The 57,671-nt window shown below is 64.0% G+C and carries 44 protein-coding genes and 1 tRNA gene (2 of these 45 running past the window's edge); 22 read left to right on the top strand and 23 right to left on the bottom strand.

What is annotated here, in order from left to right:
• The 3 genes from B8446_RS00985 to B8446_RS00995 form a co-directional block, all read right to left on the bottom strand.
• Nucleotides 1-55: the beginning of a DUF1643 domain-containing protein gene (locus B8446_RS00985; RefSeq protein WP_048846271.1), read on the bottom strand. Its footprint begins 515 nt before the window's first position; only the first 55 of its 570 coding nucleotides appear in the window; it begins with the start codon at nt 53-55; its stop codon lies off the left edge, out of view.
• A gap of 7 nt (nt 56-62) precedes the next feature.
• Nucleotides 63-578, bottom strand: a complete 516-nt coding sequence (locus tag B8446_RS00990; RefSeq protein WP_048846382.1) for a peroxiredoxin — start codon at nt 576-578, stop codon at nt 63-65.
• Between the two features lie 65 nt (nt 579-643).
• Nucleotides 644-2,035 (bottom strand): lytic transglycosylase domain-containing protein, encoded by a 1,392-nt coding sequence (locus B8446_RS00995; RefSeq protein ID WP_048846274.1) that lies wholly within the window; start codon nt 2,033-2,035, stop codon nt 644-646.
• Nucleotides 2,036-2,350: 315 nt separating this feature from the next.
• Between B8446_RS00995 and B8446_RS01005 the strand changes: the two genes are divergently transcribed.
• The gene (locus B8446_RS01005) at nt 2,351-3,241 is read left to right on the top strand and encodes an ABC transporter permease (RefSeq protein WP_241767569.1); all 891 of its coding nucleotides are present in this window, start codon (nt 2,351-2,353) and stop codon (nt 3,239-3,241) included.
• 5 nt (nt 3,242-3,246) lie between these two features.
• A complete protein-coding gene (locus B8446_RS01010; RefSeq protein ID WP_048846281.1) occupies nt 3,247-4,062 on the top strand; it encodes an ABC transporter ATP-binding protein in 816 nt (271 codons plus the stop codon).
• Nucleotides 4,063-4,094: 32 nt separating this feature from the next.
• Here B8446_RS01010 and B8446_RS01015 read toward each other — a convergent pair whose 3' ends face one another.
• Nucleotides 4,095-5,201, bottom strand: coding sequence for an AI-2E family transporter (locus B8446_RS01015; RefSeq protein WP_241767570.1), 1,107 nt, complete (start codon nt 5,199-5,201; stop codon nt 4,095-4,097).
• Nucleotides 5,202-5,356: 155 nt separating this feature from the next.
• Here B8446_RS01015 and B8446_RS01020 point away from each other — a divergent pair, with 155 nt between their 5' ends.
• The 7 genes from B8446_RS01020 to B8446_RS01050 all read left to right on the top strand — a co-directional run bounded on the left by B8446_RS01020 (nt 5,357) and on the right by B8446_RS01050 (nt 11,858).
• Nucleotides 5,357-5,953, top strand: coding sequence for a cupin (locus tag B8446_RS01020; protein WP_048846283.1), 597 nt, complete (start codon nt 5,357-5,359; stop codon nt 5,951-5,953).
• Nucleotides 5,954-5,968: 15 nt separating this feature from the next.
• A complete protein-coding gene (locus tag B8446_RS01025) occupies nt 5,969-6,676 on the top strand; it encodes an NADPH-dependent F420 reductase (RefSeq protein WP_048846285.1) in 708 nt (235 codons plus the stop codon).
• A gap of 277 nt (nt 6,677-6,953) precedes the next feature.
• Nucleotides 6,954-7,355 (top strand): GlcG/HbpS family heme-binding protein, encoded by a 402-nt coding sequence (locus B8446_RS01030; protein ID WP_241767571.1) that lies wholly within the window; start codon nt 6,954-6,956, stop codon nt 7,353-7,355.
• A gap of 26 nt (nt 7,356-7,381) precedes the next feature.
• Complete coding sequence (locus B8446_RS01035) at nt 7,382-8,032, top strand: sugar dehydrogenase complex small subunit (protein WP_053053592.1); 651 nt, start codon at nt 7,382-7,384, stop codon at nt 8,030-8,032.
• A 4-nt stretch (nt 8,033-8,036) separates the two neighbouring features.
• Nucleotides 8,037-9,698 (top strand): GMC family oxidoreductase, encoded by a 1,662-nt coding sequence (locus B8446_RS01040; RefSeq protein ID WP_048846287.1) that lies wholly within the window; start codon nt 8,037-8,039, stop codon nt 9,696-9,698.
• The gene (locus B8446_RS01045; RefSeq protein ID WP_084711951.1) at nt 9,695-11,116 is read left to right on the top strand and encodes a c-type cytochrome; all 1,422 of its coding nucleotides are present in this window, start codon (nt 9,695-9,697) and stop codon (nt 11,114-11,116) included. Before B8446_RS01040 ends, B8446_RS01045 begins: the two co-directional genes overlap by 4 nt.
• A 322-nt stretch (nt 11,117-11,438) precedes the next feature.
• Nucleotides 11,439-11,858 carry a DUF1810 domain-containing protein gene (locus tag B8446_RS01050; protein WP_048846390.1) on the top strand — a complete coding sequence of 140 codons (420 nt, stop codon included), beginning with the start codon at nt 11,439-11,441 and terminating at the stop codon, nt 11,856-11,858.
• Nucleotides 11,859-12,052: 194 nt separating this feature from the next.
• Here B8446_RS01050 and B8446_RS01055 read toward each other — a convergent pair whose 3' ends face one another.
• The 4 genes from B8446_RS01055 to B8446_RS01070 are packed head-to-tail and all read right to left on the bottom strand — an operon-like array spanning nt 12,053 to nt 15,186.
• Nucleotides 12,053-12,640, bottom strand: a complete 588-nt coding sequence (locus tag B8446_RS01055; RefSeq protein ID WP_241767572.1) for a GlcG/HbpS family heme-binding protein — start codon at nt 12,638-12,640, stop codon at nt 12,053-12,055.
• A 43-nt stretch (nt 12,641-12,683) separates the two neighbouring features.
• Nucleotides 12,684-13,544 (bottom strand): formyltetrahydrofolate deformylase, encoded by an 861-nt coding sequence (gene purU / locus B8446_RS01060; protein ID WP_048846291.1) that lies wholly within the window; start codon nt 13,542-13,544, stop codon nt 12,684-12,686.
• Nucleotides 13,541-14,326 (bottom strand): 3-keto-5-aminohexanoate cleavage protein, encoded by a 786-nt coding sequence (locus B8446_RS01065; protein ID WP_048846293.1) that lies wholly within the window; start codon nt 14,324-14,326, stop codon nt 13,541-13,543. The genes purU and B8446_RS01065 overlap by 4 nt, the downstream gene beginning before the upstream one ends.
• Complete coding sequence (locus tag B8446_RS01070) at nt 14,326-15,186, bottom strand: TrmH family RNA methyltransferase (protein ID WP_084711952.1); 861 nt, start codon at nt 15,184-15,186, stop codon at nt 14,326-14,328. The genes B8446_RS01065 and B8446_RS01070 overlap by 1 nt, the downstream gene beginning before the upstream one ends.
• 140 nt (nt 15,187-15,326) lie before the next feature.
• On the opposite strand from B8446_RS01070, the gene B8446_RS01075 reads away from it, so the two are divergent.
• The 4 genes from B8446_RS01075 to B8446_RS01090 all read left to right on the top strand — a co-directional run bounded on the left by B8446_RS01075 (nt 15,327) and on the right by B8446_RS01090 (nt 20,864).
• Nucleotides 15,327-15,412, top strand: a tRNA-Tyr gene (locus B8446_RS01075).
• An 830-nt stretch (nt 15,413-16,242) separates the two neighbouring features.
• A complete protein-coding gene (locus tag B8446_RS01080; RefSeq protein ID WP_053053593.1) occupies nt 16,243-16,818 on the top strand; it encodes an NIPSNAP family protein in 576 nt (191 codons plus the stop codon).
• A 149-nt stretch (nt 16,819-16,967) separates the two neighbouring features.
• Nucleotides 16,968-19,049, top strand: coding sequence for a M3 family metallopeptidase (locus B8446_RS01085; protein WP_241767578.1), 2,082 nt, complete (start codon nt 16,968-16,970; stop codon nt 19,047-19,049).
• A gap of 342 nt (nt 19,050-19,391) precedes the next feature.
• The gene (locus B8446_RS01090; protein WP_241767573.1) at nt 19,392-20,864 is read left to right on the top strand and encodes a carbohydrate porin; all 1,473 of its coding nucleotides are present in this window, start codon (nt 19,392-19,394) and stop codon (nt 20,862-20,864) included.
• A 48-nt stretch (nt 20,865-20,912) separates the two neighbouring features.
• Here the strand turns inward: B8446_RS01090 and treY are convergent, their stop codons facing one another.
• The 4 genes from treY to glgA all read right to left on the bottom strand — a co-directional run bounded on the left by treY (nt 20,913) and on the right by glgA (nt 29,291).
• Nucleotides 20,913-23,513: a malto-oligosyltrehalose synthase gene (gene treY / locus B8446_RS01095; protein WP_048846301.1), complete on the bottom strand. Its 2,601-nt coding sequence runs from the start codon at nt 23,511-23,513 to the stop codon at nt 20,913-20,915.
• Complete coding sequence (gene treZ, locus B8446_RS01100) at nt 23,510-25,288, bottom strand: malto-oligosyltrehalose trehalohydrolase (RefSeq protein WP_048846303.1); 1,779 nt, start codon at nt 25,286-25,288, stop codon at nt 23,510-23,512. Before treZ ends, treY begins: the two co-directional genes overlap by 4 nt.
• Nucleotides 25,289-25,318: 30 nt before the next feature.
• Nucleotides 25,319-27,484 carry a 1,4-alpha-glucan branching protein GlgB gene (gene glgB, locus B8446_RS01105; protein ID WP_048846397.1) on the bottom strand — a complete coding sequence of 722 codons (2,166 nt, stop codon included), beginning with the start codon at nt 27,482-27,484 and terminating at the stop codon, nt 25,319-25,321.
• Nucleotides 27,485-27,656: 172 nt separating this feature from the next.
• Nucleotides 27,657-29,291, bottom strand: coding sequence for a glycogen synthase GlgA (gene glgA, locus B8446_RS01110; RefSeq protein ID WP_048846305.1), 1,635 nt, complete (start codon nt 29,289-29,291; stop codon nt 27,657-27,659).
• 188 nt (nt 29,292-29,479) lie between these two features.
• Here glgA and glgX point away from each other — a divergent pair, with 188 nt between their 5' ends.
• Nucleotides 29,480-31,609 (top strand): glycogen debranching protein GlgX, encoded by a 2,130-nt coding sequence (glgX, locus tag B8446_RS01115; protein WP_048846400.1) that lies wholly within the window; start codon nt 29,480-29,482, stop codon nt 31,607-31,609.
• A 52-nt stretch (nt 31,610-31,661) separates the two neighbouring features.
• Here the strand turns inward: glgX and B8446_RS01120 are convergent, their stop codons facing one another.
• Together B8446_RS01120 and B8446_RS01125 are read right to left on the bottom strand one after the other, a co-directional pair.
• Nucleotides 31,662-32,843, bottom strand: a complete 1,182-nt coding sequence (locus B8446_RS01120) for a serine hydrolase domain-containing protein (protein ID WP_053053595.1) — start codon at nt 32,841-32,843, stop codon at nt 31,662-31,664.
• 10 nt (nt 32,844-32,853) lie between these two features.
• On the bottom strand, nt 32,854-35,277 hold the full coding sequence (locus B8446_RS01125; protein ID WP_053053596.1) for a glycoside hydrolase family 31 protein: 2,424 nt from the start codon (nt 35,275-35,277) through the stop codon (nt 32,854-32,856).
• A 133-nt stretch (nt 35,278-35,410) separates the two neighbouring features.
• Between B8446_RS01125 and B8446_RS01130 the strand changes: the two genes are divergently transcribed.
• Nucleotides 35,411-36,598, top strand: coding sequence for an MFS transporter (locus B8446_RS01130; protein ID WP_048846307.1), 1,188 nt, complete (start codon nt 35,411-35,413; stop codon nt 36,596-36,598).
• A 45-nt stretch (nt 36,599-36,643) separates the two neighbouring features.
• Nucleotides 36,644-37,699 (top strand): NAD(P)-dependent alcohol dehydrogenase, encoded by a 1,056-nt coding sequence (locus B8446_RS01135; RefSeq protein WP_048846407.1) that lies wholly within the window; start codon nt 36,644-36,646, stop codon nt 37,697-37,699.
• Nucleotides 37,700-37,818: 119 nt separating this feature from the next.
• On the opposite strand, the gene B8446_RS01140 is transcribed toward B8446_RS01135, so the two are convergent.
• The gene (locus tag B8446_RS01140; RefSeq protein WP_048846309.1) at nt 37,819-38,196 is read right to left on the bottom strand and encodes a winged helix-turn-helix transcriptional regulator; all 378 of its coding nucleotides are present in this window, start codon (nt 38,194-38,196) and stop codon (nt 37,819-37,821) included.
• 105 nt (nt 38,197-38,301) lie between these two features.
• Here B8446_RS01140 and B8446_RS01145 point away from each other — a divergent pair, with 105 nt between their 5' ends.
• Nucleotides 38,302-39,321, top strand: a complete 1,020-nt coding sequence (locus B8446_RS01145; RefSeq protein ID WP_048846311.1) for a zinc-binding alcohol dehydrogenase family protein — start codon at nt 38,302-38,304, stop codon at nt 39,319-39,321.
• Between the two features lie 418 nt (nt 39,322-39,739).
• Here the strand turns inward: B8446_RS01145 and topA are convergent, their stop codons facing one another.
• Genes topA through gltX form a run of 6 tightly spaced genes read right to left on the bottom strand, consistent with a single transcriptional unit; the run spans nt 39,740 to nt 47,905 of the window.
• On the bottom strand, nt 39,740-42,427 hold the full coding sequence (topA, locus tag B8446_RS01150; RefSeq protein ID WP_048846409.1) for a type I DNA topoisomerase: 2,688 nt from the start codon (nt 42,425-42,427) through the stop codon (nt 39,740-39,742).
• 54 nt (nt 42,428-42,481) lie between these two features.
• Nucleotides 42,482-43,600 carry a DNA-processing protein DprA gene (gene dprA, locus B8446_RS01155; RefSeq protein ID WP_048846313.1) on the bottom strand — a complete coding sequence of 373 codons (1,119 nt, stop codon included), beginning with the start codon at nt 43,598-43,600 and terminating at the stop codon, nt 42,482-42,484.
• Entirely contained in the window at nt 43,593-44,249 is a 657-nt protein-coding gene (gene plsY, locus B8446_RS01160; protein ID WP_048846314.1) for a glycerol-3-phosphate 1-O-acyltransferase PlsY, read from the bottom strand. The genes dprA and plsY overlap by 8 nt, the downstream gene beginning before the upstream one ends.
• Nucleotides 44,246-45,526: a dihydroorotase gene (locus B8446_RS01165; RefSeq protein ID WP_048846317.1), complete on the bottom strand. Its 1,281-nt coding sequence runs from the start codon at nt 45,524-45,526 to the stop codon at nt 44,246-44,248. The genes plsY and B8446_RS01165 overlap by 4 nt, the downstream gene beginning before the upstream one ends.
• Nucleotides 45,523-46,479, bottom strand: a complete 957-nt coding sequence (locus B8446_RS01170; protein WP_048846411.1) for an aspartate carbamoyltransferase catalytic subunit — start codon at nt 46,477-46,479, stop codon at nt 45,523-45,525. The genes B8446_RS01165 and B8446_RS01170 overlap by 4 nt, the downstream gene beginning before the upstream one ends.
• Before the next feature lie 10 nt (nt 46,480-46,489).
• On the bottom strand, nt 46,490-47,905 hold the full coding sequence (gltX, locus tag B8446_RS01175) for a glutamate--tRNA ligase (RefSeq protein ID WP_048846413.1): 1,416 nt from the start codon (nt 47,903-47,905) through the stop codon (nt 46,490-46,492).
• Nucleotides 47,906-47,941: 36 nt separating this feature from the next.
• On the opposite strand from gltX, the gene B8446_RS01180 reads away from it, so the two are divergent.
• The 3 genes from B8446_RS01180 to B8446_RS01190 all read left to right on the top strand — a co-directional run bounded on the left by B8446_RS01180 (nt 47,942) and on the right by B8446_RS01190 (nt 51,702).
• A complete protein-coding gene (locus tag B8446_RS01180; RefSeq protein WP_048846319.1) occupies nt 47,942-48,241 on the top strand; it encodes an ArsR/SmtB family transcription factor in 300 nt (99 codons plus the stop codon).
• Nucleotides 48,242-48,295: 54 nt separating this feature from the next.
• Nucleotides 48,296-49,039 carry an SDR family NAD(P)-dependent oxidoreductase gene (locus B8446_RS01185; RefSeq protein WP_048846321.1) on the top strand — a complete coding sequence of 248 codons (744 nt, stop codon included), beginning with the start codon at nt 48,296-48,298 and terminating at the stop codon, nt 49,037-49,039.
• A 449-nt stretch (nt 49,040-49,488) separates the two neighbouring features.
• Nucleotides 49,489-51,702: a ComEC/Rec2 family competence protein gene (locus B8446_RS01190; RefSeq protein ID WP_241767574.1), complete on the top strand. Its 2,214-nt coding sequence runs from the start codon at nt 49,489-49,491 to the stop codon at nt 51,700-51,702.
• A gap of 3 nt (nt 51,703-51,705) precedes the next feature.
• Here the strand turns inward: B8446_RS01190 and nth are convergent, their stop codons facing one another.
• Nucleotides 51,706-52,386: an endonuclease III gene (gene nth / locus B8446_RS01195; protein WP_241767575.1), complete on the bottom strand. Its 681-nt coding sequence runs from the start codon at nt 52,384-52,386 to the stop codon at nt 51,706-51,708.
• A 92-nt stretch (nt 52,387-52,478) separates the two neighbouring features.
• Nucleotides 52,479-55,388 (bottom strand): ligand-binding sensor domain-containing diguanylate cyclase, encoded by a 2,910-nt coding sequence (locus B8446_RS01200; protein ID WP_048846323.1) that lies wholly within the window; start codon nt 55,386-55,388, stop codon nt 52,479-52,481.
• A gap of 422 nt (nt 55,389-55,810) precedes the next feature.
• Between B8446_RS01200 and B8446_RS01205 the strand changes: the two genes are divergently transcribed.
• Both B8446_RS01205 and B8446_RS01210 read left to right on the top strand, forming a co-directional pair.
• On the top strand, nt 55,811-57,568 hold the full coding sequence (locus B8446_RS01205) for an ABC transporter ATP-binding protein (protein ID WP_048846419.1): 1,758 nt from the start codon (nt 55,811-55,813) through the stop codon (nt 57,566-57,568).
• A 75-nt stretch (nt 57,569-57,643) separates the two neighbouring features.
• A protein-coding gene (locus B8446_RS01210) for an alpha/beta hydrolase (protein WP_053053598.1) crosses the window boundary here: on the top strand, nt 57,644-57,671 show its beginning. The gene runs 1,259 nt beyond the window's last position; only the first 28 of its 1,287 coding nucleotides appear in the window; its start codon is at nt 57,644-57,646; its stop codon lies off the right edge, out of view.

The following is a 57,671-nucleotide window of genomic DNA, read 5'->3' on the forward strand; positions in this document are numbered from 1 at the left end:
GCAGGGCACGCGACGCACCGACATGGTGCGGCGCAAACATGTCGGACTGGGTCATCGGACGTTCAGGGCGCGGATTTAAGCGCCTTCACGGCTGCAAGCGTCTTCGCGACATGCTCGTCCGGCGACATCGCCGCATAGCTGAAAGCGACCTTGCCGGAGGGCGCGATCACGTAGGACACGCGCGTCGCCATGTTCATGATGGGCATCTTGGCGTCATAGGAGCGCGTAATTTTGCCATCCGGGTCGGCGGCGACAGCGAACTTGCTGCGGCAATCGCTGACCGAGAACTTGTCGAGTTTGGCAATGCCATCCATCGACACACCGACCACCGTTGCACCCAGGGCCTGGTATTGCGGCATAGCCTCCGCAAAATCATGCGCTTCGATAGTGCAGCCGCGCGTGAAGGCGGCCGGGTAAAAATAGAGAACGACCGGCCCCTGCTTGAGCGCGTCAGCGAGCGAAAACTGGAATTCTTTGCCGCCGAGACTGGCGGGCGCGTTGAATGACGGTGCACTTGTGCCCTGCGGCAGGGCGGCGTGCGCCAGGGGCGCGGCCCCGGCCAGCAGTGCGAGCGCCATGACCGGGCGGGCACGGAAGAAACGTCGGTCGGTCATGGCTATCTCCGCCAGAATGTCAGGCGTTGTCAGGTAGGCGATACGACAACGCAGGGACTGTTATGGCCCAGCCGGCGGCAGGCGGCGACCGCATCGTCATGCGAAAGACCTGTCAGGCGGGCACGATAGAGTTGTGCCCGGCCGGTCCGGACAGGCGCGACCTGTGAATGGGCTGCAGCCAGGGCGAGCGATGCATGTGCATGGCCTGCGGCCTGCGTAGCCTGCGCTGCCGAATTGAAGGCGCCGACCTGGATCGACCATTGCCCCGGATGCGACAGCGCCGTGTTGGTGCGCAGAAGCGGGGAAGACTCGGCCATCGCCGGCGTCACGAGGTGGAAACCGTAATGGGCGGGATGGGACAGCGTCGCCATGGCGGGCTGGGCTGCAATCGGAGCCGCCGCCGGAATTGGCTGCGCAGAAGCGCGTGCCCCTGAAACCCAGGCCGGACGCACGGGTTCGGCCTGCGGCGCGGGGGAAGCCTGCGCGTCATCCGAGGAATCGGACGCATCGGCAACCTGCGTCGGGGCTGGCGACGATGTGCCGCGCGCGGCCCAGGCCGCGGCCACGGCGTTATGCTCGGGCGCCGGGGCAGGGGAAACCGGCTGCCATGACTTGGCATAGCCGGGTGTGGCGACCGGCACGTCAGGCGCTTCGGCGACCTGCACGGGCTGGCCCTGATCGTCATTGTTCACGCGCTGATGAGCCCAGGCCGCGCGAATGTTGCGCGTCGCATCGGTCGTCTGGGCCGATGCATACATGATCGCGTGCGTGTCGTGCTGGGCTACCATCAGGTCGGCCGCTGAACGATTGGACGGCCAGATGCCCACGATCTGGGGTCCGATCGCCGCGACATAGCGACGGGTCTCCCGAGGAAGCGCGCGGTTCTGGCGAAGATAACGATCAAGCATGCCGGGGCCGTCATTGTAGGCAGCGAGGAAGCCCGGAGAGCCATAGATGTCATACATCTGACGGATGTATGCGGTGCCTGCGAGAATGTTGTCGCGCGGATCGAAGGCGTCTTCGCCGAGGCCATACTGGGCCCGCATGTCGTCATAGGTCGGCGGCATCAGCTGCATCAGGCCCATCGCGCCCGGCACCGAGGTTACGAACGATCCGTCCGATGCGAACAGTCGGCCGCCCGATTCGCGATCCATGACCGCACGGATCCATGCGTCCGGCACATCGAAGCGCTTGGACGCTTCCTCGATATACGGACCCCACGGGTCATCGGCGGGACCCGGCGGCGCGTAATATGATTTCGCATGGGAGCGATAGGTTGCGGCTTCCTGCGTCACGGGAACGGCCGTGGGTGTCGGAACGCCCGACGCACAGGCGGCAAGCCCGGCGAGAGCCCCGATGCCGGCCAGTCCCCGCAGACGCATCAACAGCCGCGCACGGACCCTGCGGGCTTCGGGTGACATACGCGTCGCAGAGCGTGAGCAGGGCATTTCGGCTTCTACCTGACGGATGAACGCACCTGGGATCCGGTGCGCGTTTTGGACTCGATGTTCAACCTGATCGACAAATACGGCAGAACTTTGGGAACGGCGCACGCAACGGACCCGTCAGTGAAGACCATTCCCGTCCGGACGCAGTTCCTGTTTGAAACGTACACGAACAAATTCCTCCAAATCGTTAATGACGCATCAGATTTTTGGCAAGCCCGTCTCGATCGCGAGACGGCATGACGCAAGGCCGCCATTGCAGCCCGAAAGACGATCGGGTAGGCGAGCGCGATGACTGTCCCTGCCCCAGGTCAAGCGCCCCAGCGTCGGGAGGCGGGTGTCGCACCGCCTGGCCCGTCCGGCGCCACGCCCGCAGCACGTGTGCCGGGCCTGCGCAGCATGGCTCGCGCCATGGCGGACCTTCGCGGGGCGCTCGGTCTCTGGCGATTCGCCTGTGCGCTCGGTTGGCTCGATGTCCGGCTGCGCTATCGCGGCTCGGCGCTCGGACCGCTCTGGATCACGCTGTCATCGGCGATCATGGTGGCATCCATGGGGCTGATCTACGGCCGGCTGTTCCATCAAGACCTTGCGCGATATCTGCCGTTTCTCGCGCTGTCGCTGACACTCTGGCAGGTCGGCCTGTCCGGCATCCTTCAGGATGCGTGCACCTGCTTCACGGATGCCGAGGGCGCGATCCGGTCGATGCGCACGCCGTATGCCGTGCAGGCGCTGCGTGTCATCGTGCGCAATGCGATCGTGTTCGCGCACAATATCGTCGTGCCCTTCGCGGTCTTCGCGATCTTTCATGCGTGGCCGGGGGTGGTGGCGCTGGCAAGCGTGCCGGGTGTCGTGGTCTGGCTGCTCGACGGCTTTGCGGCCTGCCTCCTGCTGGGGGCGATCTGCGCCCGCTTCCGGGATGTGCCGCCGATCGTGGGATCGGTCCTGCAGATCGCCTTCTACGTGACGCCGATCATCTGGCGCCCGGAGCAGTTGGGCCACGGGGCATCGTGGCTCATGCTGAACCCGTTCTACCCGCTCCTCGAGATCGTTCGCGCGCCATTGCTGGGTGCAATGCCCGGTGCCGTGGTCTGGGGCGAGGCGCTTGCATTGAGTTGCGTGTTCTGTGCGGTCTCTCTCGTGGCTTTCGCGCGTGTGCGGGCGCGCCTGTCATTCTGGGTGTGACGCCGATGACCACCCACATCACCCTGCGGGATTATTCCCTGGCGTTCCCGGTCTTCAAGGGCAGCGCGCGCTCCCTGAAGAAGACGATCGTGCGTCAGGCGCGCTCGTCGCTTGCGCCGGTGCGCGAGGCGTCGGTTGGCGGCGTCCTGCATGGCGCGGCAGGCGGAGGCGACACGGTCGTGGTGCAGGCGATCGACCGTCTGTCGCTCGATATCGGGGCCGGCGAACGCGTGGGCCTTGTCGGGCACAACGGGGCCGGGAAGTCGACCATGCTCCGGGCTCTTGCGGGCATTTACGAGTCCGCGGACGGTCTGCTCCAGGTCCAGGGTCATGTTCATGCCCTGCTGGACCCGCAATCCGGCATGAATCCCGAGCTGTCCGGCCGAGAGAATGTCCGGCTGTTTGCCTGCCGCCTTCAATATGACCGCGCACGGACAACGGCGCTTGAACGCGATGTCGAGGCGTTCGCGGAACTGGGCGCGTTTTTCGACCTGCCGGTTCGGCTCTACTCGTCGGGCATGACGGTCAGGATCGGGTTCGCGCTGGCAACCGCGCCGCGGCCCGAGATCCTTCTGATGGACGAATGGTTCCTGGCAGGCGATCAGCATTTTCAGGACAAGGCGCGTGCCCGTCTGGAGGATCTGATCGACAGCGCCGACATCCTGGTGCTGACGTCCCATTCCCTGCCGATCCTGCGGCGGTGGTGTACGCGCGTCATCTGGATGGAAGCGGGCCGAATCCGGTTCGATGGGCCGCCCGGCGACGTGCTGGACGCCTATGAGGCCAGTCAGAACATTCGGGCTGTCGACTTCTCGCCCTGAAGCACGGGGGTGCTGCGGGGCGAGACGGACCGTCAGCCCCGCGCGCCGAGCATTCCCGGACGCGACATGATCCGCCACAGCAGGTGGGTCACCGCCATCAGTGCCGGTCCGACGAACAGGCCGATCAGGCCCCATGTTTCAAGCCCTCCCAGGATGCCCAGCAGCACCCAGACAAACGGCAGCTTGGTCGAACCGCCGATTAGGACCGGGCGGACGAAATGATCGGCCAGAAACAGCACGACCATGCCAAAGACACCGACCGCGATCGCGGCGCCTACCGTTCCCTTGGCGAGGAGAAGCAGCACGGCGATGGCGACGGCAACCGAGCCGAGCATCGGAATCATGGATGCGATCGCCGTGAGGATGCCCAGCAGCAGGGGCTGGGGCGCACCTGCGATCACGTAGGAGATCGTGATCAGCACGCCTTCACCAAGGCCGACGAGAACGAGCCCCGCCATCGACCCGCGCACCGATCCGACGATCTGGCGCATGACGCTCTCGCCGCGCGCCCCGAACAGGCGATGGCTGGCGATCAGGCAGTGATCGGTCAGATGACGGCCGCTGCGGAGCAGGAAGAACAGGATCAGGAGCGAGAAGACGAACAGGACGGTGCCGTTCGCCATCTCATGTCCGATCCGCCGCGCCATCCCCAGCGTGCGGTCCGCGCCGACCTTGTGCAGCATGTTGTGCTCGCCCTGCGGGTCGGCGAGATTCTGCTGCCACCAGTGCGAAACCTGCGCACTGCCGTAAGGGAGCTTGCCGACCCAGGCCGGTTCGGGTGTTCCGTTGGCCTGGGCATTGTCCACCCATGCATGGGCGGCCTCGGCCTCGTTGGCGACTTCGACACCGATCGCGCCGATCGGGATCAGGAAGATCAGCAGGATTGCGAACACGATGCCGAGCGGTGCCACCGTATCGGCGTGGCGTCGAGGCAGGCGGGCCTTGATCCAGCTCTGGATCGGCCAGCAGACGGTAGCCAGGATCGCGCCCCAGACCACGGCCTCGCGAAACCGGCCGAGGGTGAAGATGGTCAGCGCAATGAAAGCAAGCGCCATGACGAGCTGGGCGCGGAGCTGGAAACCGGGGCCGAAATGATGGGGGCGGGATTCGTGGTCAGGGGCAGGCGTTAGGTCGGTCATTCCGTCTCCCGGGTCTTCGTGTCCGGCAGCAACGCCGCAGGACATGCTTTTGTTCAGATCGGCCTGATCGCGCGAACGTGTACGACATACGGTTTCGAACTGCGACCGCGCATGGTGTTTGTCCCAGGACAACATGAATGCGAAGGAGGGGTGCAATGCGCCGACGCGACTTCAATGCCATGGTGGGAGCCCTCGGTCTCCGCCTGGCCGAGAATGGTCACGCCGTCGCGGCAGACGGGTCCGGCGACGGCCGTGTCGAGAGTTTTCTCCTGCCGCAGCATGAGTGGGTTCCGAACAATCCTCATCTGCCGGTAATCCTGTATCGCGCGGCCATGCCCACGGGCGGCGACGATCCGGCGGCGGCGCATGAGGCGTTATTCACCCGCAACGGCTGGCCGCCGCAATGGCGCAACGGCGTGTATCCGTTTCATCATTATCATACTGAAGGGCATGAGGTGCTCGGGTTTGCGGCGGGGTCGGCGAAACTGATGCTGGGCGGCCCGGGCGGCCGGGAGGTGGTAGTACAGGGTGGCGATATCGTGTTGCTGCCAGCCGGCACCGGCCACATGAATCTGGGTTCCGACGATGCGTTCTCGGTCGTGGGCGCCTATCCGCCGGGCCAGAGCTTCGACATCGTGCGCGATGCTCCCGACGCGGCCCAGCGTGCGCGGCTGCTCTCGCTGCCTTTTCCCGATAGCGATCCGGTGGCGGGTCGCCCCGGACCGGTGACGCGACTGTGGCACTCCACCTGAACAAAAGGATTTTCCATGCGGGGATTTACACGACGCGCGGTGTGCGCGGCGGCACTTGGTGCGGCGTTTCTGCCCGGTGCACATGCTGCTGACGGCATGCGGATCGGGATTATCGGGGCGGGGCATGTCGGCACGACGCTTGGTCGCCTGTGGGCGCAGGCGGGTGACCACGTGATGCTGTCGGCCAAGGATCTGTCGGACGCGCAGGCTGCGGCATCGTCGCTTGGGCCGAACGCATCCGCGGGAACGACGGCGCAGGCGGCGGCTTTCGGTGATGTCGTGGTGCTCGCCGTGCCTTACGGCGCAATTCCGTTGCTCGGGCCTGCCCTGAATCCTGCCGTGGCCGGAAAGACGGTTCTTGATGCGACCAATCCCTATCCGTTTCGCGACGGCGCGATTGCCGGTGTCGCCGGACGCGACGGGGCAGGCATCACTACGCAGCGCTATTTTCCTTCGGCGCACGTCGTGCGCGCGTTCAATTCGATCGACATGAGCAGCGTGGAAGGGCAGGCCCATCGCGCGGCGCCGCTGCTGGCCGTGCCGGTGGCCGGAGATGATCCCGCCAGTGTGCAGACGGTCGAACGACTGGTTCGGGATGCCGGATTCGAACCCGTGCGGGCGGGCGGTTTGCGTGACGCCATGCAGTTTCAGCCTGGCCATATCGGCTTCGAACTGGAAGACGACGCAGTCAGCCTGCGCCGGGACCTCCATCTCAACCCCTGATATGTTGCCAAATCGTATCAGTTTGTCTGTCACCAAATCGTGAACACGTGTGTTGGGAAAGTGCCGGCCGGGCCGGTGCGCAGGGCTTGGCCACATTTTGAAATGGGTGTTAGTAGCCGGGCACGGTCACGGAAGGTTTCGGCGCGACACGATGAGATGCTGGAAATTAAAAACAAGTTTAGTATTTATGTCGATACTGAGCGCCCTGGCAGTCACGACTGATCGTTTCTCTATCGCATTGGCAGCCGAGGGGCCGGCTTCGGTCGGTCAACACAAAATGACCCTGTCCCTGTCTCTCGATGACGCGCGCCGCATGGCCGCGGCCGCCGAAACGCATGCGCGCCAGAACGGCACGAGCGTGGTCGTCACGATCCTCGATGCCGGCGGGCATGTGATCCTGACGGAGCGCATGGAAGGCGCGCAGCTTGCGAGCCTCGCTCTGGCGCAGCGCAAGGCCGTCAGCGCCATCTATTACAAGCGCCCGTCACGCGCTTTCGAGCAGGCGCTGGCCGGCGGCCGGACGGCTGTCCTCGCGCTGCCCGATGCCATGCCCGCAGGCGGCGGCATTCCGCTCATGCAGGATGGCGTGGTCTATGGCGCAATCGGCGTCAGCGGCGGCAACAATGATCAGGACCAGGCTGCGGCGGAGGCGGGGGTCGCGGCTCTCGCCCGGCCGTGATCGTCAGGAAATTGGAAGAGCAGGACATGATGGATCGGGACGGGACGGCGCAGGATCATACAGGGGACGCGCCTGATGCCGGCGTGACGCGCCGCGTCGTGCTGACGGGCGCGGGTGCTACGACCATGGCGGCTGTTTTCGCCGATGCACGCCCTGCGAAAGCGATCGGTTCGGAACAGGAGATGTTCTTCGATATCTCCCGTGCCGTGACCGGTCGTTCGGATCTCAATCCGCAGACCGCCGGCCGCCTGTTGATCGCAATGAAGCAGATGTATGCGGGTTACAGCGACGTGCTGACGGCATTGTCCCAGGCCGTGTCGGGCGGCGGAACGCCGAAGGATATTCTCGCGCGCGCCGAGCAGGCGAATGTGGCGCCCGCCATGCATCAGCTGATCGCGGCCTGGTATATGGGATCGGCGAAGAACGTCATGCATGCGCCGATGGTCTCCTATTACGACGCGCTGATGTATCGCCCGACGCGCGATGCCCTGCCGGTGCCGACCTACTGCTTCGCCGAACCGGGCTGGTGGACCCAGGATCCGCCGCAGCTCGGCATTCCGGCCGTGGCCCCGAAGGCGGCTCCGCCGTCGCCTCCGCCGCCTGTCGCGGTGGAGACGAAGCCGCCGCCGACCACACACGTCCTGCCGAACAAGCCCGTCCATCATCAGGAGCACTGAAGCGTTGTCGTCCCGCCCCGTATTCACGTCCAGTGGCGACGTCTCGGCCGATGTCGTCGTCATCGGATCGGGCGTCGTCGGCGCCCTGGTTGCCCACCAGCTTGCTTCCGCCGGTCATTCCGTCGTCATTCTCGAGGCGGGCCTCAGGCTGCCGCGTTCCGAGTTCGTCGAGCGCTGGCGCAACATGGCGTATTTCAACCGCCTGCACAGCGATTTTCAGGGATTGTATCCGCAGTCCGAACTGGCCCCCGCGCCGCTTTATTTCCCGCCCAACAAATATGTCGGCCTGAACGGTCCGAACGGATCGGCCTTCCAGCAGGGCTATCTGCGGACGGTCGGCGGCACGACCTGGCACTGGGCGGCATCGTGCTGGCGCCATCTGCCCGTCGATTTCCGCATGAAGTCGACCTACGGCGTCGGTCGTGACTGGCCGATCTCCTATGACGAGATCGAGCCGTATTACTGCCGCGCGGAAGACGCGATGGGCGTGTCCGGTCCGCACGACAAGGATCTGCAGTCGCCGCAGGAACGTTCGAAGCCTTATCCGCGCGACATGATCCCATTCGGATATGGCGACAAGCGCGTGGCCGAACTCGTCAATCCGCACGGTTTCAAGCTGGTGCCGATCCCGCAGGGTCGCAGCGTCGAACCGTTCGAGGAGCGGCCGGCCTGTTGCGGCAACAACAACTGTCAGCCGATCTGCCCGATCGGGGCGATGTACAACGGCATTCAGCACGTTCTCAAGGCGGAAGATGCCGGTGCGGTCACGATCGACCAGGCCGTGGTCTACAAGTTCGACACCGACGAGAAAAACCGCGTCACAGCCGTTCATTGGTATGATGCGCACAAGCGTTCTCACAAGGCGCGCGCGCGCGTTGTCGTCGCGGCCTGCAACGGCATCGAGACGCCGCGTCTGATGCTGCTCGCGGCAAACGAGCGCAATCCGCACGGGATCGCGAATTCGTCCGATCAGGTCGGACGCAACATGATGGATCATTCGGGCGTCCACGCGACGTTCCTCGCCAACGAGCCGCTGTGGTTCGGCCGTGGCCCGGCGCAGAGCAGCTGCATTGTCGGGGCCCGCACAGGCGATTTCCGGTCGCAGTATTCCGCGAACAAGATGATCCTGAACAACATCAGCCGCGTTGCCCCGGCAACCGAGCAGGCGCTGGAACTCGGGCTCGTCGGTCAGGATCTGGACGACGAAATCCGCCGTCGCGCGGCCTGCGGCGTGGATTTGTCCGTCAGTCTCGAGCCGCTGCCGGACCCGAACAATCGCCTGACGCTCAGCGACACGCGCAAGGATCCGCTCGGTCTGGCATGTCCCGACATCTATTACGATGTCGGCGATTACGTGCGGCGCGGAACGCAGGCCGTGCACGACCAGGTCAAGCAGATCTCGGGCCTGCTCGGCGGCACGGAACTGCGCATCACGACCGACTACAACGCGAACAACCACATCATGGGCGGCGCCATCATGGGCGACGATCCCAAGACGTCGGTGGTCGATGGCTGGTGTCGCACCCACGACCACACCAATCTGTGGCTGCCCGGTGGTGCTGCGATGTGTTCGGCAAGTGTCGTGAACACGACGCTGAGCATGGCGGCGCTGGGCATTCGTGCGGCTGATTCGATCCAGAACGCATTCAAGGCAGGCGAGGTATGAACGTGCGGTCCTCTCACATGGCGCGCACGGCCCGCACGCTGGCACTTGGCGCGCTGGGTTTCACGGCCGTGCTGTCGGTCTCGGCGCGTGCGCAGGACGCCGACCAGATCGCGCGTGGGCGCTATCTCGCGATCGCAGCGGACTGCGCGGCCTGTCATACCAAGCCGGGCAGCAGCCTGGCCTACGCCGGCGGCTATGGCATCGCATCCCCCTTGGGCAGCATCTATTCGACGAACATCACGCCGTCGAAACAGTATGGTATCGGCAACTACACGCTGGCCCAGTTCACGGCCGTCCTGCGCCGCGGTATCCGCGGTGACGGCGCGCATCTCTATCCGGCCATGCCGTATACGTCGTATGTGCGGCTGACGGACGACGACATCGCATCGCTCTATGCGTATTTCATGCATGGCGTGAAGCCGGTCGATGTCGCGGCGCCGGTTACGGCCCTGCCGTTCCCGTTCAATGTTCGCGCATCGATGATGTTCTGGAACGCGTTGTATCTGAATGCAAAGCCGTTCGTTCCGGACCCGAACAAGTCGGCCGAGGTCAATCGCGGTGCCTATCTCGCGCTCGCGCTGGGACACTGCGACACCTGCCATACGCCGCGTAATGCGATGATGGCCGAGGTCGAAAGCCAGCAGATGGGTGGCGCTGCGATTGCATCGTGGTTCGCCCCGAACATCACCTCGGCGCAGAATGCAGGCATCGCGACGTGGAGTGCGGCCGACCTCGCGCGTTACCTCAAGACGGGTGACGTGCCGGGCCGTGCGCAGGCCGCCGGTCCGATGGCCGAGGCGATCGAGCACAGCTTCCAGTATCTCAACGATGACGATATCAACGCGATCGTTGCCTATGTGAAGCAGCTCCCGGCAAATGCGAGTGCCACGGTCGTCGATCGCCACCAGACGCAGCCGCGTGATGCGTTCGGTGCGGTCTCGGCCGAGGATGCCGTGCTGCGCGGGGCACCGAAGGTCGATCGCGGCGCGCTGATCTATGACGGTGCCTGCGCATCCTGCCATCAGCCGACGGGGCTCGGCAGCAAGGACGGCTATTATCCGCAGTTGTTCCACAATACGGCAACGGGGGCCGATACGCCCTACAATCTGGTCGCGACCATCCTTGAGGGCGTGAACCGGACGATCGGCACAAAGCATTATTACATGCCGGGCTTCGGCCGTGATTCCTACGTCCAGCATCTGTCGGACAAGGATATCGCGGCCGTCTCGAACTACGTGCTCAAGCAGTTCGGCAACCCGGCGGCGCACGTGTCGACGCAGGATGTGGCAAGCATCCGCGCCGGCGGTCCGAAGCCGGTGATCGCGCAGATCAGCCCCTACATCAAACCGGGCCTTGCTGCCCTCGTGGCGCTGGTCGTTCTGGTTGCCGCAATCTTCGCGCTGCGCTTCCGGCGGTAAGCGCTCGTTCCGGGCTTCCTGCCGTGCGATGACACGGCAGAAAGCCCGTTTCTTGTCCCGACCCGCGTGGACCGGGTATCGGCGTCCAGTTGGGATCCTGGACGTGCCCGTGCACATTTTTCCATAGAGCGTGCTCGAGGCACACCGTAAGCGCGGTCTGTTTCTACCCTTTCACATACTTGATGTTTCCCAGACGGCGCGATGCCCATCCGGCTGCCCGCGATCGCTGCACCCGATCCGCCCGTTGTGGCGTTATCAGGCGATGAAGCCGGGTCGTGCCGCATCGCGTGGCATGGCTGCGCGATCGACGGGAGATGTCATCATGTCTGATCCTTATGATCTGGAGCGGTTCGTCGCGGCGCAGAAACCCGTGATGGACGAGGTCCGCCGGGAACTGAGGCAGGGGCGCAAACAGACACACTGGATGTGGTTCGTGTTTCCGCAGATCGCCGGTCTGGGGCATAGCCCCATGGCCCGGCGCTATGCCCTGCGTTCGCTCGCGGAAGCCGGCGCATTTCTTGAGCATCCCGTGCTGGGGCCACGACTCATCGAATGCACCGCCCAGGTGAATGCCGTCGAGGGGCGAACTGTTCATGACATTTTCGGCTCACCCGATGACATGAAGTTCCACGCGTCAATGACCCTGTTTCATCGGGCAAGACCGCAGAAAGACGCGTTCCGGATCGCTCTGGAACGGTATTTCGACGGCCGGGAAGATTTGGCGACATTACGGATCTTGTGAGGTCTGGAACTGAAACCTCGGCGTCCGGCTCTGGAAGCGTCGGGAAATCCGCTCGTCCCTTTCACAAAATCATCGCGGAAGGTGGTCAAGAGGCAGCGGCACGCTGCTCATGGGGGAAATTTTTGCGGGCACGCAGGTGTTGGCCGGTCATATGCCTGCAAGGTTTCGAACCGGCCGATCGTCGGGAGAAAGCCTTACTGAAACTCCGCTCGGTGCCGGGTCACGGCTGCCTGTGCGCAGGCCTCGTCCTTGTCGCCGCCGGGTGCGCCGGACACGCCGATCCCGCCGATGACGGTCCGGTCGGCGCGGCGCAGCGTCACGCCGCCGGGGACGAACAGCACTTCCGGGATCGTGTTCAGAGCGCCGTTTGCGGGGCCTGAAAACCCGCCCTTGATCAAAGCGCTGGTCGTGTCCTGATTGAAGGCAAGGCCGTAGGAAAACGCCGTATAGGCTTTCCGATAGGATACCGAGAGCGACTGCAACGGCACAGTATCGCCCTTGATGATGACCTGCTCATGGCCGGACGGGTCGACCACGGCCGCCGTCACCGAATAACCCTGTGCGGCACAGGCGCGCACGGCATCGGTCGCCAGTGCGGTCGCGGTCTGCCAGTCCAGTTTCTGGCTCGTCACCAGATGGGCGGCCTGGGAAACGGCCGGCGCTGCCACGGCAGGCGCCCCCGGAATGGACGCTATTGCAAGACCGGCGGCGGCAACGGGCGCGAGGCGCGGCATCCTGTGGCATACGAGGATGACGCGGTGGCAGGAGGCGAGGACGGGCATGAAGGAGCGCTCCGACGAAGGTGGCGCACCCATAAGATCGTGTTCAGTCGGGAAAGACGACCGTACGCACGCCGTCCAGCAGCACGCGATCCGTCAAATGATAGCGAACGGCGCGCGAGAGTACCCGGCGTTCCACGTCGCGTCCTTTGCGGATCAGGTCGTCCGGGCTGTCCGCGTGGCTGATGCGCTCGACGTCCTGTTCGATGATCGGTCCTTCATCGAGGTCGCCGGTCACGTAATGGGCCGTCGCCCCGATCAGCTTCACGCCGCGGGCCTGAGCCTGATGATAGGGACGCGCGCCCTTGAAGCTGGGCAGAAAGGAATGATGGATGTTGATGCAGCGTCCGGTCAGCTCATGCGCGAGCTGGTCGGACAGCACCTGCATGTACCGTGCGAGCACCACGAGATCGCACGCCAGCATCGAGAGCAGGGCGCGAAGGCGATCCTCCTGCGCTGCGCGTGTGTCCCGTGTGACAGGCAGGTGATGATACGGGATGTCGCCCAGGAGACCTGCGATCGTGGGCGAACAGGGGTGGTTGGAGACGATGGCGACCGGTGTCATCGGCAGTTCGCCCAGTCGCCAGCGATACAGCAGGTCGGCCAGGCAGTGATCGAACTTCGACACCATCAGGACGACGCGGCGTTTCGTGCGCCCGTCGTTCAGGGACCAGCGCGCACCGAACTGCACGCCGAGCTCGCGCAGCGCGGTCGACAGTGAGCCCGCCGTCATGGCGGCATCCCCGCCTACGGCATGGAAGGCGACACGCATGAACAGGCGGCCGGTGCCGGGGTCCTCGTGCTGGTCGAATTCGTCGATGGTCTGACCGTGGGCAAACAGCGCACCCGAATAGGCGGCGACGATGCCAGGACGGCCGGCACAGGTCAGGGTCAGTGTATGGGTCATGCGGATCTTCGGGGCTTACTTTCGGAATGGCTATAGCGGCCGTCCCGACTGGTTCTATCCACGTGCTTTCCCGGCGACAACGGTTCGTGCCGTTGCGACAAGTGCTGCATTGTCGGGCGCGATCGTGCCGTCCGGCAGACGGAAGCCGTCCTCGAAACAATCCGCGTTTCGTGCCCTGAGCGCGCAGCTAGAGCCACCATGGGCCAGACGATCGGTTCCTGCTCGCCATGCAGCAGAACTGGCACGGAAAACCGATCGCCGATCAGGCAGAGGATGGCTTCAGTCTCGATTCGGGCACTGTCGAAATCTATCAGGTCGATCTCGATCAGGATCCGGTGCAGTGTCAGGGGATGAGACAAGGCGATGAGGCGGCCTGCGTCATCGCAACTGGCCAGCCCGGCGTCGATCCCGATTCCGCGTTCCTCGAGCGCTGCCATGACCTCGCAGGTTCCGGGTTCGCTCAGATTGACGGACGCATGGTCGGGGCAGATCTCGAACTGTCCGATCGCTGCGACCGTATGGCGGTGATCGCCACAGATCGACAGCACGGTGGAAATGCTGACGGGCATGCCCGGGCATGCCGTGCGGATTGCTGCCAACGCGTCGCCGACAAGAGCAGAATCGAGGCTTTGCACGCCATCCGTATCACGCGGATGGCAATGAATGTCCGTCGCACCCGCCAGCCGACAGGCTGACGCGTCGGCAGCAAGGGCGTCCGGCGTCGTGGGCAGACGCGGATGGGCGCCCGACAGGCGTGCCCCATTGAGGCATGCCTGCAGCATCAGCCGTTGCTGCGCGCGAGCTCGTAAAGGGCGACGGCAGCGGCGTTGGAGACGTTCAGGCTTTCCATGTCACCCGGCATGTAGAGCGATGCGATCTCATCGCAGCTCTCGCGCGTCAGGCGGCGCAGTCCTGCGCCCTCGGCGCCCAGGACGAGGGCCACGCGACGTCCTTCGAACGCGCTGCCGTTCAGTCGCCCGCCGCCGGCATCCAGCCCCACGACCCAGAGCCCGGCCTGCTGGAGGCTGGCCAGACTGCGTGACAAGTTGACCTCTCGCAGGACCGGCACCGTCTCCAGGGCGCCCGAGGCCGCCTTGGCCAGTGCGCCGCTCTCCTGCGGCGTGTTGCGATCCTGAAGCAGCAGGGCGCAGGCACCGAAAGCCGCAGCTGAGCGCAGGATCGCGCCGATATTGCGCGGATCCGTGACCTGATCGAGCACGAGGATCGGGCCGGGGCGCAGCAGCGCGTCTGCGATCGTCGGTGGGTTCAGCGGCTCCACGCGGAGCGCGATTCCCTGATGCACGGCGTCGCGTTCGCAGAGCCGGTCGAGCCGCGTGCGATCCACGATGGAAGGGCTTCCGGAAATGGCCACATGGCGCGCGGCGAGCGCGTCCTGCGCTTCACGGGTCAGGAGGATTTCGTGGATCGCGCGCTGCGGATTGGCCAGCGCAGCGGACGCAGCGTGCATGCCATAGAGCCAGTAACCCAGGCCAGATTTCGAGCCGGGTTCCGGTGCGTGTGTGGCAGCGGGGCGCGGTCCCGCCGCGCCCGAGGCTGGCGCGCGGGACGTGTTCGCAGGGGTAGAGGAACGGGGAGGGGTGCCGCGCGTCTGTCCCGCGCGGCCCGGACTGCGTCTGGCCATGATGCTATCCTATAGGCCGCGACCGCGCCCCGCGTCACCATGCCGAAACGGCATCGCAATCGTTCGTTGGTCGGTTTTCCTCTCAACACGGCGTTGACAGGCAGCGCGATCCCTCGTAATCCGGCCCGCAAGCGACCTCTGGAGAGATGCCCGAGAGGCTAAAGGGGGCGGACTGTAAATCCGCTGGCGTACGCCTACGTTGGTTCGAATCCAACTCTCTCCACCAAAGTCCCGCCCATAAACTCTTGTAGTTATTGGTCGAACGGGATGGGACCTTGCCCTCTCTCAAGCTTGGCCCCAAATGCGTGGATCTGGTCGTCTCACCCGGCAAGCTGTTCGACTTTCCACGGGCGTCGTGAACGTCGTCACCAGATCTCGGGGCAGGGCCGAAACATCCCGTCGATATCGACCGCGCGTCTGCAGATTTGCTGCCGAGGATTTCAGGCCGTGAGCCTAGTCCATATTGCTAGAAGCGTCGCTCGAGCTGATGCCCGAACTGCGTCGGGATTCTCTGGTGCCCTGCGCGGAGGCCTCCGCGTTGTCCTGCATACAGAAAGACCGTTACCGCGACGACAAGCAGAATGAGACCGTAGATCACGCCTCGTATCATGGCTGCTGTCCTGCCAGTTTGGTGATGTTGAAGGTCGCGCAACGATATCTTGCTTGCATGAGGCGTCCTTGAGAGCGGGCTGAGCACTGGCCCGCGACAGCGGGCCCGGCAGCGGCGCACGAACCTGACGATCTCCGTGTCGGCCAATTGATCTGGTCATCCCGGCGCATCTTTGCCTGGAACACCCTGTTTCTCTGCCGAAAGACGTGATGCGATCCCGCCAATCGCCAATCGCCAATCGCCAATCGCCAATCGCCAATCGCCAATCGCCTGTTGGAGGCTCGCCTGCTTTTTGCGGGAGCAGGAAGTGGCCCCGCTCCCATAGCAGCATTCAGGCGCCGTCGTCCTTTTCTTCCGCAGCGATCGTGGCCCATCGTTCCTCGTTCTTGCCCTGCGCTGTCTTTTGGCTTCCATGGGATTCAGACAGCAGTCAGGAAGGACAAGGCATGGGCACTTTCACATTGATCGAGATGACGGCAAGACCCGGAGGATTGCCGGCGCTGGTCGCGGCATTGTCGGAAGCCTGGAGCCCACGGCCGCCGGACCGGCTGCGCGGTTGCTGGAGCGTCGATCTTGGTGTCCTGAACCGCGTGATCGTGCTGGCTGAAGGAGGCCAGCCAGTCGAACTGCCACTCGGGACGGTGCACTCGGATATCGAGGTTACACGGTCCGTCTGGCATGGCCTGCCGGATTTGATGCTGCCATCTCCGGGCAAGCATGGGCCCTGTTACGAACTGCGGTGCTATGACGTCCTGCCGGACCGTATTGCCGACGTACATGCGGCATTCCTTGGCGCGCTTCCCACTCGGTGCGCGCTGTCGCCGCTTCTGATCGCCATGCAGTCGGCGGATGGCGCGCCGCGGTTTGCCCATATCTGGCCCTATGCCGGTCTGGATGCCCGTCAGGCAATCCGGGCGGATGCGGTTGCGACCGGCCAGTGGCCGCCGCCGGTCTCGTCCTTCCTCGCCGGGCGCATGACGGCGGAAATCATGTGGCCGTTGACCTTCTCGCCGCTTCAATGAGGGGCGTCGCTTGACCCGGTCGATCATGGAACCGTAACGGTCGCAGTAACGCGGCGCACCTGCGCCCGCCTTACCGGAGACCGTTCCCCATGAAGTTGACCAACTGGGCCATTCTGGCCGCAACGGCCAGCGCGCTTGCTTATGGCGGCATGGCGCAGGCGGCCGATGCGGCCCTGTCATCGGCAGGCAACCCGTTCGCCGCCCCGAGCGCCCTGCCATATCAGGCACCGCCTTTCGACCGGATCAAGGACACGGACTACCAGCCGGCCTTCGAGCAGGGCATGGCCGAACAAGATGCGGACATCGCGAAGATCACGCATGATCCGGCAGCCCCGACCTTCGACAATACGATCGTGGCCCTGGAACGGTCCGGCCGCATGCTCGACCGGGTCAACCTTGCCTTCGGCGGAGTCTCCGCTGCCAACACCAATGCGACCCTCGATGCCGTCGATCAGGCTGAAACGCCCAGGCTCAGCGCGCATGAAGACTCGATCTATCTGAGCAAGCCCCTGTTCGCGCGTGTTCGCGCGCTGCATGACCAGCGTGCGCACCTGAAGCTTGATCCGGAGCAGGCGCAGCTGCTGGAGGTCTACTACCAGCAGTTCGTTCATGCAGGCGTTCTGCTGTCCGATGCCGATCAGGCGAAGCTGCGGGCGATCAACGAAAAGATTGCATCTCTCGAAACCGATTTTCATCAGAAGCTTCTGGCTGCGACGAAGGCCGGGGCTCTGGTGGTTCATGACCGGGCAGCGCTCGCGGGGCTCGACGCTGCCACGATCGACAATGCCGCCGAGGCCGCGAAGGCGCGCGGATTGCCCGGCAGCTGGCTGATCGCGCTGCAGAACACGACGCCCCAGCCCGCGCTCGAGGACATGACCGACCGGGCCACCCGCCAGGCCCTATTCGAAAGCAGCTGGACGCGCGCGGAGAAGGGCGACGCCAACGACACGCGCGGAACCATTGCCACCCTTGCGCAGCTCCGCGCCCAGAAGGCCACCCTGTTCGGTTATCCAAACTATGCCGCCTATGTGCTCTACGATCAGATGGCGAAGACGCCTGAAGCCGTCGAACATTTCATCGCCCGACTGACACCAGCGGTCGCGGCAGAGCAGAAGCGCGAGGCCGCCATGTTGCAGGCCGCGATCGCACAGGATCATCAGAGCTTCACGCTCAAGCCGTGGGACTGGGCGCATTATGCGCAGATCGTTCGCCGCGCGAAATATGCGCTGGACCCGGATCAGGTCAAACCGTATTTCGAACTGCACCGCGTACTGGAAGACGGCGTCTTTTATGCGGCCAATCAGCTCTACGGACTGACTTTCAAGCGTCGTACGGACATTCCGGTCTATCAGCCGGATGTCATGACGTACGAGGTATTCGATCATGATGGATCGCCGCTCGGGTTGATGTATTTCGATTACTTCAAGCGCGATAACAAGAGCGGCGGCGCGTGGATGTCGAATTTCGTCAACCAGTCGAAACTGCTCGGCACCAGGCCGGTCATTTATAACGTTGCGAATTTCGCAAAGCCCGCGCCCGGTCAGCCTGCGCTCATCTCGTTCGACGACGCGACGACCATGTTCCACGAGTTCGGTCACGCGCTGCACGGGCTGTTCGCGGATCAGACCTATCCGACGCTGTCCGGTACGGCGGTGGCGCGTGACTTCGTTGAATTCCCCTCGCAGTTCAACGAGCATTGGGCGCTCGATCCCAAGGTGTTCGCCCATTATGCGCGTCATTATCAGACGGGCGCCCCCATGCCGCAGATGCTTGTGGACAAGATCAAGCGGGCAGCAAAATTCGATCAGGGCTTCGTCTTCGGCGAGATTATCGAGGCCGCTAAGCTGGACATGGACTGGCATGCCCTTCCGGCATCAGCGCCGAAGCAGGACGTGGACGCGTTCGAAGCGGCATCGCTCGGGCGCATGGGGCTCGATACGGCAGACGTGCCGCCGCGCTATCGCAGCAGCTACTTCCTGCATATCTGGTCGAACGGTTATTCCGCCGGATATTACGCCTATCTCTGGACCGAAATGCTCGACGACGACGTATTCTTCTGGTTCCGGTCTCACGGCGGGCTGACACGGTCCAATGGCCAGAGATTCCGGGACATGATCCTCTCGCGCGGCCACACGATGGATTACGGTCCGATGTTCAAGGCGTTCTACGGACAGGCGCCTGATATCGGACCGCTGCTGGTGAATCATGGTCTGAACGTCACACCGAACTGAGATCGTAGAGGGCATACCTTTGCGGCGGCAAAGCCGCTCGCGAAGGATGCGCCTTTGTGTGACCAACAAATAAAGCTCTGTCTTACAGTAACTTGCCCAAGTTTTTAGCCTGCAGATAGACCGGACTGTGATACTTTCGCCACAGTAGGGGGTTTGTTATCTGATCGCGGTTTCGTGCAGTTTATCACATGACAGAACGGTAATATACAGGCCACATGGTGTTAAGGAGAGCGCGCCATCGAGAGGGCAAGATGTCCGATCGTGTTCTCCCGACCACATCATGGTTCAACCGATCGCGACGTGCCCATCAGCGACATGCACGGTCTATTTGGTGAAACGAACATGGCCACACCAACGTGGTTCAGGCTGGGGCTCCGTGCGACGCTCGCCTGCACGGCGCTTTATTGCGTGAGTCCCAACGCATTTGCTCAATCCCAGGTCGGTGCCAATCCGCAGGGTGCCGGTCAGAACAGCGAGGAGCCATCAGAGCGCGTGAATGCGCAGCTCGGACAGTTCACGTCTCCGCAGGACATCACGCCGCCTCTGCCGCAGCCGGAAGCGATCCTGACCGATCCGTTCGGCTGGAACACGTATCTGCGTAATCGAGGTGTCGCGTTCACGTTCGACAATACCAACGAATTTACTGGTGCCATTACCAAGCCGACGCCCGGTTACGGACTGCGACAAGGCAGCAGCAACGCCGGCCAGTATTCGATGGAGAGCGACATCGACTGGGAACGTCTTGCAGGTTGGCGTGGGTTCTCGACCCATGCCGTCATCGTCGGCCGTTATGGTATTCCGGCCAGCAGGATGTTCGGTGACAACCTGAACCCCAGCTCGGAAATCTACGGCGCCGGCGGCAACGTCGCGGTCCATTTCGTCTATGGCTATGGCGAAGAGACACTGTTCAACGGGCATCTCGATATCATTGCAGGCCGCATACCGTTCCTGAACGATTTCTCGTCGAACCCGCTGTACTGCAACTTCATGAACAATGCGTTCTGCGGAAATCCCAAGGCCTCGTCAGATAATATTGCGCATTCGTCGTATCCGGATGCTGTCTGGAGCACGCGCATCCGCGTACGGCCGACCAAGACCACCTATATCCAGACCGGTGTCTATTTCGCGCAGGCCGGCATCTACGGGAACACCCAGTATCGCACCGGCTTCAAGTTCAACGGTGCCGATATCAATGGCGAAGCGATCCCGGTGGAAGCCGGCTGGGAGCCGATTTTCTCCAAGGGAACGCTGCCCGGACATTACAAGCTCGGCTTTGCCTGGGACACGACCGATCACAAAGACACGTATTACGACGGCTACGGCAATCCGTATGTCCTGAGCGGTCTCGATCCGCGACGGAATCATGGAAGCTGGGCCGCATGGGCTCTGGCCGACCAGATGCTCTATCACCACAAGGGCGGCGCACCGGCTGCTGGTCTGACGGCCATCGCGGGTGCGTATTTCAACAGCCAGCGTACATCGACGCGTGCACAGCAGTATGAGATCGGCCTGCTGGATCGCGGCTTCTGGGCATCCCGTCCGCTGGACGCGGTCGGCGCGAACTTTTCGTATGTCCGCGTAGCACCGAAGGTTGGCCAGACGCAGGCTCTTCAGCTGCAGTATGATGATCCTCTGCTGAACGGCTCATACGGCGTGCAGAAATACGGCATGGTTCTTGAACTGCTTTATCAGATCCACGTTTTCCGTGGCGTCACCTTCGCCCCGGACTTCCAGTACTACTGGCGCCCGGGCGCACAGGAAGTGCTGCATAACGCCGCAATGCTCGGCTTCAAATCCCACATCCAGTTCTTCTAAGAACCGGATAGTTTTTGGGGCGACACGTTCTCGCGTGTCGCCCTTTTTTTATGCGTGCTGTGTAAAAACCGCGAGCGGCAGGGCGCCATCGAAATAGCCAAGGGCACCGTCGGCCAGATCGACATCGTTGTCGGATGTCAGAAGGTTCTGCCAAACCGGATCCGTGTCTGGCAGACGCAGGCGCGTTTCGTGAAAACGCGCGTCCGATATCGTCAGATCGGAACCCGGTTGCAAACCGAGGGTCAGGCGCGGAGCGACGACCAGCATGGTGACGGTGGCACTCCGGCGCAGGAAGACGATCAGGTGCTCTGCGAGAGGTCCCTCGACGATGACAGGTTCGTATGTTCCTCTGGCAAAGAGGTCCGGCTGCGTGCGCCGGAAAGCCAGGACGGTTGCGATCAGACGCTGCTGGACGCCGCCGTCGGACCAATGCCGTGCCGCTTCGGCAAGCATTTCGTCACGCGCCAGCATCTCCCGGCGCGCAGCGAAATCGACCGGGCGGCGATTGTCCGGATCCACCAGCGACAGGTCCCAGAATTCGGTGCCCTGATACAAGTCCGGAACGCCCGGCACGGTGAGACGAAGCAACGTCTGGCTCAGGCTGTTCAGGGCACCCGCGGCACCGATTTTCCCGACATAGGCTTCTATGGCGTGCGCATATGGGCCGTCATCGATCATCAGGTCGAGAAAGCGTGCGCACGCTGCTTCATACAGGCTGTCGGGTGCGTTCCATGTCGTTCGACGTGCGGCTTCGCGCAGTGCCTTCGTCTGAAAAGCCTGAAGTCGTTCCCGGAGCGCTGCACGTGTGACGTCGTCGCGAATACCGTTAACAGGCCACGCGCCGATCAGGGACTGATAAAGACAGAACGCGTCTGCCTGATTTGGTCCTCCCGTTCGCAGGGACGCGTGTTCCCTGAACCACTGTCGAGCGGTCTCGGGCCAGGAAGCGGCCGGTTCGCTGAGCACGGCCAGACGCGCGCGCGTATCCGCGCCGCGCTTGTGGTCGTGAGTCGCGGTCGTCACCATGCCATCGGGGGTGCGTGCCCGCCGGGCGATATTGGTTTTATGAAATGCCGCCACATCGGCTGAAAAAACCGAAGGGTCGCCACCGACATCGACGCGCGACAGCGCGCGGCCGTATCTGTAAAACGCCGTATCCTCACCCGCTTTTGCCGCGAGAGGCGCTGTCAGATGCTCGAACTGGGCTGCTATGACATGATGGCGGCCGGCATCGAGACCAGCCAGTGTTCCATCCAGCAGGCAACGAAGCCAGTCAATGACGGCATGGCGCGGCGATGGCGTCCGATCACGCGCGGCGTCTGTGGCGCGCGCCAGTGCCCGTTCGGCCTCAGGAGGGCGAGCGTCGGGAACGTCCGCACAATAGCTTCGGTATGTCGGAAAACCAAGACAGATCGCACGGAGCCCGGCTTCGATGTCGGGCAGCGTGAAATCACTCGCACAGGCAGTTTCGCGGCTGATTTCTGCGCACAGGCCGACCAGTCGGCCAAGCTCGGCCTGGAACGAATCGTCCAGCATCTCCGTGCGCGCTTCATGCTCGAGCGCCTCGAACGAGTGCGGTGAAAGGGACTGCCACAGTGTCGTGACAGGCCCTTCCCCCCGCGGATCGTGAAGCACGAGAGACACGTCTTCCAGAAACTCATAGCCTGTCGTTCCGGTCACCGGCCATGCTTCCGGAAGAGCTTCGTCCCGGTTGAGAATTTTCTCGACGTAGACAATCGGCGGGGCGTCCCGCAGTCCGTCGGGGCGACGCGCGCGAAGTGCCTCAAGTCGATCGTGCAGCTTCCGACAATACGCGCCGGGTTGCGTCAGGCCGTCCACGTGGTCTGCCCTGATTCCGTCGATCAGGCCTCGTTCATAGAGCTCGAAGACCTTGGCGTGGGCCGCCGCGAAGACCGCATCGTCTTCCATCCGAAGCGCTGCGAGACTGGTCACATTGAAAAAACGTCGCCAGTTGATGAGCGCATTGCCCGATCGCCAGGAGCACAACCGATAATGCTGTCGGTCGAGCAACGCGAGCAGCCGTGTCCGGCCCGGTTCCGTCTCAGGGGCAAATGCCGTGGGATCGTCCCGCAGCACGTGCCTGATCTCATCATGATGTTCCGGGCAAATCGGATAATGCCGTCCACCATCGTGAACGACAAAGCCATGCGTATCCGACGGCCTGAGCGTGAGCTCGCCTGCAGCAAGCGTATCTGCAAGCGACGCGCCCAGGAACGGCAACAGTACGCGGCCGTGTAACGTGGGATCAGGCGGAACCCAGTTTATATCGAAGAAGTTTGCGAAGCGGCTTCTCCGCCCGTAGGCGAGTATGTCGTCCCACCAGATATTCCCGTCGGCCGCTACGCCCATATGGTTAGGAACGATATCGAGGATGAGCCCCATGTCGCGCGCGCGCAACGCGGTGACGAGCCGTTCCAGCCCGGCCGTGCCGCCGCGTGCCGGGTCGATGTGCGCGCAGTCGATCGTATCATAACCATGCATGGACCCTTCCACCGACTGGAGAAGGGGCGAAGCATAGATGTGGGAAATGCCGAGATCGGAAAAGTAGGGGACGAGCGGTATCGCCTCGTCGAGGGTGAAATCCTTGTGGAACTGCAGGCGCGCGGTTGCGCGAAGCCGCGCGCTCACGACCGGGCTGCCAGCGCTATGGTCGCGCTTCGGGGCGGAAGGTGTGTCTGGCCCTTTTCCTGCCACGCGGAACTCTCGCTCGTGGTGAACACGACATCATCCCGCACAATCGGCGGAATACCGACCGTGTCATCGCCAAGATTCAGCGCAAGCGACAATGTTGTTTTGCCGAGTGCCCATGTCGCGAAAACGGCCTTGTCACCCACGACGTGTGCGCCTGTGCTGCGTGCCTGCGGAAGCAGCGGCACGATGCGCTCGTTTCGGATCTGCAGAAGCGTCCTGGTCAGGGCAAGCCATGATTTGCCGTGTGGCGTGTCGCGCTCGTTCTGGTCCGGGATCGAGCGATCAAAGGTGGACGATGCATTGGGGTTGGCGATCCGGGCGCGGGCCTCGGCATTTTCGAAAGCCTCGAATTTCGAGAATTCCTTGCGCCGGCCTTCCAGAACCTGATCGCCCAGTTCGCCCTGATAGTCGGTGAAGAACAGGAACGGCGTATGGCTGCCCCATTCCTCGCCCATGAAAAGCATGGGGATGAACGGGCTCAGCAGTAATGCCGCGTAAGCGGCCTGGAGAGCTTCCGGATCGGCCAGATCCATCAGACGCTCGCCAAAGGCACGATTGCCGATCTGGTCATGATTTTGCAAAAAGTTGACAAAGCAGGTTGTCGGAAGATCGCCGCTTTTCTGGCCTCTGGGCTTTGTCGCCCCGGGCGGCGTCTGGCCCTGATACAGGAAACCGTCGCGCAGAATGGTCGTAAGTCCCGCAGTGGGATTTTCGACATACTGGCCGTAATAGCCTTCGTGTTCACCGGTTAGAAGGACATGCATGACGTTGTGGAAATCATCGTTCCACTGGGCGTCATAGCCGCTTCGGAGCAGGGCAGCGTCGTTGTTCTCATTTTCCAGGATGAGATGAACATGGCGGTCGGGCTCGCAGATTGCATCCAGTCTCTGACGAAGCCCCGTGAACCAGTTGCGGTCGCTGATGGCCCATGCCGCATCGATGCGCACGCCGTCGAAGCGGAATTCCATCACCCACATCAGGACGTTTTCGTGAAAATATCCGGCGACTGCCGGATTTGCGAACGCTATGCCGCGCCCCCAGGGCGAGTTGGCGTTGTCGTCGAAGAAGTCATCGGCATAGGACGCGAGATAATTTCCATCCGGCCCGAAATGGTTGTAGACCACATCGAGCAGAACCATAATGCCGCGTTCATGGGCGGCATCGATCAGCGCCTTCAGTTCGTCCGGCGTGCCATAGGCCGGATGTGGCGCGTATGGCAGGACGCCGTCATATCCCCAGTTGCGCGTGCCGCCGAAGCTTGCGACCGGCATCAACTCGATGGCGGTGACGCCGAGCGCTGCCAGCCTGTCGAAATGCGTCTGGACGCCGGCATAACCGCCCATGGTGCCGACATGGAGCTCATAGATGATGGCTTCGTGCCAAGGGCGGCCTTTCCAGTCGCCCGTCTTCCAGGCATAAGCCGTCTGGTCAACGACTTCCGACGGTCCGTGTACGCCGTCGGGCTGAAAGCGTGATGCGGGATCGGCGACTGCAAGGTCATCCGAGATACGGTAGCGGTATCGCGCGCCAGGCGCGCACGGCACCTTGGTCTCGAACCACCCCGCACTGTCTTCGCGCATGGGCATCGGTTCCGTGCCCTCCAGTTCGAGCGTGACCTGTTTGCACGACGGAGCCCACAGTCGAAACCGCGTCGTCCCGTCCGGAAGCGGGACAGGGCCATACTGTCCGTCGAAACGAAAGAAATCTGTCATGGCGAAAATGTCCCGGAGTTCGCACGGCGGTCAGCCGACGAGCGAACTTGTGCTGAGATAAAGGGTCGACAACGGGGGCAGGGTCAGCACGATGGACTGCTCAAAACCGTGCGCCCCAACTGGAGTTGTCGAGGCACCGCCAAAATTGCCGACGTTGGACCCGCCGTAACGGGCGCCGTCTGTATTGATGCATTCGTGCCAGAAACCATTGTCAGGCACACCGATGCGATAGTCAGGACGCGGGACAGGCGTCATGTTGCAGACGACGAGCACGCTCGGGCAATCGGGTGCACTGCGTAAAAGCGCGAAAACGCAGTTTTGCGAATCGTCGGCAATGATCCAGCGAAAGCCCTGCCAATCGTCGTCCGAGCGATGCAATGCTGCAAACCCGCGATAGGCCGCATTCAGATCGCCGATCAGCAACTGCATGCCGCGGCCGAGCGGCTCATCCAGATGATGCCAGTCGAGCTCGTGGTCGTGGCGCCACTCGCGCGCCTGAGCGAATTCCTGGCCCATGAACAGGAGTTTTCGTCCCGGATGGGACCACATCAACCCGTAGAGCGTGCGCAGATTGGCATGTTTCTGCCAGTCGTCCCCAGGCATCCGGGCCAGCAGCGAGCCTTTCCCATGAACGACCTCGTCATGCGACAGCGGCAGCACGAAGCGTTCGGAATAGGCATAGATCATGCCGAACGTGACATCGCCGGCATGATGGCCGCGATAGATCGGATCGCGCCCGAAATATCGCAGCGTGTCATGCATCCAGCCCATGTTCCATTTGAACCGGAACCCGAGGCCGCCTTCATCCGGAGATTTCGTAACCCCAGGCCAGGCTGTCGATTCCTCGGCGATCAGCATGACGTCGGGGTGAAGCGTATGCATGACGTCGGACAGTCCGCGCAGGAACGCTATGGCTTCCAGATTCTCGCGCCCGCCATGGATGTTCGGCAGCCATTCGCCGTCCTTGCGGCTGTAGTCGCGATAAAGCATGGATGCGACTGCATCAACGCGCAGACCATCGACATGATACCGTTCGAGCCAGCACAGGGCCGATGCGATCAGAAAGCCGCTGACTTCGTTCCGTCCGAAATTGTAGATCAGCGTCGACCAGTCCTGGTGAAATCCTTCGCGCGGATCGGCATGTTCATAAAGACATGTGCCGTCGAAAGCGGCGAGGCCGTGCATGTCCGACGGGAAGTGCGCGGGGACCCAGTCCATGATCACGCCAAGATTGGCCTGATGGCAGCGGTCGACGAAGCGCGCGAAATCACGCGGGTGTCCATGCCGGGCCGTCGGTGCGAACATGCCGAGCGGTTGATAGCCCCACGATCCCGAGAATGGATACTCCGTGATGGGGAGCAGCTCGATATGCGTGAAGCCCAGATTGGTAACATACGGAATAAGGGCGTCCGCCAGCTCCTCCCATGTGGGATAGCCGCCGTTGCTGCGACGCCAGGATGCAGCACTCATCTCATATATCGAGATCGGCGCTGTGGTGTTCTGGCGTGTGCCGCGTGTTGCAAGCCAGTCCGCATCGTTCCAGACGAACGGCGTCGGGTCGTCGACGACGGATGCGGTCGCGGGAGGATGCTCGGCCGCCAGAGCATAAGGATCCGCCTTGCCCGGGAGCAGACCGCCATGCGACGCGATGATCTCGTACTTGTATCGCTCGCCCGGACCGATATCGGGTACGAACAGTTCCCAGATGCCGGCTTCGTGACGAAGACGCATCGGATGGCGGCGGCCATCCCAGATATTGAAGTCACCAACGACCGAGACGCGCCGTGCGTTCGGCGCCCAGACGGCAAAACGCACGCCCGAGACGCCCTCGATCTCCATGGCCTGCGCGCCCATGATGCGATGCAGGGATTGATGCCGTCCCTCGCGGAACAGATGAAGGTCGAGTTCGCCCAGAAGCAGCCCGAAACTGTACGGATCGTGGGTATGCTGCCATCCATCCGCCCAGAGAATCTTGAGCTCGTAGCGGCAGTTATTCGGAATTGCGCCAACGTAGACGCCGCGCGGATCGATGCGCGTCATGGGCTTCTCGATGGGGGCCGCGCGCGGGCGGATCACGACCAGACGGACCTCTTTCGCATCCGGCTGGAAGACCCGCACGATATCCTGCCGCTCCGCCTTGTGCCGACCGAGGAAGGCAAACGGGTCATGACAGGTGCCGTGCAGGAGTGCATCGATCGTCTCGACGTCAGAACGGCGCGCAGGAGGAAGCGGGGCGGCCTGCGTCTCCGCAGCGCCGTCAGGGATCGATATCTTTTTGGACGCCACGAGATTGTCCTGCATTCAGGGTGCCGGGATCGGCACCCGCCGTCGGGAGAGGGGAAGGGGCTGCGTCTAACGGGCGCGCGTATTACCCGGTTGCAATGCGCCGTGACGATGCCTGCGGCGCACGTCGCGTCGTGCCGCGACCAACCCCCGGCAGTCGCGCGACGGACTGCACGCTTGCCATCCGTTTCGCAGCTGCAAGATCGGCGCGACGTGGCGCGATTTCGCCGTCGAAATCCGCATCCCGTGGGCTACGCCCGGCCATGGTCTCGAACAGGCGCGCATAGACCGCGGCCTTGCCGTGCCAGGACACGTCATGAAGGCCGCCATTGCGCTGCAGGCGTGCCCAGACGGCTTTCTGGCGGAACAGCATCTGTGCATGGCGGATCGCGTGATGGAGCGTATCGCGCGTCGTCGGTGAAAAGAGGATGCCGTTTGCGACACCTTCATAAATGGCAGCCGTATTGGCATCCACCAGCGTGTCCGACAGACCGCCGACACGCGCGGCAATCGGCACCGATCCATACCGCAGCGCGTGAAGCTGGGTCAGCCCGCAGGGCTCGAAGCGGGACGGTACAAGGGATGCATCCACCGCGGAATGCAGCCGGTGGCCCAGACGCTCGCTGTAGCGCAGGTGGCAGGTGACCTGTGCCGGGAACCGGGACTGCAGGCGCATGAAGGACCGCATGATCTCGGCGTCTCCGGTGCCGACGACGGCGAGCTGGATCCGCTCGGTCATGAGTCGTGGCGTGATGTCCGCCAGCAGGTCGGCGCCTTTCTGGGTCGTCAGGCGGCTGACGATGCCGATGAGGAAAGCATCCGGGTCCTGCGGCAGGCCGAATTCCGCCTGAAAGACACGCTTGTTGGCTCGCCGACCGACGACGTCACCGACCTGATAGGGAAAGACGACCGACGGATCGGCTTCGGGATTCCATTCGTCGATGTCGATGCCGTTGAGAATTCCGTGGAGCACGGCCGCGCGTGCGCGCAACAGGCCATCGAGCCCCATCCCGTGCTCTGCCGTCTGGATCTCGGCGGCATATGTCGGCGATACGGTCGAAAGCTGGTTCGAGAGCTGCAGCCCCGCCTTGAGGAAACCGACCTGGCCGTAGAATTCGCATTCGTCGACCTGCATCGCATGGTCCGGCAGGCCGAAGCGGGCGCATTCGCTGGCAGGAAACAGGCCCTGGAACGCAAGGTTGTGGATCGTCATCAGGACGGGTGCAGCAGGCTTGCCGTCATAACGGAGATAGGCCGGAATCAGCCCGGCCTGCCAGTCATGCGCCTGAATGACGTCGGGACGATATCCCGGCACCAGTCCCTGCGCCACGGACGCGGCAGTCCGGGCGAAAACGGCATAACGGATGCCATTGTCCGACCAGTCCCGGCCGTCCGGGCCGAGATACGGGTTGCCGGGCCGGTCGAACAGCGCAGGCGCGTCGACGACGAGCAGCGCATGTCCATGTGCCTCGCCGCGCCAGAGAGTGACGCTTTCTCCCAATACGTCGAAGGTGCCGACAGCCTCGCGCCGGGTAATTCCGGACATCACGGCCGGATAGCCGGGAACAATCGTCGTCACGTGTATATTGTAAGGCCGAAGCGCCTTCGGCAGCGACCCGACGACGTCACCGAGGCCGCCGGTCTTGACGAACGGGTACATCTCGGCTGCCGCTGACAACAGCTCCAGCGGCGCGTCCTGGTGCAAAGCGATGGCGCTCATGGCGAATGTCCCGATAAGCCCAACTGGCCCGGCGCAGTGCCGACCAGCGGAATGTCAGGCTAACGCGGATTACGCCACATTTACGCCACGCTCACCGCCAAGTGATCGATCGGAAAGCCGTTCCGGCAGCGTTATGCGATCCGATGTCGGCATTGCGCCGGCTGAGACAAAATGAGGATTTCGAGCCGATGGTCGCTGTGCAGCGTCGTCAACTCAAGGAAGGCACACCGCGTATCCGCGGCGCGACATGGGACGGGGAGGGCGTGAATTTCGCGCTGTTCTCAGCCAATGCCACAGCTGTCGATGTCTGTCTTTTCGATGCCGATGGAGGACGTGAAACCGACCGTATCCGCCTCCCGGAGTATACCGATCAGATCTTCCACGGCTGGATTCCGGACATCCGGCCGGGCCAGCTCTATGGATATCGGGTGCATGGCGCATATGAACCCGACGAGGGGCATCGGTTCAATCCGAACAAGCTTCTGCTGGATCCCTATGCCCGCGGTCATCGCGGCAAGCTGATCTGGGATCCGGCCCTGTTCGGATACCAACTGGGGCACAAGGACGCCGACCTGAGCTTCAGCGATGCCGACAGCGCGGCTTTCATGCCCAAGTGCATCGTGACCAGCGCGCCGCGGCGGGCGCAGCACCCGTCGGAACGCGCATCCCGGCCATGGGATCACACCGTGATCTACGAGACGCACGTCAAGGGCTACACGAAGAACCATCCCATCGTGCCGGAGAACCTGCGCGGCACCTATGCCGGCCTAGCCACGCCGGAGCTGCTGCGGCACATAAGGTCGCTCGGCGTGACGGCCATCGAGCTCCTGCCGACCCACAGCTTCGTCACCGACCAGTATCTGTCCGACAAGGGCCTGGAGAACTACTGGGGCTACAACACCATCGGGTTTTTCGCGCCGGAAAGCCGGTATGCATCGGACCCGAACCACCCATCGGCCGAATTCCGCCTCATGGTGGACGCCATCCACGAAGCCGGCCTCGAAGTCGTCATGGATGTCGTCTACAATCATACAGCCGAAGGCAATGAGCTCGGGCCGACCCTGTCGTTCAAGGGTATCGACAACCCCTCCTATTACCGTCTGATGCCGGATCGGCCGCGCTATTACATCAATGATACCGGCACCGGAAACACGTTCAACCTGTCGCATCCGCGCGTCCTGCAGCTTGTTGCCGACAGCCTGCGCTACTGGGTGAACGACATGGGGGTCGATGGTTTCCGCTTCGACCTGGGGACGATCCTCGCGCGCGAACCGGACGGGTTCGATAGCCAGTCCGGGTTCCTGAAGGTCTGCGGGCAGGATCCGACGCTCAGTCACGTCAAGCTCATCGCCGAGCCCTGGGATTGCGGGCCGGGCGGCTATCAGGTCGGCGGATTTCCTCCGGGCTGGGCCGAATGGAATGACCGCTTCCGCGACACCGTGCGCGATTTCTGGCGCGGGGAGGCAAAGGCCGCCGAACTCGCGCCGCGCCTGCTTGCAAGTCCCGACAAGTTCAATCGTCTCGGCCGCCAGCCTTGGGCCAGCGTCAATTTCGTGACCGCGCATGACGGGTTCACGCTGAACGACTGCGTCACCTACGAAGAAAAGCACAACGAGGCCAATGGAGAGGACGGGCGCGACGGCTCGTCCGACAATCGGTCCTGCAATTACGGGGTCGAGGGCCCGACGGACGATCCCGCGATCAATGACATTCGTGAACGCCAGATGCGCAACATGCTGGCGACGCTGATCCTGTCCAACGGCACGCCGATGATCCTGGCGGGTGACGAGTTCGGCCGCACGCAGAACGGCAATAATAATGCCTACTGCCAGGATGACGATATCTCCTGGCTGAACTGGGACATCAAGGAACGGGGCGAGCGTCAGATCGCATTCGTCAAGCGGCTGACCGCGCTGCGACGTCGGTTCCCGACGCTTCGTCGCAATCGCTTCCTGTCCGAAGCCTACAACGAGGAGCTCGACGTCAAGGAACTGACCTGGATCAGCGCGCATGGCGGCGAGATGCAGCAGGACGAATGGGAAGGCAGCCAGTGCTTCGGCCTGATGCTCGATGGTCGCGCCCAGCCGAGTGGCATCCGTCGCCGCGGCGAAGATGCGACCCTTTTACTGGTCTTCAACGGCTGGCATGACGTCGTGGAGTTCACGCTGCCGGAAGGTGAGGCCGGACAGTGGCGACTTCTGGTCGACACGAACCTCGATCAGCTTGGCGACAAGGCGGAGGAGCGTCTGTTCGATCCGCAGCACATCTACACGGTGACCGGCCGCTCGCTGCTGCTGTTCGAACTCAAGCGGCGCTGAGGCCGGTTTTTACAGAACGGCTTCGTTTCGCTGTTCACGATGGAGCCGCTTTTCATCGATCGGGTCCGCCTGCCCTGGAGCGGGCGGACCCGTGATCCAGAGCGACTGCGACGGCGTCGAACAATGCGCCGCGCTGTGCGATCAGGTCCGGGCCGATGGCTGAAGGCCACGCGCTCGTCATGACGACCACGAGTTGACGTTTCGGATCGATATGAATCGCCTGTCCGAAAATGCCGATCGCATCGTAGATGCCGCCAGCCTCGGTCCACCATTGAAATCCATATCCACGCCCCGGCATGTCGGTCTGTGACGTGGCGCGAGTGGCATCTGCCACCCAATCGTCAGGCAGAATGTTGCGATCGCCTGCACGGCCGCCGCCCAGCATGAACAGGCCGAAGCGTCCATAATCCCGCAGCGTTGCGGACAGGCAGCACCCGCCCGGCTCCTGCCCGCCGGGTCCCACGCCCCAATAGGCCTCCTGCGCCATGCCGAAAGGCTGCCAGATCTTTTCGGACAGATAGGCTGCCAGCGATTTGTGTGTCGCGCGCGTGACCAGAATGCCGGCCAGGCCAGTTTCGCCCGTGTTGTAATGCCAGATCGTGCCCGGACGTGCCGCGCGTTTCAGGCGGCACAGATAGGCGATCGTCGGATCGATCCCCGGTGCCGCAGGCTCCAGAAAGAGACGCGCGACATCCGATTGCGGATCGCTGTAATCCTCGTTCCAGGCCACGCCCGACGTCATGGTCAGAACCTGCCGCACCGTGACGCCGTCATAGGCGCTCCCGCGCAGCTCCGGAACGATGGCCGTAACGGATTCGTCGAGACCGGAAATCGCTCCGTCCCGGATCGCGGCGCCGACCAATGTCGAGGTCACGGATTTCGCAACCGAAAACGAGGTCCAGCGCGTATCCCGTCCGGCCCCGTTTCCATAAACCTCGAGGCGGATGCGGCCGTGATCAAGAACGAGAAGTCCCGCCGTATGCTGCGCGCGCATGAATTGCGCGAGGGACAGGGTGCTGCCTTTCCACGGAATCGCAACCGATAGCGGTGCGCCGACAAGCAGCGGGTAAGGCCTTGCGCCATGCGGCACGGCATGCGTCGGATAATGGCGATCCATATGACCGAAACCGGCATCGCGCTGCGCCTGCGTCCAGAACAGCACATCGGCGCCGATCGGGCGGCCGGGGGCGGCAGCAACAAAGGCAAGGGCAAGCAGCGGAAGAAAACGGCGCATGGCGCAGCGTCTACAGGTTTCCCATACCTTCGATAACCGTTTCTTCGGCCCGGTCGGCCACGATCAGACTCAGGCGGCGTCGCCCGGTGTCGAAATCGGCGTTCCCGCCGTCGTCCAGTCCGCCGAAGGTCGACAGGCCGTGGATCGTGATCGCAATTTCCGTCCACCAGGGTGCGAAACTGCCTTCCCGTGGCGCGATGACGATGCGGAAGTGGCCGTCTGCGAAATTCGCCCGCACGTGAAGGCGGAGCATGGCCGCGGGTTCGATGCTCATGCCATCGTCGTCATAGAGTGTGCCGATGCATTCGGCCGCTGCATAAATGTCGAGCCGAAGCGGCCCCTGTGGCCGTTCTCCGGTATGCTGGATCGTATCGTGATGAGGAACGATCGTGCCGCCGCGGGCAAAGACCGCGATAACGTCCGGATCGGGAGAGACGGTCACGGCGCGCGGTGCATGCGCATCATCGGCGCCCAGCGTCGTCGATGTTCCGCTGTTTCCCGTGAGTTTCGCCGGGACCGTTTCGTCCAGCCGTATTCCCGTCCAGTAATCATACCATGTGCCTGGAGGCAGGATGACCGTATAGTTCTCCGGCATTTCGCCGAAGGGCTCGGGCGCGATCAGCAGCGCCCGACCCAGCATGAACTGCGAGCCTGCTTCCAGATCGAGCGGATAGCCGCTGGCAGCCTGCGGAAATTCGACGAACAAGGGACGCATCATCGGCAATCCCGTCCGGCTCGTTTCCTCGGCCAGCGTGTAGAGGTAGGGCATGAGACGGTAGCGCGCCTCGATTGCCGCGCGACGCCGTGTCAGATGCGGCTCGCCGTGAACCCACGGTTCCTGCATCGGGGTCATGAGGTCACTGTGATTGATGGCGATCGGATTGAACGCCCCGACCTGAAGCCAGCGCGTCAGAAGCTCAGGCGATGGCGTACCGACGAACCCGCCGAGATTGACGGCCGCGAACGAAAATCCTCCGAGGCCCAGGCTGAGCAGCATCGGCGTGCTGAGGCGCAGGTGATTCCAGGTCGAGAGATTGTCGCCGGTCCAGGTGATGGCATAGCGGTGCCCACCGGCATAGGTCGCGCGCATCATGACGAAAGGACGCGATTCCGGGCGCAGTCTCCGCAAACCGCCATATGTCGCGCGCCCGTTCAGCATCCCGTAGACGTTATGCATTTCCGCATGCGTGCCCTGCCGGATTCCGCCAAATGTGTCGATCCTGTGCACCACGTCTTTTGCGAACGTGCCGCCGTCGGAGAACAACGCGGGCTCGTTCATGTCGTTCCAGAAGCCGTTCACGCCGATTTCGACGAGCCCGCTGTAAAGACCGCCCCAGAACAGTCGGGATGGTTCATGGGAAAAATCCGGGAAGACGGATGGTCCACCCCAGGATTGTGCGACATAGACCGAGCCGTCCTGCCGACGGACGAACGCATCCTGCTCATACCCGCCTCTGTAAGGCGCATAGCCCTCTTCGACCTGTGCGATCTGGAAGTCGGTAATCACGACCGCGGCAAAACCGAGCCCATGAAGGTCCTGCACGAGAGTCGGGAAATCGGGAAAGGCCTTGGTGTCGACCGTAAAGCTTCTGTTCTGGTCAAGAAGGTGAAGGTCGAACCACATGACGTCCGCAGGAATGCGTTCTTCGCGCAGGCGGCGGGCGATGCCGATCGCTTCGTCTGCGGTCTTGTAGGAATAACGCGACTGCTGATAACCGAGCGCCCATTTCGGCGGCAGGGGTGGCGTACCGGTCAGGAACGCGTAGGCCTGCAGGACATCGGCCGCTGTCGGCCCCGCCATCACGTAATAATCGATCGGGCCACCGGTTGCTCCAAATTCGAGAACATCCTCTTCCGCGCTGCCGAAATCGAATCGTGTCCGCCACGTGTTATCGAGAAACACACCGAATGATCGGCCGCTTTCGTGGCCGATGAAGAACGGGATATCCTTGTAAAGCGGGTCCTGACCTTCCTGAAATGCGTAGCTGTCCGTATTCCAGTTAACGAAGCTGCGGCCCCGTCGGTTCAAGCGCCCCGGCTTGTCGCCCAACCCGAAAATAGCAAGTTCTGGCGTGAGATGTTTGCGGATCGTAAAGCCCGCACCACGCTCGTGAAACGGAGCGTCATCCGCATCCAGCAGGATCGGATGTCCGTTGATATCCCGCACCGACAATGCACCTGTAGCGAGAGCCAGTTCGGCGATCAGGCAGTCGGTCGCACAGGTTACGACGTCATCCGACTGCGATATGCGGGGCGCTGCCTGCGCCGCCTGCGCGGACTCCACGATCACCCAGGAGGGCACCGGCGTCTCGTCATGGCACAGGATCCGCACGCGAAGGATGTCGGCGCGCGGCATCTCGAGGGCGAGCGTGCAGTCATCGTTCCGGACGATGACGCCCGCACCGGATTCAGATTCGACGACGAAACGTCTCATGGCATGCTCCCCCGCCGGTCCGCGCACCGGTTTATGTTTAACCCGTCAGGACGCATCGGTTCCGATGAAAGACGCGTGACCGCGCGGAGGCAGCCGGGTATGAAGACCGCCTCACGAACAAACGGGTCACGACATGCCGATGAAACCGGACTGGCGCAGCGTCGCGCTGTGCGCGCTCATGCTGTTTCTCAACAACGGGCTGATGCTGATCGGAGTCTCGGCATTCGATCCGATCGTCCTGGCCGGTCTGCAAGTCTCGGTTGCTGGGCTGAAGCTCGGCGACAGCCTGACATTGCTGACACTGGCCGTCGCATCGCCTGGCGCCGGTTGGGCGCTCGACCGGCTGGGTCCGAACCGGGTCTTCGCTGCCGGCGCCCTGTCGATGGCGGTCGGCATGGCCGTATTTGCAGGCGGCGCGGCTCATGCGTTGTGGCTGCTGTATGTGGCCCACGTCCTCTTCGGCGTGTGTCTGTCGCTGTGCGGCGCATTCTCGGCGGCACTTGTCGTAACGACGGTCTCGGGGGAGCGTCCCGGGAGCGCCATGGGCGCACTGCTCGCGGCCAACAGCGCGGGGCTCGCTTTCGGCATCACGCTGATGCAGGGCATGGCCGGGCGTCTCGGATGGCAAGGGGCGGTTCTGGCGGCGGCCATAGGGGCACTGGCCCTTGTGCCGTGGCTGTATCGCCGCCTGCCATATCGTCTGGCATCCGTAAGCGACGATGTTGATGCGTCCCTTGGCGCTGCCTTGCGTTCGGGCCGGTTCTGGGCCATCGCCGTCGTGGCTGCGGCGAGCTTCTTCGTCGAGATGGGGCTCCTGACGAACATCGTGGTGCTCGCCGTTCACGACCTCGGCTTTCCCGTCATGCGGATCGGCGCGCTCATGACGATCATGTTCGCCTGCGGCATTGCGGCGCATCTGGCCGCAGGTGCCCTGACCGATCGCATGGATCGCCGGATCGTCCATGCAACGGGCATCGTTCTGATGATGGCAGGACTCGTGGCGCTGGCCCTGCAGGCCCAGGCCGGTCATGCCGGATGGCTCGCGCTGACCATGGCCGTCTATGGCGCCGGATGGGGTGCAAGCTACGTGGTTCTGCAGCTTCTCCTGACGACCAGCTTCCCCGGCGGGAATCGGGGACGTATTGTCGGATGTATTGGGGCAATCGAAGCGGTGGGCGCGGGACTGGCGCCTGTCATCGTCGGTAGTCTGCGTGATCGGACCGGAAGCTATGCGGAGCCTCTGGCACTTCTCGCCGCGTTGCTGGTCGCCGTTCTGCTCGGCGCGGTCCTGCTGCGGCCAGCCTCTTGCAAACTCCGGTGATTAGGTTCGTAATGTTTCGAACTTATGTATTTCGAGGAGCCTGCCATGTTCGCCTGCACCGGCTATGCCGCTACCGCCGCCGACGCGCGTCTTGCGCCGTTTTCTCTCGACCGACGCGATCCCGGCCCGCGCGACGTCCGCATTGACATCACGCATTGCGGCGTCTGCCACTCCGACATTCATACGGCCCGCAGCGAATGGCCGGGGACGCTGTACCCTTGCGTCCCGGGGCACGAGATTGTCGGTCGGGTTGCCGAAGTCGGTGCGGAGGTCACGAAGTACAAGGTCGGCGATCAGGTTGGCGTGGGCTGCATGGTCGACTCGTGTCGGGAGTGCGAATCCTGCCGGGCGGGCCTCGAGCAGTATTGCGAACCGGGCGCGCGCTTCACCTACAACAGCCCCGATATTGGCGGCCTGAGCCATACGTTCGGTGGCTATGCGCAGGCTGTCGTGGTGGATCAGGACTTCGTTCTGCGCATTCCCGAAGGTCTCGATCTGGCTGCCGCGGCCCCGCTGCTGTGTGCCGGCATCACGACGTGGTCGCCGCTGCGGCACTGGGGCATCGGCCCCGGCAAGCGCGTCGGCGTCGTGGGCCTTGGCGGTCTGGGCCATATGGGCGTGAAGCTCGCCGTCGCGATGGGGGCTGAGGTCACGCTGTTCACAACCTCAGCCAACAAGGCGGAGGACGGCCGGCGTCTGGGCGCCCATCGCGTGGTCATCTCCAGGGATGCGGATGCGATGAAAGCCGAAGCCGGGCGCTTCGACTTCATCCTGGATTGCGTTTCGGCCCAGCACGACATCAACGCCTATTTCGCTCTGCTGCGCCTCGACGGCGCGCTGGTGCAGGTCGGCCTGCCCGAGAAGCCGATCGAGGTTCAGATGTTCAGCCTGGTCGGCAAGCGTCGCACCTTCGCGGGTTCGCTGATCGGCGGCATCGCCGAGACGCAGGAGATGCTCGATTTCTGCGGCGAACACGGCATCACCGCCGACATCGAGATGATCGCAATGGACGAGATCAACGAGGCCTACGAGCGCATGATCGCGTCCGATGTGAAATATCGCTTCGTCATCGACATGGCGACGATGCCCAAGGCGGCGTGATCTGACAGCGAGGCTTCGGCCTCGCTTTCCCATCGGCATGACCTTCGACAGTGCGGCAACCGGGAGAGCAAGAAGCTTCCGGGCCGCACGGTCTACGTCCCAACGATCCTGAGTGCGGCTCAGGCGGCCCGCGCCGCATCGGCCTCCAGTTTTGCCATGACATCCGGCGCATGCGTCTCGCCCCAGCTTTTCAGTGTCCGCAGGGCCGGCTCCAGCGTACGCCCGAGCGGTGTGAGTCCATACTCCACGCGTGGCGGCACCTGCGGATACACGACGCGTTCGATCAGCCCGCACGCCTCCAGATCACGAAGCTGGGCTGTCAGCATCCGGGGCGTCAGTCCCGGGAACCGGCGGTGCAGGGCATTGAACCGCGTGATCCCGTCTTCCAGCAGATGGAACAGGATGACGCCTTTCCATTTCCCGTCGATGAACTGAAGGGCCGCCTCCACGGCACAGCCGGGCGCGCATGTCATGTCGCGTCGGGTCACTCTCGGCATGCGGACACTATCCTTTTCGGCCATATGGGCGAATTCCGTGCGTACTTGCGCACGCGGCCCATACATCCTTCTCTGATGTCGCAGAACCTGACAAGGAGAGTTTTGATGCGCGCCGTGGGATATCAGCACTCCCGTCCAATCGAGGCGGACGATTCGCTTGTGGACATCACGCTTGACCGCCCGACACCCGGGCCGCGCGACCTGCTGGTCGCGGTCAGGGCCGTCTCGGTCAATCCCGTCGACACCAAGCTGCGCGTGCGGCAGGAGCCGGAGCCGGGCCAGTGGCGCGTGCTCGGCTGGGATGCGTCCGGCGTCGTTACAGCCGTCGGCCCGGATGTCTCCGGCTTCAAACCGGGCGATGAAGTCTATTATTCCGGGGCCATGATGCCGCCGGGCAGCAACGCCGAGTTCCAGTGCGTGGACGAGCGGCTGGTCGCGTTGAAGCCGAAATCCCTGAACTGGGCACAGGCAGCGGCCTTGCCACTGACGGCCGTCACGGCCTGGGAAATGCTGTTCGACCGGCTGGATCTGAAGACGACGGTCCCCGGGGCTGCGTCCGCCGTGCTGATCGTCGGCGGGGCCGGCGGCGTGGGCTCGATCGCGATCCAGCTGGCCCGGCATCTGACGGACCTCACCGTCATCGGCACGGCCTCGCGTCCCGAAACAACGGCATGGACCAGGGACATGGGCGCGCATCACGTGATCGATCACCGCACGTCGATTGCACGCAGTGTGAAGGATCTCGGGCTCGGCGCGCCCGGCGTCGTGTTTTCGACGACCCATACCGATGTCCATCTGGCCGATATCGCCGACCTGATCGCCCCTCAGGGCCGCTTCGGCGTCATCGATGATCCGGCGACGCTAGACATCAACCCCTTCAAGCGCAAAAGCGCTTCGGTGCATTGGGAGTTCATGTTCACCCGTTCGCTGTTCCAGACACCGGATATGGGACGTCAGGGTGAAATCCTGGCCGACGTCGCGCGTCTGGTTGACGAGGGCGTGCTGAAGACGACGTTGTCGGACGTGCTCGGCCCGATCAATGCGGCCAATCTGAAGGAGGCACACCGCAGGCTCGAAAGCAGCACGGTGCGCGGCAAGCTTGTGCTGGAAGGCTTCGGGGCCTGAACCCAAGGCCAGAAGCCCGAGAGACACGTCACGGGCGGCCGCCCTGTTTGGCAGAAGAGGTGCGGCAGGGCGGTTTCGCACCGACGCGTGTGTCGACAAGCCCGGTTTGTATCGACGCCGGGTGTCCTGGACGATTTTGATTGCTGAGTGGAGCGACGCCTCACACGTTCCTGGCGATGCTGCTCGTCATGAGCGTCCGGTTCGAGAGGTTCCGTTCAACGCTGCATCCCGTCCGACGCCGGGGCTCGTGAGTGCGTCCGCGTGAACGGGCAGCAGACACGACTTACTTTATCCGGGGCAGTAGCCTTGCCTTGGTCGCGCAATACTTTTGGCGACCAAGGCCCAAGGATGTCGTTAGCCGGTCCTGCAATCCCGGTGGGTACTAGAGCTCTTGCCGGGCTTGCAGAAAACGGCGTTCTTACGAGGCAGCAGCTTTCCGCTTGGCGGGTGCTGTCGTCTTGGCCGCGGTCTTGCGCGTAGTCGTCGCCTTCGTGGCCTTGGGTTTGGCCGCCTTGGGTTCTGCGCTTGCAGCGTCCTTGGTGGAGGCCTTGGCCGTCTTCGTCGTCGATTTGGCCGCCGTCTTCCTCCCGCCGGCCTTCGAGCCGGCCTTGGGCTTCAGGGGCTTGCCCTTTTCTGCGAGCAGTTCCACGGCTTCATCCAGCGTGATCGCATCTATCTCCGTGCCTTTCGGCAGGTTGGCTACCGTCTGGCCATGCTGGATATAGGGCCCGAAGCGACCCTTGCGGACCATGACCGGCTCGCGATCCTTCGGATGAACACCCAGATTGCGGATCGAGGCGAGCTTCTTCGCGAGGCTGTCCACCGCGCGATTGAGCCCGACCGTCAGGACGTCGTCGTCCGCATCCAGCGTGCCGTAGATCGCACCCATCTTCACATACGGGCCGAAGCGCCCGATGCCCGCTTCGATGATCTCGCCCGTTTCCGGATGCGGGCCGACCACACGCGGCAGCGACAGAAGCCCGAGCGCCTGCTCCAGCGTTAACGTGTCGGCCGTCACGCCGCGCGGGAGGTTGGCGCGCTTCGGCTTGGCCTTCTTGTCCTCCGGGTTGGGCTCGCCTTGCTGGATATAAAGCCCGTATGGCCCCCGGCGCAGCGTCACCTCGTCCCCGTTGGGCGCGGCGCCGAGCACCTTCATGCCGTCCTTCAGCGTCTCGCTGTCGCCATCCTCGGCGACGAGACGACGCGTGAACTGGCAGGTCGGGTAGTTCGAGCAGCCGATGAACGCGCCGAACTTGCCCAGACGCAGCCCGAGCCGCCCTGTGCCGCAGGCCGTGCACTGACGCGGATCGCCACCGTCCGCGCGTTCGGGGAAGAAATGCGTCCCCAGATCCTGATCGAGCGCGTCGATCACGTCCGAGATCTTCAGATCCTTGGTCTGGCCGACCGCCGCGCTGAAATCGTGCCAGAACGCCGCCATGACGTCGTGCCAGTCCGCGCGGCCGCCCGAAATGTCGTCGAGCTGCTCCTCGAGGGACGCGGTGAAGCCGCTGTCCACATAGCGTTCGAAGAACGACGTCAGGAAGGCCGTCACCAGCCTGCCGCGATCTTCTGGCACGAAGCGCCGGTTATCGAGGCGGACATAGGCGCGATCGCGCAGCACGCCGAGAATCGAGGCATAGGTGGAAGGACGGCCGATGCCGATCTCTTCCATCTTCTTGACCAGCGATGCTTCCGAATAGCGTGGCGGCGGCTGCGTGAAATGCTGCTCCGCCGTGGCCTTGTTGCCCGACAGCACGTCGCCCGCCTTCATGGCGGGCAGCATCCGGCTCTCGTCGTCATCGGAGCGGTCGTCGCGGCCCTCGATATAGAGCTTGAGAAAACCGTCGAACGCCACGATCGAGCCGGTGGCCCGCAGCACCGTCTTGCCCGAGGCATCGGCCAGTTCGACCGTCACCTGGTCAAGCTCGGCCGATGCCATCTGCGATGCCATCGCGCGCTTCCAGATCAGCTCGTAGAGCTTTGCCTGTTCGGGCGATAGGCGCGCGCGCATCGCATCGGGCGCCCGCGTCACATCGGTCGGCCGGATCGCCTCATGGGCTTCCTGCGCATTCTTGGCCTTGGTGGAATAGACGCGCGGCTGCGGCGGCACGTAGTTCTGACCGAACGCCTCGCCGATATGGCCGCGAATGGACGAGATGGCCTCCCGCGCCATCTGCACGCCGTCTGTTCGCATGTAGGTGATGAGACCGACCGTCTCGCCGCCGATGTCGATCCCTTCATACAGCTGCTGGGCCGCGCGCATCGTGGCCTGCGCGCCCATGCCCAGCTTGCGCGAGGCTTCCTGCTGCAGCGTCGAGGTGGTGAACGGCGGCGCCGGGTTGCGCTTGACGCGCTTGGGCTCGACCGAGCGGACCGTGAAGCGTCCGGACTGCACGAGATCGCGGGCCGCATGGGCCGATGCCTCATCATTGAGGTCGAACTGGTCGAGCTTGCGGCCGTCCAGATGCGTCAGCCGCGCATTGAAGCCCGCGCCTGCGGGCGTCGTGAACGCGCTTGCCACCGTCCAGTATTCGCGCGGGCGGAAGACCTCGATCTCGGCTTCGCGCTCGCAGATCAGCCGCAGGGCCACGGACTGCACACGGCCCGCACTCCGGCTGCCCGGCAGCTTGCGCCACAGGACGGGCGAGAGCGTGAAGCCCACAAGATAGTCGAGCGCGCGGCGGGCCAGATAGGCCTCGATCAGAGGCATGTCGAGATCGCGGGGGGCCGCCATCGCGGCCTTGACCGCCGATTTCGTGATCTCGTTGAACGTGACGCGGTGGACGTCGATGCCGCGCAGCAGGTTCTTTTCCGACAATGCCGCGCGCACATGCCACGAGATGGCCTCGCCTTCGCGATCCGGGTCGGTCGCGAGATAGAGGTTGGTCGCCCCCTTCAGCGCCTTGGCGATGGCCGCGATCTGGCGCGAGCCGCGCTCGTCCGTCTGCCAGTCCATCGCGAAGTTTTCGTCCGGCCGGACGCTGCCGTCCTTGGGCGGCAGATCGCGGACATGGCCGAACGAGGCCAGGACCGTGAAGTCATCGCCCAGATACTTGTTGATCGTCTTGGCCTTCGCGGGGCTTTCGACCACGACTACATCGGTCATCTCAAACTCGGTCCTGGTCCCGGTCATGCGTGAGACATGTCACGCTTGGTTCGTTCAGGTCGGCAGCAGCGCCACCAACCCGCCCGGCAGAAATTCGACGCGACCCGCGAGCTCAAGCTCTGTCAGCACCGTCAAGACCGCCGACACCGAGAACTGGCAGCGCTGCACCACCTCGTCAACCGTCACCGGTACAGGCGACAGCAGCCCGACCACGACATTCAGGGTCTGGTCGAGGTCGCACCACGCATCCTGACCGCCCTGGCCCCAGGGCGAGACCGGCTCGGCAAAGCCCATGGAAAAAGGCGCGGAAAAGTCCGGATAAGGCGGCAGATCGCGCAATACGTCAGCCGCGGTCTCCACCAGATGCGCCCCTTCACGAATAAGCGCATTGCCGCCACGGGCACGCGGATCGAGCGGTGAGCCCGGCACCGCAAATACCTCTCGCCCGTAACGCAGCGCGAGGTCGGCTGTGATCAATGTACCGGATTTCTGCGCCGCTTCGACAATCACGCATCCGAGCGACAATCCCGCGATCAGCCGGTTCCGTCTGGGGAAATGACGGCTCTGCGGGACGGTGCCGAGCGCTGCTTCCGTCACGACGCAACCGCGCTCGGCAATCTGTGCCTGCAGATCGGCGTGTTCAGGAGGATAGATCTTGTCGAGGCCGCCGGCGATGGCCGCAACTGTCAGGCCCGGATGCAGCGCCGCGCGATGGGCCGCTGCATCGATCCCGCGCGCCAGGCCCGAGACGATCAGAATCCCGGATGCGGCGAGTTCGGCGCTCAGCGACTCCGCGATCCGCAGTCCCGCAGCGGAAGCATTGCGCGCGCCGACAATGCCTGCGGCCCGGCGCGCCAGCCGTGCCGGATTGCCCAGGACACTCAGGGCCGCAGGTGCATCGGGCAGGGCTGCCAGCAGGGGCGGATAATCCGCATCGCCGCGAAAGAGGATGCGTCCGCCCAGAGCCTCTGTGCCGGCCAGCTCCGCCTCGGCCGCGTCGCGCGAAGGGATTTTCGGGGGCGTCGGACGGCCGGCCCGGATCGCGCGATCCGGCAGGGCGGCGAGTGCCGCGCCCGGCGTGCGGTACTGCGCGAGCATTCTCTGAAAATTGACCGGACCGATTCCCTCGCTGCGGGCCAGCCGCAGGAGATCGACCCGCGTCAGGTCAGACATCGAGATGGCGCTGCGCCGGCGGGTCGATGTTGATATGACGTTCCTCGCCACGCAGCAGGCGCACGATATTCCCGTAATGACGAATGAAGATCAGGATCGCATAGCCTGCCGCCGCCATCGGTTCAGGCGAATAGACCGGGTGTTCGCTGATCGCGGGCAACAGGATCGGAATGAGCGCGAACGCACAGAGCGCGCCGGCCGACGAAATTTTCGCCAGTTTGGCAACCGCGAGCCACACCAGACAGGCAGCGGCTCCCGTCAGCGGCGACAGGGCGATGGTCACGCCAAGGCCTGTGGCCACGCCCTTGCCGCCCCGAAATCCCAGCCAGATCGGAAAGCAGTGTCCGAATACGGCCATGAAGGCTGCAACGCCCAGCGCATAATCCGTATAGGCCGCCGTTATCCAGTGGGCGATCAGAACGGCCGCCACGCCCTTCAGAGCGTCCAGCAGGAGCGTCGACGCCGCCAATCCCTTGCGCCCGGTGCGCAGGACGTTCGTTGCGCCGATATTGCCTGAACCGACCTTGCGGATATCTCCTGCACCACCGAGGCGCGAGATGATGAGCCCGAACGGTATGCTGCCCAAAAAATAGGCGATGGCTGCAACTACAGCGAGATGCGGGCCAAGCCATGCGGGAAGTGCCGTCATGCCGCGAAGACCTGCCGTCCGTTCTTCCACGTGCCCCGCACGCGGCCGCGCAGGACGGCACCGTCAAACGGCGTGTTCTGTGCGCGGCCCGGCAGGGCACCTGCCTCGACCTGCCATGCCTCGTCGGGTGCGAACAGGCATAGATCGGCGCGCCCCCCGATTTTGAGGCTCCCCGCCTCGATCCCCAGCAGACGCGCCGGTTCCGCCGTCAGAAGGGCCATGGCCCGCGAAAGCGAAAGGCTTCCCGCGTGGACGAGCGACATCGTGACGCCCAGCAGCGTTGCAAGCCCGGTACCGCCCGCGCGTGCCTGGGCAAACGGCAGACGCTTGTCATCCGCATCCGAAGGCGCGTGGTCAGACGCGATGGCGTCGATTGTGCCATCCGCCAGTCCTTCGATCACGCCGATCCGGTCCGCTTCCGTGCGCAGGGGTGGCGAAAGCTTGGCGTAGGTCCGGAAATCGACGATCGCCGTTTCGTTGAGGGCAAAATAGGGTGGCGCCGTATCACAGGTGACGGCACTGCCGCGCGCCTTGGCCTCGCGGATCAGGCCGATGCCTTCCGCCGTCGAGACGTGCCCGAAATGCAGGCGCGCACCTGTGAGTTCGGCCAGTCTGAGATCGCGCGCGATCAGGATGGCTTCGGCGGCGGCGGGGATCTGCGGCAGGCCGAATCGGGTCGCAAGCGCTCCCGCCGTGGCGCAGCCGCCGCTTGCGAGCGACGGATCCTCCGGATGCTGCACGACGGTCGCACCGATCCCGCGCGCATAGGATAGCAGGTTGCGCATCTGCTTCGTGTCGGCGATCGCCCGGATGCCATCGGTAAAGCCGATCGCACCGGCCTCCTGCAGCAAGCCGAGTTCGGCCATTGCCTGGCCCGCGCAACCCTTGGTCAACGCGCCATAGGGATGGATCGTGACCATGCCCGTCTCGTCGCCCCGTGCGCGCAGGAGCCGCACCAGCGCCGGATCGTCGATCGCGGGCACCGCATTCGGCAGCACGGCCATGGTGGTGACGCCGCCCGCCACCGCGGCCCGGGCGGCGGATGCGATCGTCTCGCGATATTCCGACCCCGGCTCGCCGATGGCGACGCGCATGTCCACAAGGCCCGGAGACAGCACGCATCCCTCGCCGTCGATCCGTTCGGCGTCGTCCGGCAGGACGTCGCCATCCGCGCCAAGGCCCGCGATCAGGCCATCGCGCAACAGCAAATGGCCCGTCCGGTCGAGATCGCAGGACGGGTCGAGCAGGCGCACATTGTGAATGACGGTGGTGGTCATGCGTATCCGCCGCGCGACAGCCGGTCGAGCACCGCCATGCGCACCGCGACTCCCATTTCAACCTGTTCCTGAATGACGCTCTGGTCCGAATCGGCGACCGCTGACGCGATTTCCACGCCACGGTTCATCGGTCCCGGGTGCATCACGAGCGCACCGGGCCTGGCCAGCACCAGACGGCGCTGGTCAAGACCGAAGAAGCGGAAATACTCGCGCTCGCTCGGGACCAGCCCCGATCCCATGCGCTCCTTCTGCAGACGCAGCATCATCACGACATCCGTGTCGGCGATCCCGCGTTCCATGTCGTGATGCACGCTCACGCCCAGATCCGCGAGCGCTCCCGGCACCAGTGTCGGCGGCCCCACGACACGCACCGACGATCCGAGCGCCTTCAGCAGATGGATGTTGGACCGCGCGACCCGGCTATGGCCCACATCGCCGCAGATCGCGACCTCGAGTCCTGAAAGCCGCCCCAGATGGCGTCGGATGGTCAGCGCATCGAGCAGCGCCTGCGTCGGATGCTCATGCGTGCCGTCGCCCGCGTTCACCACGCTGGCCTCGACCTTGCGTGCCAGCAGCTGCGGCGCGCCCGACATGCCATGGCGCACCACGAGAAGATCGCAGCGCATGGCGTTCAGGGTCGCCGCCGTATCGAGCAGCGTCTCGCCCTTGTTCACCGAGGAGGTGGCGACCGTCATGTTGATGACGTCGGCACCCAGACGCTTGCCCGCGAGTTCGAAGCTCGTGCGTGTGCGCGTGCTGTCCTCGAAGAACAGGTTGATGAGCGTGCGCCCCTGCAGCCGGTCGCGCGGCGCCTTCCGGCTGCGGCTCAGCAGCGCATAACTTTCCGCGAGATCAAGAAACGGTTCGATCTCGGCTGCCGTCATGCCTGCGATCCCCAGCAGATGCCGCTGGCCGGATGCGACACTCGCAGGCCCGAGGGAAAGCGGCGGCATGGCGGCCGTGTCAGCCATGGGCGGCACGTCCCAGCACCGACCCGATCCGGGCGAGCACTTCGTCGCGCCTGAGTGCTGCCAGCGTCAGGTCTATCCCGGGCGAGGTGTTGCTGCCGGTCATGGCAGCCCGGAGCGGCTGGGCGACCTGCCCGAGCTTGAGCCCGTGTTCGTCCGCAAAAGCCCGCAGGGCCGCGTCGATCGAGGGTGCATCGAACGGCTCGATCAGCGCCATGACACCTGCCAGACGCTTGAGAACGTCCAGTGCGTCCGGCGTCAGGATCTTCTCGGCCTTGGCATCCATGGCGAGCGGCACGGAGCGCCCGAGGAAGGCTGCGCTGTCGGCCAGATCGACCAGCGTGCGCGCGCGCTCCTTGAGCCCCCGCATCAGGACCCGCAGCCGATCCACCAGCGCGTCGTCGGCCGTCACGCCTTCATAACCCGCAAGCCGTTCGGCCACGTCACGTGTCAACCGATCATCGTCGGCCTGCCGGATGTAGACGCCGTTGAGATGCGCGAGCTTGACGTAGTCCATGCGCGAGGGCGAGCGGCCGATCCCGTCGATATCGAACAGGCGGATCGCCTCGTCCCGGTCGAGGATCTCGGTATCGCCATGACCCCAGCCGAGACGCAGCAGGTAGTTGCAAAGCGCTTCGGGCAGGAAGCCCTGCTCGCGGAACTCGACGACCGACTGCGCGCCATGTCGCTTCGACAGCTTGGCGCCATCCGGCCCGTGGATCAGCGGCAGATGGGCGAACTGCGGCAGATCCCAGCCCATCGCGCGGTAGATCATCGCCTGCCGGAAGGTGTTGGTCAGATGATCGTCGCCGCGCATGACATGCGTGATGGCCATGTCGTGATCGTCCACGACAACCGCGTGCAAATAGGTCGGCGTGCCGTCGGAGCGCAGGATGATCAGGTCGTCCATCTCGGCGTTGGCGACACGCACATCACCCTGCACGAGATCGTGGATCACGGTCTCGCCCTCCTGCGGCGCCTTGAGGCGCACGGCATAGGGCTTGTCCTGCGGCCAGTCGGACGGGGGACGGTCGCGCCAGGTGCCGTCGTAGCGGGGTGGCCGCTTCTCGGCGATGGCGCGCTCGCGCATGTCCTTGAGCTCTTCCGGCGTGCAGTAGCAGCGATAGGCATGGCCGCGCGCCAGCAGGTCGAGCGCCACTTCGGTATGGCGGTCCTGCCGCGTGGACTGGAACACGGGCTCCTCGTCCGGCGTGATGCCCATCCACGCCAGGCCGTCGAAGATCACGTCCACGGCACGCTGCGTCGAGCGCTCGCGGTCGGTGTCCTCGATCCTGAGCAGGAACTCGCCGCCGTGGTGGCGGGCGAAGAGGAAATTGAACAGGGCCGCCCGGGCATTGCCAATATGCAAAAGCCCGGTGGGCGAGGGGGCGAAGCGCGTGCGAACCGTCATGGCCCTGCGCATTAGCACGGCGCGGCTCATGCTTCCATGATAGAGCTTGGCCTCATGCATGCCTACGATTTCACCCGCATCGCCAAGGCCCTGGCCGATCCGCGCCGCTTCGGCATTCTCCAGGCCATAGCCACGCGCGGCGATGCCCAGTGCGGCGAGATCTTCTCGTGCGCCAACATCACGCCAGCCACCATGTCGCACCATGTGCGCGAACTGGAGCAGGCTGGCCTGATCGGGACTGCACGGGAAGGCAAGCATCTGCGGCTGACGTTCCGCCCGGAGACGGTGCGGGCCTACGTCGACCATCTGCGCGAATCGTTCCGACTGCCCTCTTGAACTCGGATCGAAGCCTCATCAATTAGATGATCGTCTAAATGATGGAGCGAAAACATGGGTACGCTTGACGGAAAGGTCGCACTGGTCACCGGTGCATCCAAGGGCATCGGGGCTGCCATTGCCGGTGCCCTGGGCGCCGCTGGTGCCAGGGTCGCGGTGAATTATGCGTCCAGTCGCGAAGGCGCGGATGCCGTTGTCGCCGGCATCAAGGCGGCCGGTGGAGACGCGTTCGCCATCGGTGGCAATGTCGCGCACGAGGCCGATATCGCGGCCCTGTTCGACCAGACGACGGCACAATTCGGGCCGATCGACATTCTGGTGAACAACGCGGGCATCTTCCGTCCCGCTCCGCTCGAACAATCCACCGAGCAGTCCTTTCACGATCATTTCAACATCAACGTGCTGGGTGTTCTGCTCGCCACGAAGGCGTTTGCGGCACAGGCGCCGAACGGTGGCAGCATCGTCAACATCAGTTCGATCGTCTCGCGCATCACCCCGGAGAATTTCGGGATCTACAACGCGACCAAGGCCGCAGTCGACGCGCTGACCCACACGCACGCCAAGGAACTGGGCCCGCGCGGGATTCGCGTGAACGCCATCAATCCGGGCATGGTGGCGACGGAGGGTGCCCAGACGCTTGGCTTCCTGGGTTCGGAGGCGGAAGAGCAGTTCGTGGCGCAGACGCCGCTTCGGCGCATCGGCAAGCCGGACGACATCGCATCGGTCGCCGTCTTCCTGGCCTCCGACGAGGCGCGTTGGCTGACGGGACAACTGATCGCGGCCTCTGGCGGCCTCTGACGCACCCGGATTGTGGGCGATGGGTGCAGCTATCGCTGTGTCCACGCCTGCAACATCGCGGTGATGACCCGGCCGGGATAGGCTTGGCGAACGGCCGGCAACGGACCATGCCAATACGTGCATGTGCATCGGCCGGATCTTGGCGGCAGCGGGCAGCGACGCAAGGCCTGTTTGAACCGTCCTGACCACATGGGAATTCTGCCAAGAGCCGCCGCGTTCTCGACGGCAGGCTTCAAAAAACCTGACAGGCAAACCTCCGTGGTTCGGCAGGCCGCGCAAACCGACCGCGGATACCGGCCTGCTCACCCTTCAGGATACGCCATACGGACGCAGGCAGTTCGCACCCGAAACGGATGCACGTCCGACCGCCGACGCGCCGAAGGGTCGTTGGCAGGCAGCCTGCTACCGTCGCGTTTTCATAACGAACGCCGCGTGGCAGTGTCCGCGGCGTGAACGCCGAACAATCCCTTGCTCATCAGGACATGGACTGCCTCGATCTGGACGAGCTGCTGACGCTCGCCGATCCGTCCGTCACCGACCTGCCCCCGGAGCCCGGGTGGCTGGCGTCGGCCCTGCTTGCGCAAGGACGTCGACTGGTTGGTTGGATCCCGGTCGCCGTCGCATTGGGCGCCGTGACGTATTTCGCGCTTTCCGCCGAATGTGGCTGGCCTGTTCCGGCAGCGATCGCGATCACGGCCCTGATTGCGGCGTGGCTGGGTTGGGGCCGTTTGTTCCCGCGCCTGATTGCCCTTGGTGTGTTGTGTTTGAGTGTCGGCTTTCTGGATGCCTGGCTTGCGGCTCATCGCGCAGTTCCCATGCCGATGTTGCCCACGCGCGCCGTCGTCGTGAATGCGACGGTGGGTGCGGTCGTGCCGACGCAGGCGCGCGACGGCACGGGGCCAGGGCGCCGTGTACGTCTGGAAAATGCCGTGTTCGAAACGGGGGTCGATATCGGCATGCGTCCGTTACGGCGCACTCTGCTGGTGCGGTTGCGTGATGACGACACGACGGCCGTTGCCCCCGGAATGCAGGTCCGGATGCGCGCACTGCTTCGTCCGCCGTCGCCGCCATCCTGGCCCGGAGGACGCGATCCGCAGCGAGACGCGTGGTTCTCGGGCGCTGCGGGCAGCGGTTACGCCCTGTCGTCGGTCTCTGTCATTGCGAATGCCCATGGCGCGTTTCTGCGCGATGCTGTCGAACGGGTGCGTGAGCGGGTCGCGCATCGTATCGGCACGGTGTTGCCCGGCCAGTCCGGTGCGATCGCCCAGACCCTGCTGGCGGGAGAGCAGGGGGCGATTGCACCGCAGACCCGCGCCGTATTCGCGGCATCCGGTCTTGCCCATCTGCTGGCGGTGGCCGGCCTGCATCTGGGTCTCGTCATGGGATTGGTGCTGGTGGCGATACGATCCGGTCTGGCTGTGTCCGAATATGCGGCGCTGCGTTGGCCCTGCCGGGAGATTGCCGCGATCGGCGCATGGATCGCGGGCGCCGGATACGTTCTCCTGACCGGCGCGCATCTTCCGGCGCTGCGCAGCCTGGGCATGGCGGCCTTCGTGCTGCTGGCGCTGCTGACCGGGCGGCGCGTGATGTCCATGCGGGCTCTGGCGCTGGTCGCGCTGGCGCTGTTGCTCGCCTCGCCGGAGAACGTGCTGGATGTATCGTTTCAGATGTCTTTTGCGGCGGTCATGGCGTTGATCGCGGGATACGAGACGCTGCGCCGCCCGCTCGAGCGATTGCGCGGTGAAGGAGAGTGGTGGCGCGTGGCTCTCGGCTATGTCGCGGCACTCGGGCTGACCAGCCTGCTGGCCGGTGCTGCGACGCTGCCGGTCAGTCTTGCGCATTTCGGGCTGCTGCAGCCGTGGTTCGTGCTGGCCAACCTGATCGCCGTGCCGCTGGCGGCAATATGGGTCATGCCACTTGGTCTGTGTGCGCTCGCGCTGATGCCGTTCGGTCTTGATGCGCCGGCCCTTCATCTGATGGCTGCCGGCATCGGCCTGATCGTCTCGATGGCGCGTGGGGTCGCCGGCTTCTCGCTGGCACAGATCCCGGTCCCCGCCATGCCGTCCTGGGCATTGCTGCTTTATATGGTGGCGCTGTGTGGCCTGTGCCTGTGGCACGGTCGCGCCCGTCTGCTGGCGCTGGTGCCGATCGTCCTGGCCTTGAGCGCGCCGTTCCTGGTGCAGAAGCCCGATCTGTTCGTGGCGCCCGATGCCGGGCTGATCGCCGTGCGGCAGGAGGGCAGGCTTGCGATCGGCGGGCCGGGCGGTCTGGATCTGTCCGCCGCACGCGACTGGCTTCAGGCAACAGCCTTGCCTGAAGCACCGCTACCGGAGGCGTGTGATGCGCAGGTGTGCCGGATCGCACTCGATGGTCAAGAGGTAGTCCTGCGGGCTCGTGATCGAACGGACGGTGCCCTGTCCCCTCCGGCAGCATTGTGTTCTGGAGCGGCGCTGTTCGTCAGCGTGTCACCTGCGCGGGGCGCCTGTCAGGGGGGCGTCGTGATTGACCGGTTTTCCGTCTGGCGTGACGGCGCCTATGCCGCATGGATGACGAAACGGGGCGTCACGATACTGTCCGACCGCACATGGCGCGGCGTCCGCCCATGGGTGCCGCCGCCGGGTGGGCGCGGCACGCCGAATCTGCCGCTGGCGCAGGCGGAGTAATCGTCAGGTCGGCTGCATGGATGACTTTTCCGGGAAGCCGCACGGTTCGAAAGCCGGGCAGTGCCAGCATTCCGGCCGGCGAGCCTTGCAGATGTAACGCCCGTGAAGGATCAGCCAGTGATGCGCCTGCCGCAGGAGCGGCTTCGGAATGCGCTTGACCAGCCCGTCCTCGACCTGCCGCGGTGTCTTGCCCGGTGCCAGACCCGTGCGGTTGCCGATCCGGAAGATGTGGGTATCGACCGCCATCGCATCCCGATCGAAGGCGACATTGAGCACGACGTTCGCCGTCTTGCGCCCGACGCCCGGCAATGCCTCGAGCTGTTCGCGATCCTGCGGGACCACACCCGCATGACGTTCGAGCAGCATTTCCGAAAGCTTCAGGACATTGCGCGCCTTGGCCCGCCACAGGCCGATCGTGCGGATATGACGGGCTATGCCCTCCTCGCCCAGTTGCACCATGGCCCTTGCATCAGGAGCGTCGGCAAACAGCCCGACCGTCGCCTTGTTGACCGACTTGTCGGTGGCCTGCGCCGACAGGACGACCGACACCAGCAGCGTATAGGCATCCGTGAACGCGAGTTCGCTCGCCGGTTCCGGGTTGGCTTCCGCCAGTGCCTCGATGAAGGCCCGCGCACGTGCGGCACTCATTGCCTTGGGCGCCGTGGTGTTCGACAGCGCCGCCATGGAATCAGGACCCTTCGAAGATGCGGTCCTGGCGGATGTGGTCGTTGAGCGAGCCATCATTTCCCCTTGGCGCGAACGGTCGGAAACCTGCGTCAGGCAGCTTCCACGATGCGATCGCGGCCTGCGGCCTTGGCATCGTAAAGCGCCTTGTCCGCCCGGCTTATCACGGTCTCCCAATTGTCCGAAGGCTGCACGGTTGCCATGCCGACCGACAGCGTGATGTGGATGGGCGCGCCCCCGTGCCCGAATGGTACCTGCGTCAGGGACTGGATCAGGGCAATGAGACGTTGCATGCCCGGCTGACCCGCGAGTCCGGAGATGAACAGGAATTCCTCTCCGCCGTAACGTCCGCAGAATTCTTCCGGCGCCAGAAAAGCGCCCAGTCTTTCTCCCATCTCGCGCAGGATCTGGTCGCCGACCAGATGGCCATGGACGTCGTTGATCCGCTTGAAATGATCGATATCGAGCAGGGCGACGGCACAGGGAAGCGAGGGTTCATTGTTTGCGACGCGATGATGGCCGCGCCCGGAAGCAAAATTCACGCCGGACAGATGCTCGGAGAGATGTTGTTGAATGGCCCTGCGATTCAGGAGGCCCGTGACGCTGTCCGTGCGGGCTTCGTGTTCGAGGGCCGCGCGCGCGGCCTCGAGTTCCAGCGTTCTCTGTTCGACGGTCTGTTGCAGGATCCGGCGCTGACGCTTCAGCATCCGGCCGCGCAGATGGAGCACTGTCAGAAGCGCAAGCCCGGTGAGCAGCCCGTAAAGAGCTTCGACCGGCCACCAGCGCCACCATGGCATGCGCATGCGCAACAGGATGTGTGCTGGTGCGGACTGATCGCCGGTCATCGGATCGAACGCCACGACAGAGAAGTCATGATGTCCCGGCGGCAGGCTCGGGTAGCGGGCGAAGTTGCTCGACGTCTCGATCCAGTCCTGATCGACGCCGGCAAGGCGATAGCGGAAATGCAGGTTATGCGCGCGCGGCAGGTCCAGCGCGGTGAAGCGGATCATCACCGGATCATAGGAAAAGGGCACCGCTCGCCCTCGAAAGGCATGCGCGCCGATCTGGATGCTCGAGACGACCGCCTGAAGATCGCGATGGCGAAACAGGAGCTCTGGTCGGGTAAAATGGGAGAGGCCGCGGCTGGTGCCGACCCATACCGTTTCGTCTGTGTCGATGAAGATCGCGAATTCGTTGGTCTCGTTCCAGACCAGCCCCTCGTTCATCGAGACATTGATCCAGCGCTGCCCGTCGAACGCGGCAACGCCATGATCGGTGCCGGCCCAGATCCGGCCTGCGTTATCCCGGACCAGACTGTAGAAAGTCCGTCCAAGGATACGCGGTCCCGCTACGGGAGAGGCGGATGCATGGTTCGGCGCGGTGCGGACGATTGACATGAGCCCGCCCGAACCCGCGATCCAGACATGATCGGAACCGATTTCCACCAGTGTCGCCGGAAGGAAGTCCGCGCTGGGCCAGTGATCAAGGAGGGTTTCGACCCGTCCGTCGGGCCAGCGCAGGAGAAGGCGATCGGGGCCGGCCAGCCAGAGACGTCCGCTCGAATCGCGCAATCCGGCAAGAAGCGGCGTTCGCAGATGAGGGTCGGGCTGGACGGTGCGTGGTTCACTCGCGGCCGTATCGATGTGGTCCAGCCCGTGCGCGGTCAGGAGCCATAACACCTTGTCCCGGTCGAGAAGGAGCTGGTGCAGGCCGGATACCTGAAAACTGTGCTGGATCTGCCCGGAGGGCGACAAATTGACGACCTGATTGATCCCGTGGGAGGCCCAGATCTGACCATCGATGCTGCTCTGCACCATGTAGCTCGCAGGGTCCGGTGCTAGCCGGAACAGCGGGTCGCCTGTCACGCCCATGCGCACGACGCCGCGCGACGAGCCGATCAGCAGCAGGCCATGGTCCTGGCGAACGATCTGCCAGATCTCGCCGACATCGAGACCGTCAGCCGCGGCGAAATTTTCGATCCCGCCGAAATTTGCCACTTCGGCAAGGCCATTGCCCGGCAGGCTGACCCACAGCTCGCCGTCACGGCCGCCAAGAAGTGCCGAGGCCACGCCGCCTGCGCATTCTGGCGGCAGGTTGAGGATCCGCCAGGAGGATCCGCTGCGCACCAGCAGACGGCCGAGCGCCTCGGTCACCACAGTGCCATCCGGCATGATGGTCAGCCGGACATGGTTCTGAAACCCGTCGCCGACACGATCGTCCGTGATGGATTCGATCCGGAATGTCGTAGCGCCGGCGGGTCGCGAGGCGAAATGGTGGGCCGAGCGGGCATAGACGGTGCCATCTTTCCCGATGGCCACGGCCGCCCAGTCGTCCGGCGGTCCATGAGATACAGGATCAGCCGTCTGCTGGCAGTCGGCTGTGGTTGAGGTCATGCGGCACAATCGCCCGTCCGTCGTACCGATCCAGAGCGTATCGTCATGCGCTGCCATTCCGCTGACATTGCCGATACTGCGCAACACATCAGGCAGCGGAGACATCCGGGCGGACCCCACGGGGACGATACGGCCGCCAAGCTGCGCGAGAAGGGAGCCATGCCACCACAGAAGCCCGTGAAAGGTCTGGTCGCGGGAGCGTCCTGCGGGCGTGACATCGTCGAACTGGAGCGTCGGTATCGGATGGACGGCGTCGGCTGCCGTCCGGGACAGAAGAACGCGATGGTCGTCCGCCATGGCAATTCGACCGTCGGGGGTTGTGATCAGGGCGCGCACGCCGATATGCAGCGGCAGACCCTGCTCGGTCCCGAGACGAAAGAAGATGCGTCCGTCGAACACGAAGAGGCCGCTCTCCGTTCCGACAACCAGAAACCCTTCCGGCTCCTGCGCAAGATGCCAAACCGCTTCTTCATTGAGCCCTTCGGCTTCTCCGAAGCTGCGCACCGAGACGTGCTGAGCCTTGGCCAGCGGGATGGCCAGACACCAGACCGCGAACGCCATCGCCTGCACCGCCACGCGCGCGGCACGAGGTGGTACATGCAGGCTCATCTTGCATGAAGCCGTCTCCGGCCGGATTGGGCTGGCGTACATGCGTGCTACACTATCGGGAAGCGCTTAAGGAAATCTTACCCCAGGCGGGAAAAACGCGCCATTTTTTGTCTGGTCGGCGCAAGACCATGCCGCCGTTTATGGTCATGCCCTGATCCAAGGCGATCAACACACTGACGTTGCCCTGATCCGGCACCCAGTTTTCGGAGTTTTACTTGTCGGAACCGTTGAAACTCGAAGAAAATTCCCACCCGTCGGATGCGGAAATTGCTGCGCGTCGCAATCCTCCGCCTGCGGACGCTACCGCGTGCGCGGCGCCGGAAGGGCATGCCCATAAGCCCCACGACGACGAGGATGAGGAAGATCAAGCTTCCGCGAGCGAAGCAGGCGCGCGGGCAGCCGGCGTCGGCTTCGTCAACGTCCTGCGTTTCGTGGTCGCGCGATGGATGCATCACCCGCGCCTCTTGACCAAGACGGTCGTGGGCATGGGGCTGGCGACCCTGGCCGACATCTGCATGCCCGTCCTGTCCGGGCGCCTCGTAACCGATGTCGCCCGCCGCGTGCCGGACGGGGTCGTCGATGCAGCGACACGGGCTGCGCACGATGATGCGCTGCTGATGGTATCGGGCCTGATCGGACTCGGGATCATCGGCCTGCTCGGCCGCAGGACCTCGTTCATCGGGATTACCTACCTGACGCTCGCCATCATGCGGCGTGTAGCGACCGAAGCGTTCGCGCGTGTGCAGCGGTTCTCGACCGATTGGCATGCGAACACGTTCGCCGGGTCGACCGTCCGCAAACTGACGCGCGGCATCTGGGCGATCGACACGCTGGACGACACGCTGCTGCTGCTGATCCTGCCGGAAGTGCTCGTGCTCGTCGGCACGACGATCGTGCTGGCGATCCGCGCGCCGATCATGGGCCTCGTGCTCGCGGTCTCGGTCGTCCTGTTCGCGTGGCTCTCGATCGCGCTTACGTTGTATTATGTCGCGCCCACCGCGCGTCGCGCGAACCAGTGGGACACGAAGATGGGCGCGGCCATGGCCGATGCCGTGACCTGCAACGCGGTGGTGAAGGCGTTCGGTGCCGAACGCCGCGAAGACGCCCGCCTGGATGCGACGCTGCGCCACTGGAGCCACCACACCGGCCGCGGGTGGATCCGCGGCACCAACAGCGGCAACCTGCAGAATCTTGCATCCCTTGTGATGCGGATCGCCTTGATCGCCATCGCTGTCCTGATGTGGTGGCATGGCGAGGCAGGCCCGGGCGACGTCGCCTATGTGCTGACCATGGTGTTCCTCGTGCAGGGATACCTGCGCGATCTGGGTCAGCAGGTCTCGATGGTGCAACGTTCCGTCAACGAGATGGAAGAGCTGGTTGCGATTTTCGGACGCGACCCCGAGGTGCAGGACCATCCGCACGCGGCGATCGCGGATTTCCACAACGGGTCGATCCGCTTCGAACATGTCCGGTTCCAGTATCGCGGACAGGCAACGCCGCTTTATCGCGATCTCGACCTGACGATCGAACCCGGCGCGCGCGTGGCACTCGTGGGGCCCTCGGGCTCGGGCAAGACGACACTCACCAAGCTGTTGCAGCGTCTTTATGACATTCACGGCGGCCGGATCCTGATCGATGGCACGGACATCTCCACTGTCACCCAGGAATCCCTGCGCCAGCACATCGCGATCGTGCCGCAGGAACCCATCCTGTTTCATCGCTCGCTGGCCGAGAATATCGCCTATGCCCGGCCTGAGGCCACTGCGGCCGAAATCGAGGAAGCCGCTCGCCTGGCCAATGCAAGCGCATTCATCGAGCGTCTTCCGGAAGGCTACGAGACGCTCGTGGGTGAACGCGGCGTGAAGCTGTCAGGCGGCGAACGCCAGCGCGTGGCCATTGCCCGCGCGTTTCTGGCCAATGCCCCGATCCTGATCTTCGACGAGGCGACGTCCAGCCTCGATTCGGAATCGGAAGCGCTGGTGCAGGATGCCATGCGGCGTCTGATGGTGGGGCGCACGGTCATCGTGGTCGCGCATCGGCTGGCGACGGTCATGGAACTGGATCGGATCCTTGTCTTCGCCCATGGTGAGCTGCGTGAGGACGGCACGCATGCCACCCTGATCCAGCAGGACGGCGGCATCTACCGACGGCTGTTCGAACTGCAGTCGCTGGAGGGCTGACGCGCGCCTGATTTGACCGGGATGCCACATTGGCGGTGATCTGTGTCGTCTCGGAACGTCACGGAGCATCGTTACATGTCGGTCACCCCACGCCTTGCAGCCC

Origin of the sequence: Tanticharoenia sakaeratensis NBRC 103193 (genome assembly GCF_000963885.1) — a bacterium.
GTDB lineage: Bacteria > Pseudomonadota > Alphaproteobacteria > Acetobacterales > Acetobacteraceae > Tanticharoenia > Tanticharoenia sakaeratensis.

Bases quoted from the DNA above. Each gene is read 5' to 3' on its own strand.
- B8446_RS00990 (WP_048846382.1), bottom strand. From the start codon at position 578: ATGGCGCTCGCACTGCTGGCCGGGGCCGCGCCCCTGGCGCACGCCGCC.
- B8446_RS00995 (WP_048846274.1), bottom strand. From the start codon at position 2,035: ATGTCACCCGAAGCCCGCAGGGTCCGTGCGCGGCTGTTGATGCGTCTG.
- B8446_RS01005 (WP_241767569.1), top strand. From the start codon at position 2,351: ATGACTGTCCCTGCCCCAGGTCAAGCGCCCCAGCGTCGGGAGGCGGGT.
- B8446_RS01010 (WP_048846281.1), top strand. From the start codon at position 3,247: ATGACCACCCACATCACCCTGCGGGATTATTCCCTGGCGTTCCCGGTC.
- B8446_RS01015 (WP_241767570.1), bottom strand. From the start codon at position 5,201: ATGACCGACCTAACGCCTGCCCCTGACCACGAATCCCGCCCCCATCAT.
- B8446_RS01020 (WP_048846283.1), top strand. From the start codon at position 5,357: ATGCGCCGACGCGACTTCAATGCCATGGTGGGAGCCCTCGGTCTCCGC.
- B8446_RS01025 (WP_048846285.1), top strand. From the start codon at position 5,969: ATGCGGGGATTTACACGACGCGCGGTGTGCGCGGCGGCACTTGGTGCG.
- B8446_RS01030 (WP_241767571.1), top strand. From the start codon at position 6,954: ATGACCCTGTCCCTGTCTCTCGATGACGCGCGCCGCATGGCCGCGGCC.
- B8446_RS01035 (WP_053053592.1), top strand. From the start codon at position 7,382: ATGATGGATCGGGACGGGACGGCGCAGGATCATACAGGGGACGCGCCT.
- B8446_RS01045 (WP_084711951.1), top strand. From the start codon at position 9,695: ATGAACGTGCGGTCCTCTCACATGGCGCGCACGGCCCGCACGCTGGCA.
- B8446_RS01050 (WP_048846390.1), top strand. From the start codon at position 11,439: ATGTCTGATCCTTATGATCTGGAGCGGTTCGTCGCGGCGCAGAAACCC.
- B8446_RS01055 (WP_241767572.1), bottom strand. From the start codon at position 12,640: ATGCCCGTCCTCGCCTCCTGCCACCGCGTCATCCTCGTATGCCACAGG.
- purU (WP_048846291.1), bottom strand. From the start codon at position 13,544: ATGACCCATACACTGACCCTGACCTGTGCCGGCCGTCCTGGCATCGTC.
- B8446_RS01065 (WP_048846293.1), bottom strand. From the start codon at position 14,326: ATGCTGCAGGCATGCCTCAATGGGGCACGCCTGTCGGGCGCCCATCCG.
- B8446_RS01070 (WP_084711952.1), bottom strand. From the start codon at position 15,186: ATGGCCAGACGCAGTCCGGGCCGCGCGGGACAGACGCGCGGCACCCCT.
- B8446_RS01080 (WP_053053593.1), top strand. From the start codon at position 16,243: ATGGGCACTTTCACATTGATCGAGATGACGGCAAGACCCGGAGGATTG.
- B8446_RS01085 (WP_241767578.1), top strand. From the start codon at position 16,968: ATGGCGCAGGCGGCCGATGCGGCCCTGTCATCGGCAGGCAACCCGTTC.
- B8446_RS01090 (WP_241767573.1), top strand. From the start codon at position 19,392: ATGGCCACACCAACGTGGTTCAGGCTGGGGCTCCGTGCGACGCTCGCC.
- treZ (WP_048846303.1), bottom strand. From the start codon at position 25,288: ATGACAGATTTCTTTCGTTTCGACGGACAGTATGGCCCTGTCCCGCTT.
- glgA (WP_048846305.1), bottom strand. From the start codon at position 29,291: ATGAGCGCCATCGCTTTGCACCAGGACGCGCCGCTGGAGCTGTTGTCA.
- glgX (WP_048846400.1), top strand. From the start codon at position 29,480: ATGGTCGCTGTGCAGCGTCGTCAACTCAAGGAAGGCACACCGCGTATC.
- B8446_RS01120 (WP_053053595.1), bottom strand. From the start codon at position 32,843: ATGCGCCGTTTTCTTCCGCTGCTTGCCCTTGCCTTTGTTGCTGCCGCC.
- B8446_RS01125 (WP_053053596.1), bottom strand. From the start codon at position 35,277: ATGAGACGTTTCGTCGTCGAATCTGAATCCGGTGCGGGCGTCATCGTC.
- B8446_RS01130 (WP_048846307.1), top strand. From the start codon at position 35,411: ATGCCGATGAAACCGGACTGGCGCAGCGTCGCGCTGTGCGCGCTCATG.
- B8446_RS01135 (WP_048846407.1), top strand. From the start codon at position 36,644: ATGTTCGCCTGCACCGGCTATGCCGCTACCGCCGCCGACGCGCGTCTT.
- B8446_RS01140 (WP_048846309.1), bottom strand. From the start codon at position 38,196: ATGCCGAGAGTGACCCGACGCGACATGACATGCGCGCCCGGCTGTGCC.
- B8446_RS01145 (WP_048846311.1), top strand. From the start codon at position 38,302: ATGCGCGCCGTGGGATATCAGCACTCCCGTCCAATCGAGGCGGACGAT.
- topA (WP_048846409.1), bottom strand. From the start codon at position 42,427: ATGACCGATGTAGTCGTGGTCGAAAGCCCCGCGAAGGCCAAGACGATC.
- dprA (WP_048846313.1), bottom strand. From the start codon at position 43,600: ATGTCTGACCTGACGCGGGTCGATCTCCTGCGGCTGGCCCGCAGCGAG.
- plsY (WP_048846314.1), bottom strand. From the start codon at position 44,249: ATGACGGCACTTCCCGCATGGCTTGGCCCGCATCTCGCTGTAGTTGCA.
- B8446_RS01165 (WP_048846317.1), bottom strand. From the start codon at position 45,526: ATGACCACCACCGTCATTCACAATGTGCGCCTGCTCGACCCGTCCTGC.
- B8446_RS01170 (WP_048846411.1), bottom strand. From the start codon at position 46,479: ATGCCGCCGCTTTCCCTCGGGCCTGCGAGTGTCGCATCCGGCCAGCGG.
- gltX (WP_048846413.1), bottom strand. From the start codon at position 47,905: ATGACGGTTCGCACGCGCTTCGCCCCCTCGCCCACCGGGCTTTTGCAT.
- B8446_RS01180 (WP_048846319.1), top strand. From the start codon at position 47,942: ATGATAGAGCTTGGCCTCATGCATGCCTACGATTTCACCCGCATCGCC.
- B8446_RS01185 (WP_048846321.1), top strand. From the start codon at position 48,296: ATGGGTACGCTTGACGGAAAGGTCGCACTGGTCACCGGTGCATCCAAG.
- nth (WP_241767575.1), bottom strand. From the start codon at position 52,386: ATGGCGGCGCTGTCGAACACCACGGCGCCCAAGGCAATGAGTGCCGCA.
- B8446_RS01200 (WP_048846323.1), bottom strand. From the start codon at position 55,388: ATGAGCCTGCATGTACCACCTCGTGCCGCGCGCGTGGCGGTGCAGGCG.